Origin of the sequence: Pseudomonas sp. CVAP#3 (assembly GCF_018986375.1) — a bacterium.
Lineage (GTDB): Bacteria > Pseudomonadota > Gammaproteobacteria > Pseudomonadales > Pseudomonadaceae > Aquipseudomonas > Aquipseudomonas helvetica.
On sequence record NZ_JAHMSC010000005.1, the window covers coordinates 1 to 56,550 of the forward strand.

Genomic DNA, 56,550 nt, shown 5'->3' on the forward strand with positions numbered 1-56,550 from the left:
AGTCCTGTTGAATACAGAACTCAGGCCGCTCAGGCATAGACATGTAAACGTCCAGCTTTTTGGGGTCAGATCAGAGCGTGGGAACGATCATTGAGCCCCCTCACCACAAGGCCTCAGGCTGGGCGCACCACGTTGCCGGTCGCCAGATCGCGAATCAGGCTCGGGTTTTTCCGTCCGCCCAGATTCCCGCCCAGCACCAGATCGATTTGCCCGCGGAAATACTGTTCGACGCGAATTCGCGAACGCGCTGCCGGTCGGCCTTGCGGGTTGGCAGAAGTCGACACCAGTGGCCCGACCAGCGCGCATAAATCCCGCACCTGCGGGTGATCGCTAACCCGCAACGCCACGGTCTCGTGGACCCCGGTGATCCATTGCGGCAGCATGTTTTGATGGGGCACCAGCCAGGTATTCGGCCCCGGCCAGGTGCTGGCCATGCGATCCATCCACAGTTCCGGGAAGTCTTCGAACAGGAAGTCGAACTGGCGAATGTTGTCGGCAACCAGGATCAGGCCCTTTTCCACCGAACGGCCCTTGATCGCCAGCAAGCGATACACCGCCTCTTCATCCCACGGGTCGCAACCCAGGCCCCAGACCGCTTCGGTTGGATAGGCAATCACCGCCCCTGCGCGAATCGCTTGTGCGGCTTGTTGCACACGCCAACTGTTGACCATTACCGACTCTCCAAAATAAGGCTGTGCGCAGTTTACCGATCTTTCATGAAGCTAGCTTACGCGCGCAAACCAGCGTCCGCCTTCGCTCACCGCCCGACCCTCCATTTCAAGCTCCGTCAGCGCCGCCAATACCTTCGGCAACGCCCATCCCGCCGCGTCGGCCAGGCCCTCGCTGGTATGCGGGGCGGCGAACAGCAGGCACAGCAACGGATGATCGATGGGCGCCGCTGTTTCTGTGGATAACGGCAGATTCTGCCAACCACGCAGGCCTTCGAGGATATGTTCGATAGTCTCCACCAACACCGCGCCGTCACGGATCAACTGGTGGCAACCACGAGCCCCGGGGTGATGGATCGATCCTGGAATGGCATACACCTCGCGCCCCTGTTCCGCCGCCAGCCGCGCGGTAATCAGCGAGCCGCTGGCGACACTGGCCTCGACCACCAGCACGCCGAGGGATAAACCGCTGATGATCCGATTGCGCCGCGGGAAGTTGCTGGCCTGCGGTCCGGCGTCCAGCGGGAACTCGGAAACCACTGCACTGCCTTGCGCAATCATCGCGTCGGCAATCCGCCTATTGCGCTGTGGATAAAAATTTTCCAGGCCGGTGCCGAGCACTCCGACGGTCTGCCCTCCGACGTCCAGCGCGGCTTGATGCGCTGCCGCATCGATTCCCAATGCCAAGCCGCTGGTGATGACAAAACCGGCGCCTGCCAGGCTGCGGGAAAACGCCGTGGCGGTGTCCATCCCCGGCCTCGATGCGCGTCGGCTACCGACCATCGCCAGCTGCGGTTTTTCCAGAATGCCCGGATCGCCCGCGACAAATAACAGCGGTGGCGGGTCACTGATTTCTGCCAACAGAGCCGGGTAGCCCGGCTGGTCAACCATCAGTAAATACTGGCCTTCGCGCTCTAGCCAGGCTAATGCGTGGTAGGCGCCATCACGAATAAGCGGGCTACGCCGAGCGTCGGCGCACGCCGCTGGCAACCCCAACGCACGCCAGGCAGAGGCTGGTGCGCTGATGGCTTTTGAGGCCGAGCCAAAAGCTTCGAGCAGCTTTTGAAAACGTCGAGGGCCGAGCTCCGGAAGACGATGCAAACGCAAACGCGCTTCCAGTTCCGCCGGTGAAACCTGCGTAGGTGCGAACAGCGGCATAAGATCATCCTTGATCGTTATTGGTCGTGTTGAATCAGCAACAAGCTGTGGATAAGTCTGTTGGTAACTTGTTGAGTCTTTTACGGATTACGCACCTTGTCCATCACCGCGAGGGAGCGCGAAGCGTTGAGCACCAAGCCATAGCTGAGCTTTTCATAGGTGCGGAAGATCATCAGCAAACCGGCGCGTTCATCCGGTATTTTCACCTGTTCGCCCGTGACCCGGTCACGTACGGTTTCACCGGTTTTCATCACCACCAGCACGTTGCCTTCGGCCAAGCCGTCGCGCTGGCCCTTGTTCAAAGTGACCACATCGAGCGCACCGATCTGCGTAACACCGCGTGGCACGTCGATGATCAAGCCGTGAATATCGGTTTTCGGCGCGCTGGGCATGAAGGTTGAGTTGATCGCCCGTTCTTCGCCGCTGAACAAGCGGTCGCCGAGTCGAACTTCTTGAGTAGTGCGTTGCAAGGCGAGGGTGGCGACATCGCCTTCAGTGGCGATGATCTCGCCGCCGCCGATATCGTCGGCGTTGATCCCCAGAAACTCTTTGCTTTGCGGGTCGCTGTAGACCTTGCCCTGACGGAAAATGCCGTACACCGACTGCGCCGGGTCGAACTTGCCGCGTGCGTAGATGCGATCGCCCATGCCGCTGAGTACCCGTTCGGCGTCGCCGGCAACGATGTACGGCGCCTTGTTGAAGTCTTCGACGTTGTCGATGATGCGATTGCTCAACAGGAAACTGTTGATCGAGCGCAACGGAATACTCGGAATGGCGTCGGCCATCGGCGTGCTGCGCACTTGTGGCGAAAGCTTGAGAGTGCCGCGTGAAGCCCCGCGATTGAGGGTCAGGCGCGGTTGCCCGTTGATGTAGACCAGTGACAGCGAGTCGCCGGGATAGATCAGGTTGGGGTTTTCGATTTGCGGGTTGGCCTGCCAGAGTTCGGGCCATTTCCAGGGTTCGCGGAGGTATTTCCCTGAGATGTCCCAAAGTGTGTCGCCCGCCACCACGGTGTAATGCTGTGGAAAACCTTCCTTGAGTTGCACTTGTCCGTGTGCGAAACCGGCCGAGGCCAGAAGCAGCAAGGCGAGTAGTGATTTCCTCATGCGGTGAATCCCTTTATTATGTGCATTCGAGTAGAACGCCAGAGCCCCCGTGGCTCGCTCCCCCTCGCTAATGAGAAAGAAGGGAGCTACGTTTTACAACGGTAGCCTGCATCTTCGGACCCGCCAGGCAATCGGCCCTGACTTTACTTCACACGTGCAGCAATTACGCTTATGGCTATTTTGAACATCCTCGAATTTCCCGACCCGCGCCTACGTACTATCGCCAAACCGGTGGCCGTAGTGGACGACGAAGTGCGGCAGTTGGTCGATGACATGTTTGAAACAATGTATGAAGCACCCGGCATCGGCCTCGCGGCGACCCAGGTCAACGTGCACAAACGTATCGTGGTCATGGACCTTTCCGAAGACCGCAGCGAACCTCGGGTGTTCATCAATCCCGAGTTCGAAACCCTGACCGACGAGATGGGCCAGTATCAGGAAGGCTGCCTTTCGGTACCGGGCTTCTACGAAAACGTCGATCGCCCGCAGAAGGTCAAGATCAAGGCCCTGGACCGTGACGGCAAGCCGTTCGAGCTGATCGCCGAAGAGCTGCTGGCGGTGTGCATTCAGCATGAATGCGACCACCTCAACGGCAAATTGTTCGTCGACTACCTGTCCACGCTCAAACGCGACCGGATCAAGAAGAAACTGGAAAAGCTCCATCGCCAGAACGCTTGATGCCCTTCTTACAAAGGCTTGCTGCGGCAAGCCTTTTTCTTTTCCGCGTATTTTCAACCGAGAATTCCCATGACTGAGCCACTGCGCATCGTCTTTGCCGGCACCCCCGAATTTGCCGCCGAACACCTCAAGGCCCTGCTCGACAGCCCTCATGAGATCGTTGCGGTCTACACCCAACCGGATCGCCCGGCGGGTCGTGGGCAAAAGCTGATGCCGAGCCCGGTCAAGCAGTTGGCTCTGGAGCACAACATCCAGGTGCTGCAACCGCCGACCCTGCGCAACGCCGAGACCCAGACCGAACTGGCCGCACTCAAGCCGGACCTGATGGTCGTCGTTGCCTACGGTCTGATCCTGCCGCAAGTGGTGCTGGATATTCCGCGTCTGGGCTGCATCAACAGCCACGCCTCGTTGCTGCCACGCTGGCGTGGTGCGGCGCCGATCCAGCGCGCCGTCGAAGCGGGTGACAGTGAAAGCGGCGTGACCGTGATGCGCATGGAAGCCGGCCTCGACACCGGGCCGATGCTGCTCAAGGTCACCACGCCGATCAGCGCTGATGACACCGGTGGCAGCCTGCATGACCGTCTCGCCGAGATGGGCCCGCCAGCAGTGGTTCAGGCGATTGCCGGGTTGGCCGCCGGTACGCTGGAAGGCGAAATCCAGGACGACAGCCTGGCTACTTATGCTCACAAACTGAACAAAGACGAAGCGCGCATCGACTGGAACCGCCCAGCGGTTGAGCTGGAGCGTCTGGTTCGCGCGTTCAATCCGTGGCCGATCTGCCACAGCACGCTCAATGGCGAAGCCTTGAAAGTACTCGCGGCCAGCCTCGCCGAAGGCAAGGGCGCACCGGGCGAGATCCTCGGCGCCAGCAAAGACGGCTTGATCGTCGCCTGCGGTGAACAGGCGTTGTGCCTGACGCGCCTGCAATTGCCTGGTGGCAAGGCGCTGAACTTCAGCGACTTGTTCAACAGCCGTCGTGAGAAATTTGCCGTGGGCACCGTCCTGGGCCAAGCGGTGGACGCCCAATGAACCCGCGTCTGGCCGCCGCCAAGGCCCTGGCCGCCGTCCTTAACGGCAAGGCTTCGCTGAACAGTTCATTACCGACGCAACTGGACAAGGTCGAAGACCGCGATCGCGGTTTCACCCAGGACCTGGCCTTCGGCACCGCCCGCTGGCAGCCGCGCTTGTCGGCACTGGCTGCCAAGCTGCTGCAAAAGCCTTTCAAAGCTGCCGATGCTGACGTCGAAGCGCTGTTGCTGGTCGGCCTCTACCAGTTGCTGTACACCCGTGTCCCGGCCCACGCCGCCATCGGTGAAACCGTGGGTTGCGCCGACAAGCTGAAAAAACCGTGGGCCAAAGCCCTGCTCAACGCCGTGCTGCGCCGTGCCCAACGTGAAAGCGAAGCACTGCTGGCCGAGCTTGAGCACGATCCGGTGGTGCGCACCGCGCACCCGCGCTGGCTGCAAAAATCCCTCAAGGCGTTCTGGCCTGAACAGTGGGAAGCCATTTGCGCCGCGAACAACGCGCATCCACCAATGATTTTGCGGGTCAACCGTCGTCATCACACCCGCGATGCCTACCTCGCCTTGCTGAGCGATGCCGGTGTCGCGGCCAAACCGTGTGTGTTCAGTCGGGACGGCATCGTGCTCGACACACCAGGCGATGTGCGCCAACTGCCGGGTTTCGCCGAAGGCTGGATCAGCGTGCAAGACGAAGCCGCGCAACTGGCGGCGGACCTGCTGGACCTGGCGCCAGGCCAACGGGTGCTCGACGCCTGCTGCGCACCGGGCGGCAAGACCTGCCACATCCTCGAAGTCGAGCCGAAACTGGCCGGCGTAGTGGCCGTGGACCTGGAAGCCAAGCGTCTGGTTCGCGTGCGGGAAAACCTTGAGCGGCTGGGCCTCAGCGCCGAATTGATCGCCGCCGACGGCCGCGACACTCAGGCGTGGTGGGACGGCAAGCCGTTCCAGCGCATCCTGCTCGACGCGCCCTGCTCGGCGACCGGCGTGATTCGCCGCCACCCGGACATCAAACTGACCCGCCAACCGGATGACATCGCTGCGCTCGCGGTGCTTCAGGGCGAACTGCTCGACGCGATGTGGCCGACCCTCGACGTCGGCGGCATCCTGCTCTACGCCACCTGCTCGACCTTGCCGACCGAAAACACCGAAGTCATCGAAGCGTTCCTCGCCCGAACTCCGGGTGCTCGCGAGTTGGACATCGCCAGCCAGGCCGGCATCAAGCAACTGCATGGCCGCCAGTTGCTGGCACAAGAGGGCGGTCACGACGGGTTCTATTACGCCAAGCTGATCAAGATTGCCGCCGCGCGCGGTTAAGCGGACTTCAAGGGAGTGACCGGATGAAGATCATCATCCTCGGCGCGGGGCAGGTCGGCGGTACGCTGGCGGAACACTTGGCCAGCGAAGCGAACGACATCACCGTGGTCGATACCGACGGCGAACGCCTGCGGGATCTCGGTGACCGCCTCGACATCCGCACCGTGCAAGGTCGCGGCTCGTTCCCGACGGTGCTGCGCCAGGCTGGTGCCGACGACGCCGACATGCTGGTGGCGGTGACCAACAGCGACGAGACCAATATGGTCGCCTGCCAGGTCGCGCACACCCTGTTCCATACGCCGACCAAGATCGCCCGGGTGCGCGAAGCCGCGTACCTGACCCGCGCCGGCCTGTTCGACAACGACGCGATTCCGGTCGACGTGCTGATCAGCCCCGAACAAGTGGTGACCCATTACATCAAGCGCCTGATCGAGCACCCCGGTGCATTGCAGGTGATAGATTTTGCCGAGGGCAAGGCCCAACTGGTGGCGGTCAAGGCCTACTACGGCGGACCGTTGGTGGGGCAGCAATTGCGCCAGTTGCGCGAACACATGCCGAACGTCGATACCCGCGTGGCGGCGATTTTCCGTCGTGATCGACCGATCCTGCCGCAAGGCGATACGGTGATCGAAGCCGACGACGAAGTGTTTTTTATCGCGGCCAAAGCGAACATTCGCGCCGTGATGAGCGAAATGCGCCGGCTCGACGAGAGCTACAAACGCATCGTCATCGCCGGTGGCGGGCAGATCGGCGAGCGGCTGGCCGAGGCGATTGAAAGCCGCTATCAGGTGAAGATCATCGAGATGAACCCGGCGCGCTGCCGTTACCTCTCGGACACCCTCGACAGCACCGTGGTGTTGCAGGGCAGCGCCTCGGACCGCGATTTACTGCTGGAAGAGAATATCGCCGACGCCGATCTGTTCCTGGCGCTGACCAACGACGACGAAGCCAACATCATGTCGTCGCTGTTGGCCAAACGCCTGGGCGCGAAGAAGGTGATGACCATCATCAACAACCCGGCCTATGTCGACCTGATCCAGGGCGGTGACATCGACATCGCCATCAGCCCGCAACTGGCGACTATCGGCACTTTGCTGGCCCACGTGCGCCGGGGCGATATCGTCAGCGTGCACTCACTGCGTCGCGGTGCGGCAGAAGCCATCGAGGCGATTGCCCATGGTGACGCAAAGTCGAGCAAGGTGATCGGCAAGGCCATCGAAAACATCGTCCTGCCGCCGGGGACTACTATTGGTGCGATCATTCGCGACGAAGAAGTGTTGATCGCCCACGACGACACCGTGATCGAAGCCGGCGACCATGTGATTCTGTTCCTTGTGGATAAAAAGCATATTCGCGATGTGGAGAAGTTGTTCCACGTGGGGTTGAGCTTTTTCTGATCTGTGCGCAATTGTGGCGAGGGAGCTTGCTCCCGCTCGGCTGCGCAGCAGTCGCAAAATCTGCAACTATGTTCTTTCAGACACATCGAGTCAGCTGAGTTGCGACCGCTTCGCGCTCGAGCGGGAGCAAGCTCCCTCGCCACGGAAGCCATTCGACACCCATTCAAGGAGCCCAAAGATGATCGAATCGCTGGAAAAAATGCTCGCCAAGGGTGTGGATAACTCGCTGCTGCGCTTCGGTCTGGGCAAGGGTTATCTGGATCTGGGCGAACATGCCAAGGCGGCCGAGCATTTCACCCGCTGCGTGGAGTTCGATCCGAAATACTCGGCAGCCTGGAAGTTGCTGGGCAAGGCTTATTTGGCGCAGGCAAACCATGCAGCCGCCCGTCAGGCCTGGGAGCAGGGCCTGGAAGCCGCCCGCGCGCATGGCGACAAGCAGGCGGAAAAGGAAATGACGGTGTTTCTGAAGAAGCTTGACCGGTTGGGTAACTGATCAAAAAACGCCCAGTTCAAAGGTAACGCAGGCCGATGCCTTCAGCGTCGACCTGCACCACTTCCATGCGCACTCGCGGCGCACCGCACGGCAAACCCTGCACCTGGCCATAGACCACGGCGCCCTTGGCCAACGCCGCGAGCGTCGGATGCTTCACATAGACGCCGCTGGCGGAAAGGTTGCGAGTCTGACCCAGGCACTCGCCGAAGCTCTCGTGCTGAATCTTGATTCGAAATGACTTACGGTGTTCGGACATCTTCTGCGCCCTTGATTGAACGGTTGTGGATAACCCCAGCCCAAGGTTATCCACAGATCATGCCAATTGGATCAATACCAGCGCTCTTCGCCCGGCGGGCGTTTCTTGAAGCGCTTCATGCTCCACATGTATTGGCTCGGGTAAGCCCGCACATATTTCTCGACGATCTGGCTCATGGCCGCGCAAGACGTCTCGGTATCGGTGCTGTACATGGCCTCGGGCGCGGCTTCCAGGATCACTTTGTAGCCTGAACCGTCCGGCAGGCGCAGGGCGTGCAGGAAGACGCCGACCGCTTTGCCGCCCGCGAGCATGTTCGGCACGAACTTGCTGGTCAAAGCCTTGGTGGCGAAGAAGGGCACGAAGATCCCGGCGGATTCGGCCGGTTCCGGGTCAGCCGGAATCCCCACTGCACCACCTTTGCGCACTTCCTTGATGACGCTGAGGATGCCTTCCTTGGTAGAAGCTGCCACGCGGTTGCCCAATTGCACCCGTTGCTTGCGCAGTAATTCATCCACCGCCTTGAGCTTGGGCGGACGGTAGAAAATGATCGGTTTGCACTGGCTGCAATAGAAGTGGTTCAACACTTCCCAGTTGCCCAGGTGGCTGGTGATGCCGACCACGCCTTTGCCCGAGGCCAGCGCGTCCTTGAGCACATCGAGGCCTTCGACTTCACGCACCAGATCGATGGAGCGCTGGGCCGGCCAGATCCAGGCGCAGGCGCTTTCGGTCAATGATTTGCCGATGTCCATCAGGCTTTGCCCGACCAGACGCTCACGCTCGACGGCGTCCATTTCGGGGAAGCACTTGGCGAGGTTGATGCGCACCACATCGCGGGAACGGTTGGGGGTTTTCCACATGACCCAGCCAATCGCCGCGCCTACCGTTTGCACCGCCCGCCACGGGAGCAAGGCAAACAAACGCAGAGCGCCTACCAGCAAGGCGCCTTTAAACTTATCCACAGGTCACTCCTGATCTTCTGAACCGACGTCATGAACCTTGTCGCGAGCCGGCTATTCTAACCGCCCACTGCGCAAGATGGCGTAACGATCACAATCGGTGGTGTGATCCATGACCATGCCCGAGGCCTGCATCAAGGCATAGCAGATGGTTGGGCCGACAAACGTGAAGCCGGCTTTTTTCAGACCTTTGCTCATCTCCACGGCGGCCGGCGTCACGGCCGGCACTTCGCTGCGATCCTTGAAATGATTGATCTTCGGGACGCCGCCGACAAACGACCAGAGCAACGCCACCGGGTCCTCCAGCGCCATCCAGGCCTGGGCATTGCGGCGTGCGGCGTTTAGTTTGAGACGGTTGCGGATGATTCCCGGATCGAGCATCAAATCGTCGATTTCGGCGTCGCTCATCTGCGCCACCCGTTGTACATCGAAGCCGAACAACACCTCACGGTAGCGCTCGCGTTTCTTCAGCACGGTGATCCATGACAGGCCGGCCTGGAACCCTTCGAGCAAAAGCAACTCGAACAAGCGCTGCGCATCGCGTAGCGGTACGCCCCACTCCTGATCGTGATAAGCCATGTACAGCGGATCTTCGGAACACCAAAAGCAGCGTGGCATAAGGCTCCAGGGGGCGTGCGGACGAATGAATCGGGTATACTCCCGCTCTTTAAATCGCAGCCCAAGAAACAGGTGAATTTCGTGAGCCAGCCTACGCCAGCCGTGCGTACCTTCCAAGACTTGATCCTCGCCCTCCAGCAATACTGGGCCGAGCAAGGTTGTGTGGTACTTCAGCCCTACGATATGGAAGTAGGCGCCGGCACTTTCCATACTGCCACGTTCCTGCGCGCCATTGGCCCGGAAACCTGGAACGCCGCTTATGTGCAGCCCAGTCGTCGCCCGACTGACGGCCGCTACGGCGAAAACCCGAACCGTCTGCAGCACTACTACCAGTTCCAGGTAGTCCTGAAGCCGAACCCGGACAACTTCCAGGAACTGTACCTGGGCTCCCTCAAGCACGTGGGCCTGGACCCATTGGTGCACGACATCCGTTTCGTCGAAGACAACTGGGAATCGCCGACCCTCGGTGCCTGGGGCCTGGGCTGGGAAGTCTGGCTCAACGGCATGGAAGTGACGCAATTCACCTACTTCCAGGCGGCGGGCGGCATCGAGTGCTACCCGGTGACCGGCGAGATCACCTACGGCCTCGAACGTCTGGCCATGTACCTGCAAGGCGTGGACTCGGTCTACGACCTGGTCTGGGCTGACGGTCCATTCGGCAAAGTGACCTACGGCGACGTGTTCCACCAGAACGAAGTGGAGCAGTCGACCTACAACTTCGAACACGCCAACGTCGAGAAACTGTTCGAACTGTTCGATTTCTACGAAAGCGAAGCCAAGCGCCTGATCGAACTCGATCAACCACTGCCGCTGCCAAGCTACGAAATGGTCCTGAAGGCCTCGCACACCTTCAACCTGCTGGATGCACGCCGGGCGATCTCGGTGACTGCGCGTCAGCAATACATTCTGCGTGTTCGCACCCTGGCGCGTTCCGTTGCTCAAGCCTACCTGTTGGCTCGCGCCAAGCTGGGCTTCCCGATGGCGACCCCGGATTTGCGTGATGAAGTGTTGGCTAAGCTGGAGGCTGCACAATGAGTGCTCAAGATTTCCTGGTTGAACTGGGCACCGAAGAGCTGCCACCCAAGGCCCTGAACACCCTGGCCGATGCGTTCCTCGCCGGTATCGAGAAGGGCCTGCTGGCCGCTGGCCTGGGCTTTGAAGCCAAACAGGTCTACGCCGCACCGCGTCGTCTGGCCGTGCTGATCACCAAACTGGCCACTCAACAGCCGGATCGCAGCATCAACCTCGATGGCCCGCCACGTCAGGCCGCCTTCGATGCCGAAGGCAATCCGACCCAGGCCGCCCTGGGCTTCGCCAAGAAGTGCGGCGTAGAGCTGAGCGAAATCGATCAAAGCGGGCCGAAGCTGCGTTACAGCCAAAGCATCGCCGGCAAGCCGACCATCAGCCTGTTGCCGACTATCGTCGAAGACTCGTTGAACGACCTGCCGATTCCCAAGCGCATGCGCTGGGGCGCTCGCAAGGAAGAATTCGTTCGCCCAACCCAATGGCTGGTGATGCTGCTCGGCGACCAGGTGGTCGACTGCACCATCCTCGCCCAGAAGGCCGGTCGCGATTCCCGTGGCCACCGCTTCCATCACCCGGAAAGCGTGCGCATCACTTCGCCAGCCAACTACCTGAACGACCTGCGCGCAGCCTACGTACTGGCCGATGCCAATGAGCGCCGCGAGCTGATCAGCACGCGTACCGCCGAACTGGCCACTCGTCAGGAAGGGACCGCGATCGTTCCGCCAGACCTGCTCGATGAAGTGACCGCGCTGGTGGAATGGCCAGTGCCGCTGGTGTGCTCGTTCGAGGAGCGCTTCCTCGATGTGCCGCAAGAAGCCCTGATCACCACCATGCAGGACAACCAGAAGTACTTCTGCCTGCTGGATGCCGACGGCAAGTTGCTGCCACGTTTCATTACCGTGGCCAACATCGAGAGCAAAGACCCGCAGCAGATCATCGACGGTAACGAGAAAGTGGTTCGTCCACGCCTGACCGACGCCGAATTCTTCTTCAAGCAAGACAAGAAGCAGAAACTCGAAGACTTCAACCTGCGCCTGCAAAACGTGGTGTTCCAGGAAAAACTCGGCAGCGTCTATGACAAGGCCGAGCGCGTTTCAAAACTGGCCGCATTCATCGCTCAACGCATTGGCGGCAACGCCGCGTGGGCAGCGCGCGCAGGCCTGCTGTCGAAGTGCGACCTGGCAACCGAGATGGTCGGTGAGTTCCCGGAGATGCAAGGTGTCGCCGGTTACTACTACGCCCTCAACGATGGCGAGCCGGAAGATGTCGCACTGGCGCTGAACGAGCAGTACATGCCGCGCGGTGCCGGCGCTGAACTGCCGACCACCCTGACCGGTGCGGCCGTGGCCATCGCCGACAAGCTCGACACCCTGGTCGGGATCTTTGGTGTCGGCATGCTGCCAACCGGTAGCAAAGACCCGTATGCCCTGCGCCGTGCTGCGCTGGGCGTATTGCGGATCCTGATCGACAAGAAGCTCGACCTAGACCTGACCGACGCCGTGGCATTCGCTGTCAATGCGTTCGGCAGCAAGGTCAAGGCTGCCGGCCTGGCTGATTCAGTGCTGGAGTTCGTCTTCGACCGTCTGCGTGCCCGTTACGAAGACGAAGGCGTGGATGTGGCCACTTACCTGTCGGTTCGTGCCCTGAAACCGGGCTCGGCGCTGGACTTCGATCAGCGCGTACAAGCGGTGGAAGCGTTCCGCAAATTGCCGGAAGCCGCTGCATTGGCCGCTGTGAACAAGCGTGTGTCGAACCTGCTGAGCAAAATCGAAGGCAGCGTGCCGAGCACCGTTGAAGCCAAGTACTTCGACAACGCCGCCGAATTCTCCCTGTACTCGGCGATCCAGCAAGCGGATCAAGCGGTGCAGCCAATGGCTGCAGCCCGTCAGTACAGCGAATCGCTGGCGCGTCTGGCCGCGTTGCGCGAGCCGGTCGATGCGTTCTTCGAAGCCGTGATGGTCAACGCGGAAGACGCCAAGGTCCGCGCCAACCGTTATGCGTTGCTGGCACGTTTGCGCGGTCTGTTCCTCGGCGTTGCCGACATCTCGTTGCTGGGCTGAGGAGCTGCTGTTGAAACTGCTGATTATCGATCGGGACGGAGTGATCAATTACGACTCCGACGCTTACATCAAGTCGGTGGAAGAGTGGATTCCGCTCCCGGGCTCGATCGAAGCCATCGCGCAGTTGAGCAAGGCCGGCTGGACGGTAGCTGTCGCTACCAACCAGTCCGGCATTGCTCGCGGCTACTACGATGTCGCCACCCTCGACGCCATGCACGAGCGCTTGCGCACGTTGGTGGCGGAGCAGGGTGGTGAGGTCGGGCTGATCGTCTATTGCCCGCATGGGCCGGACGAGGGCTGCGACTGTCGTAAGCCCAAACCTGGCATGCTTGAAACCATTGCCGCACATTACGACGTGGCGCTGACAAACCTGTGGTTCGTCGGCGACAGTCTCGGTGACCTGGAGGCGGCAAAAGCCGTCGACTGTCAGCCAGTTTTGGTAAAAACCGGGAAAGGCGGAAAGACTCAGGGCTTGACCCTACCGGTAGGTACTTTGATTTTTGACGATCTGGCGGCGATTGCCGCAGAACTTATCCACAACTAGGGCGATTCTGACATCCTGATCAAGGACTGTTCGGGGGCGCACTTTTAATAGGCAAATGCCGCTATGTCGATCTTGCAGGCAATCAGAACCTTTCTTTTTTACCTGCTGCTGGGCACCAGCTCGTTGCTCTGGTGCAGCCTGAGCTTTTTTATCGCGCCTTTTTTACCGTTCAAGGCGCGCTACCGTTTCATCAACGTCTACTGGTGCCGCTGCGCGCTGTGGCTGAGCAAGGTGTTCCTGGACATTGACTATGAAGTCAAAGGCGCCGAAAACATCCCTGACCAGCCGTGCGTGATTCTGTCGAACCACCAGAGCACCTGGGAGACGTTCTTTCTGTCGGCCTACTTCGAGCCGTTGAGCCAGGTGCTCAAGCGCGAACTGCTGTATGTGCCGTTCTTCGGCTGGGCGATGGCCATGTTGCGACCGATCGCCATCGACCGCGACAACCCGAAAGCCGCGCTCAAGCATGTGGCGAAGAAGGGCGATGAACTGCTCAAGGACAATGTCTGGGTGCTGATCTTCCCGGAAGGCACCCGCGTTCCGTTCGGCACGGTGGGCAAGTTCTCTCGTGGTGGTACGGCGCTGGCGGTCAATGCGCAGTTGCCTGTGCTGCCAATCGCGCATAACGCCGGCAAGTTCTGGCCGAAAACCGGTTGGCTGAAAACACCTGGCACCATCACCGTTGTCATTGGTGCGCCGATGTACGCCGAAGGCAGCGGCCCACGAGCGATTGCCGAGCTCAACGACCGTGCTGCGGCCTGGAACGAACAGACCCAACGAGACATGGGCTCGCTACCGCCACTGCCTGCTGCGGCGGATAAAGAGGCTGTCTGAGGTTCTGTGGATAACCTGTGTACCGTTTTGTTGAAAAGCGTCTTATTTGTTAGCTAAATTTATGATTTATATAGATATTTCTTAAGCTCATAAAACGCCGAAAAAGGTGCATAAGTTTTCACGACGCAAAAAAAACCGGCTATTTGCGCCGGTTTTTATGCCTGTTTAAAAGTCCTTCACCCTTCCAGCAACGGCAGTTGAACGCTGAAGGTCGTGCCTTTCCCGATCCGGCTTTCACAGAATATCCGTCCACCGTGTCGATCCACCACGGCTTTGACCATGGACAACCCCAGACCCAATCCGTCACTGCCTTGAGACGATGCAAAGCGCCGGTACTGGCTGAACAGCTCAGGCAGCTCCTCGGCCGTAATTCCTTTGCCCTGGTCAGTGATCTCGCAGGTCAGCCAGCCCTGTGCGCAACTCACCCGCACGCGGACCTGCGAACCTGCCGGGCTGTACTTGATGGCGTTTTCCAACAGGTTGAACAGCGCCCGGGTCAGCAACGACTGGTCGGCCAGGACCATGCCTTCCGCATCGATATCCAGATCATGCAGCAACTCGATCTGCTTGAGCTGCGCGGTACTCATCGCTTGATCGAACGCATCGAGCACCAGCATCGCGAACATGCTCGGTTCGAACTGGTAAGCCTCGGACTCGGCTTTGGCCAGCTGCACAAAGGCCTCGGTCAGACTCAAGGCTTTGCGCACTTGCAACTCGATCTGGCTGAACAACTGCGTATCGCCCGTGCCTTGGTAATGCTGAACGTCGAGCAAGGCCAGAATCGCCGAGTGCGGCGCACGCAGGTCATGGGAAAGAAACCGCAACAGCACCGCGCGCTGTTCCTCGGCATCGCGCTCGACGCTCAGGTCCGTCAGGCTAAGCAACCAGCCAATCGCCGTTCCGCCTTCAGCCGGCAGCAATGGCGCCAGGTCCATACGCAAACTTCGCCCTTGGGTATCGCGAAACTCGTTGGTCTCAAGCGTCGACAACACAGGACTTCCCTGCTCGAGCAGCCCCGGATAACCAATCTCCGAGAGCCGTCGCAGCAGGTCTTCGCCGACCAGATCGCTGGCAAACAGCCCCCGCGCATTGCGGTTGGCCAGCAGGATCCGTCCGTTCGGATCGCTGATCAGCGTCGCCACCGGCAGGTATTCCAGACCGTCGGCGATGAAGCGTCGGGTATCGCGCGTCCGGCTCATCGCCTGTTCCAGCGCGACGATCTGCCCCTGCAATACATCGCCGGCCGGTGACGGCGTGCGGCGGCGCTCTGGAAACACTTTCGGCTCACTATCAAGCCGGGCCAATTCCCAGCCGAAGTAGGCGAGCACCGCGCTCAGGCGTCGCCAGCTCCAGATCAGGTAACCCAGCAGCATTCCGAGCAAACTGGCTGCGGGCGACCACCAGCAACCCGCTCGAAGCAACAGAGCCGAGGTGAGCAGGGCCATCACCATGCATCCCAGGGTCAACCACAAGGCGCGCCGTGGACGGAACAGCAGCAAGGCCAGCAGCAACGCGACGATGACCGTCGACAACCCACCCCCCCAGCCATCGGCGAGCACCACGATACTGCGCTGTTGCAGCAGACCGTTGAGGATGTTGGCTTGAATCTCGATGCCCGGTGTTGTGCCAATACTCTCCGATTGCGGTGTCACATAGCGGTCGCCCAGCCCAGGCGCCGTGGAGCCAATCAGGATCAAACGATCACGCAACAACTCGGGCGGGACTTCGCCGCGCAGCACGCTGACGTAGGGAACACTGGGGAAACCTGCATTCGCGCTGATAAAGGGAATTCGAATGCCGTTGGTTCGTTGCCAGCCTTGAACCGTCAGTGACAATGGCGAGCCGGGCAGGGTATCCGGGCCGTTTGTGGTCATCTCGTAGAGCAGCCAGGCCAATTGCGCTCTCGGGTCGCGCTCAGGGCCTTCACGCAGGTATACGCTGCGCACGATGCCATCGGCATCCGCCTCGGCGTTGATATGTCCGATGCCTTTGGCGCATTGACTCAACGGCGCAACAGGTTCGATTTCACCCAGCGGCTGCCCATAACGCGCAACCCCTTCGCGCAGCAAAGGCACGAACACGTTACCGGCCCGGCACATCGCTTGTGCCAGTCGCAGGTCGTTGTCGGGAAGTTTGTCGGGCTCACTGAAAATGACGTCGAACAGTACGCCCTTGGCCTTCGCATCGGTAAGCCGATCCAGCAGGTCGGCATGCAAGGTTCGTGACCAGGGCCACTGACCGAGTTGCTGCAGGCTGTAATCGTCGATAGTGACGATGAGAATTCGTGGGTCGACCGGGAGCGGGCTCAATCGACGCAGGTTGTCGTACAGCAGATTGCTCAGCGTCAGCCCATGGCTCAAGGACAGAATCGCCGTCAACGGCAGCAGGATCAGACTGACCCACAGCCATTCCCGGACCATCCGATGAAACAGCCGCTGGGCCTGAGTCGGCTCGCGACCTTCCTTCCTTGGCCTGTGCTTCATCGGCAAATAACCGAGTCGCTATTGGACACGCGTGATCCTGGGGTAATAGAAGATGTCATATACCCCGGTTTCTCCCTCAAGCCCCTGCGCGTCGTACGCAGAGAGTCGAACATGGTAGAAAAATGCCTTCAATCCACTGAAGTTGATCTCTGGCGTGCTGGAAAACTGTTCCTGCTTGATGTTCAGGAAGTCTGTGTCGGTCGCCACTTGCGCCCGGTAGCGCGTGGCCCCGTTCAAGGGTTTCATGATCAACTGCCAGACCGGTGCAGGGCCAGTTTGACCGGTCTGCCCCAACAACTGCGGTGCCGGCAACAGCTCGCTCGGCGTCAGCTTGCCTTCCTTCTGAATGCGTAACCCCTGGCGAGCCATGACCTGCACTTCATCTACCGGTTTTTCGGCTTTTTTCGCGAGTGGTTTGCCCGTGCGTTTTTTCGCTGGCGCGTCAAGGTTTTCACCACGATCGACCGCCACCTGGCCATTCAGCACTTCGATCAGCGATTGCCCATTGTCGTTGTTTCTCACCCGAAAGTGGGTGCCTCGGACCCCGAGCACACCGACCGGCGTCACAATCTGAAAACGATCATAGTCGCTGGCGCGCTTGATCACATACGACTCGACCTGACCTTGCTCAAGAATCACCTGAGGGACAACGAGCTCTTCGTTCAAACGCAACGTGACCTGCGAACTGGACGGCAGAACGATGCGTGATCCATCGCCCAGCGACAGGCTGACAAACGCCGAAGGGGAGGTCTTCACGCTTTCCTGCTCGTCAACCGTCATCCCTTCTTCGAGCGCCACCTGATTGCCCTTTCGATCGAGCTTCCAGGCTTCACCCGTCAGGTGTTCGACAGTGGCGGGCAGGGGTTGTCCACGGCATTGCTGGTTGTCATCGATATACGGCAAGCGCTTTGAGCTGTAGAACGCTGCGGATGCGCTCTGGGTCAACGGACTCACAAGGCCAATGACCAGAAACAGGCAGGTGCCCAGGTGGCGACAATGCAAAAAAGTCATTTGGCTCATTGGATTCGCTTTTCAGGCTTTTATTAGAATCTGGCCGATCATCTGATTCATCAGCCTTACGCACCTTACCCGACAGGGCTCTGCGGCAGATAGCCCACGTCTATGCATAACGCCCACATCCATTACAAAAGCAGTCGCGGATATCCATGAAGGCAAACAAATCGAAGAGGGGAGGAGGTGACACATCCGTGTGTCGGAACCGAGTCAGTATCAATCCGGTTTTACAATGTGAGACGGCACTCCTTTTTTTCCCCTGAACTGCAGACCGCAAGCGAACCGGCGATCGGCGGTCCCGCCAGGTTGGCGATGACACTCCCTGTGTCGGAGCACTTCCGAATGCTCCTGTGCCACTCAACGCTTGAGAATTTACCGACCCCGACGTTCGATGAGGCAATTCTCCACATTTGTTCAGAATTGCCCGAGTCCGCGTTAGAACACCCAGCGCTGCTGCTCTTCAGGAAGCCGCAGTGGCACCGGTTGCTCGCCGTCCGCAGGAGTGCTCACCGGTGCAAAGCCCCGTGAGTCACTAAACGCCACATTCACCACCGCTGGACTGAAATAGCGCTGTGTCACATGTTCATTCGGTGCTTCGCTGCTTGAACTCACAGTCTGCGAAGCAACTCCTACATAAGCCAAAAATGCCAACGACAGGCAGCGTGCCAGCGCCTTGTCCCTGGTCACCTTCACGATCAGTGCACGAACATTCCGACTGTTCCTCATCGTTGCGTCCTCGAGTCTTCGAGCTGATATCTGCCGATTGCCGGCCAATTGATATCAGCCTACCCAGACGCAAGGAACCTGGAGCAATTCACCACAATTGTTCAGATTCAGACAATCAGCCTAAACTCCGCACATAGGATTTTTTACCCATCGCACTCTACGAGATGAAGGAACGCCCCGCATGCGTGTCGCAATACTGGATGACGAACCCGCCGAGCTACGCCGGGTGGAACAGACACTGCGACAGATTCCCGGAGCCGGAGAGCAAGCGTGGACCTTGCACAGCTTCGAGCGCGGCGAAGACCTGCTACGCCAGCTTCGACGCGAGACCTTCGATCTGTTGATACTCGACTGGCAGCTGCCTGATCTCAGCGGTCTATCGCTGCTGCGCTGGACCCGTGAGCATATGGAGGCACCTCCCGCCGCCATCATGCTCACCAGCCGCGATGCCGAGAGTGACATCGTCCAGGCGTTGAACGCCGGCGCCGACGATTACGTCAGCAAACCGTTCCGTCCCAACGAGCTCCAGGCCCGTGTCAGTGCCGTACTGCGCCGACACGGCTTGCAGCGCAATGCTGCCAGCGAAGTGCTGAGTTTCAACGATCTGAACTTCGATGACGCCGAACTGACAGTGACCCGCGCTGGAAAACCCATCAGCCTGACCGAACGGGAATACCGTCTGGCCCGCTGCCTGTTTGCCAACCTGGGCCGGCCGCTGTCGCGGGAATATCTCTACGAGCGTTTCTGGACCCATGAAGAGATGGTGTCTTCACGGCCACTGGATACGCATATCTACCGCCTGCGCAACAAGCTGGGGCTGACGGCCGATCGGGGTTGGCAGTTGCTGACGATCTACGGGTATGGGTATCGACTGGAAAGTGTCGCGGCTGCGAGCGAGTAAATTTTCACAGGTTTCTCGTGAGCAAAAAAAGGCCAACGCTGAGCGTTGGCCTTTTTCAGTTTTGCAGGTTGTACCGGGTGCAGTCTCAAAACAGACACCCATTCGGTAGAAGAAAATTGAACCTAGCCGCCAATCTGGTGGCTTACCGCATTTTCTTGCTGGTTAAGGCTCTTTTGTTCCTGCTTGGTGATGTGCCCTTTATTCTGGCTAGCCATGTCCCGTTCTTCCTGACGAATCTGGCGGTCTTCCTTATGCAGATTGGCCGCCTGTCCCTTGGTCATTTCACCCTCTTTGACTTCGTTATGGATTCGCTTGTTCTGGTTGGCCAGACGAGTATTTACCTCGGCTCGACGCGGGTGATCTTTTTTCCACTGGCCATCAGCAGCCATTGCATTACCGGCAACCATACCCACAACGGCGGACAACAAAACAGCAGCAAGCTTCTTAGACATGTTTGATTCCTACTGAACGCTTTAAGGGCTGGCCCGGTTGATTTGATCAGTACCGCCGGCCATGTAATTACTGAGTCGTCCCTAGTTTCATAGACACGATTCAGTCTCGCCAGTTCACTATTGCTGAAGCCAAAAGGAAGCTTTCAGTACAGGATCTCTAAGGATAGTCGAGCCTCGATGTTCAAAAAAAATGCAAAAAAAAAAGCCAGCGCGGTGCGCTGGCCTTTTTTCTGGCTCACCTCTCAGGAGGGAGCCGGACTCATTTATGGGTGTAAATGAGCAACTACTGTGTGAACCAACAACGGATCAGAAGTCCAGGTTAGAGACTGCCAACGCGTTGCTTTCGATGAAGTCTCGGCGTGGTTCGACCGCATCACCCATCAGGGTGTTGAAGATCTGGTCCGCGCCAATAGCGTCTTCGATGGTCACTTTGAGCATCCGGCGCGAGCCTGGGTCCATGGTGGTTTCCCACAGCTGATCCGGGTTCATCTCACCCAGACCTTTGTATCGCTGGATGGTGTGACGCTTGGTGCTTTCGGCCATCAACCATTCAAGAGCTTCCTTGAACTCGGTGACGGCTTTCTTGCGCTCGCCGCGCTGAATGTAAGCGCCTTCGTCCAGCAAGGTGCTCAGTTGAGCGCCCAGGGAGACGACGGTCTTGTAGTCGTTGCTGCCGAAGAAGTCGCGGTTGAAGGTGACGTAGTTCGACAGGCCGTGGGAGATCAGTTCGACCTCTGGCAGCCAGACGTTACGTTCACGGTCTTCACGCAGGCTGGCTTTGTAGACCAGGCCGGATTTCTCGACAGTGCGCAGGCGAACTTCGTACTGGGCCAACCAGTTCTGCATCGCTGCGTGATCGGACAGTTGGTCCATGCTCACCGCTGGCAGGTAGATGAAGTGCTCGGTCAGTTCCTGTGGGTACAGGCGCGACAGACGCTTGAGGGTCTTCATTACCAGACGGAAATCATTCACCAGACGCTCGAGGGCTTCGCCGGAGATACCCGGTGCTTCCTCGTTCAAGTGCAGGCTCGCATCTTCCAGGGCCGACTGCGTCATGTACTCTTCCATGGCGTCGTCGTCTTTGATGTATTGCTCTTGCTTGCCTTTCTTCACTTTGTACAACGGCGGCTGAGCGATGTAGATGTAGCCACGCTCGATCAGCTCCGGCAACTGACGGAAGAAGAAGGTCAGCAGCAGGGTACGGATGTGCGAACCGTCGACGTCAGCATCGGTCATGATGATGATGTTGTGATAACGCAGCTTGTCGATGTTGTACTCGTCGCGGCCGATGCCGCAGCCCAGCGCGGTGATCAAGGTGCCGACTTCTTGCGAAGAGATCATCTTGTCGAAACGCGCCTTCTCGACGTTCAGGATCTTGCCCTTGAGGGGCAGAATCGCCTGGGTCTTGCGGTTACGTCCCTGCTTGGCGGAGCCGCCAGCAGAGTCACCTTCCACGAGGTACAGTTCGGACAGGGCAGGGTCTTTTTCCTGGCAGTCCGCCAGTTTTCCGGGCAGGCCGGCGATATCCAGCGCGCCTTTACGACGGGTCATCTCACGAGCTTTACGCGCTGCTTCACGAGCACGGGCCGCATCGATCATCTTGCCGACAACCAGCTTGGCTTCGTTCGGGTTTTCCAGCAGGAAGTCGGAGAAGTACTTGCCCATTTCCTGTTCGACCGCGGTCTTCACTTCGGAAGAAACCAGCTTGTCTTTGGTCTGGGAGCTGAACTTTGGATCCGGCACCTTGACCGAAATGATCGCGGTCAGGCCTTCACGGGCATCGTCACCGGTGGTGGCGACTTTGTGCTTCTTCGCCAGGCCTTCCGCTTCGATGTAGGTATTCAGGTTACGCGTCAGTGCCGAACGGAAACCCACCAGGTGAGTACCGCCATCGCGCTGCGGAATGTTGTTGGTGAAGCACAACAGGTTCTCGTTGAAGCTGTCGTTCCACTGCAGAGCGATTTCCACGCCGATGCCGTCTTCACGCTGGACGTTGAAGTGGAACACCTGGTTGACCGGAGTCTTGTTGGTGTTCAGGTATTCAACGAATGCACGCAGACCGCCTTCGTACTTGAACAGCTCTTCCTTGCCGCTGCGCTCGTCCTTGAGGACGATGCCAACACCGGAGTTGAGGAAGGACAGTTCACGAATCCGCTTGGCCAGAATGTCCCAGCTGAAGTGGATGTTCTTGAAGGTTTCAGCCGAGGGCTTGAAGTGGATCTGCGTACCGGTGGACCCGCTTTCGCCAACGATTTTCATCGGCTCTTGCGGAACACCGTGGACGTAAGTCTGTTCCCAGATTTTGCCGCTGCGGCGAACGGTCAGGATCAACTCTTCGGACAGGGCGTTTACAACCGACACACCTACACCGTGCAGACCGCCAGATACTTTGTAGGAGTTGTCATCGAATTTACCGCCGGCGTGCAGCACGGTCATGATGACCTCGGCCGCCGAGACGCCTTCTTCTTTATGCACGTCTACCGGGATGCCACGACCGTTGTCGCGCACGGTGATGGATTCGTCCGGGTGGATGATGATACTGATGTCGTCGCAATGACCAGCCAAAGCTTCGTCGATCGAGTTATCGACCACCTCGAACACCATGTGGTGCAGACCGCTGCCATCGTCGGTGTCACCAATGTACATACCGGGACGTTTGCGTACGGCATCCAGGCCTTTCAGCACTTTAATGCTCGTTGAGTCGTACGTATTTTCTTCGCTCATGCCTTCACTCCCGATGGTCGTGGGTCTGGGTGATACGGCCCTGTTCCACGTGGAACAGGGCGACTGGCGTTTCCGTCTGCCAGCCTTCCCTCAATAATTCGTGATCTACACAGGTGATAAAAACCTGGCAGCGTAAGTCTTCCAGCAAGCGGCAAAGCGCGCGGCGGTGCTGCTCATCCAGCTCGGACGGCAAGTCATCCACCAGATAAATACATTGGCCGCGCCGGGCCTGGCTGACCAAATGCCCTTGGGCAATCCGCAATGCACAGACCACCAACTTCTGCTGACCACGAGACAAGATGTCCGCGGCATTGTGTGCGCCCAATCTAAGACGCAAATCAGCGCGTTGTGGTCCGGCCTGGGTATGCCCCATTTGCTGATCCCGGTGAACGGACGCGGCGAGCACTGCACTCAGCTCTCGCTCTTTGTCCCAACCCCGGTAATAGCTAAGCGTTAAGCCCTCGAGTTCGACGAGTTCGCTCAAGGTCTGTTCAAAGACTGGTTTCAAGGCTTTGATATAAGCGCGGCGGTATTCATCAATTTCAGCGCTGGCCTGGCACAATTCTCTGTCCCAAACCGCTTGCGAAACGGCGTCAAGTGTACCATGCCGCAGCCAAGAGTTTCTCTGGCGCAGGGCCTTCTGCAAGCGCTGCCAGGTGGACATGAAACGTGGTTCCACGTGGAACACGCCCCAATCGAGAAACTGTCGGCGAATTTTCGGTGCGCCTTCCAACAGGCGGAAGCTGTCGGGGTTGATCAATTGCAGCGGCAGGATTTCTGCCAGTTGCGCAGCACTGCGGGCGTTCTGCCCGTCGATGCGAATCTGAAACTCCCCTTGGCGGTCCCGGGATATCCCCAATGCGCTGTGCCCGCCCTCGGCTAATTCCACCTGGCCAAACACCGTGCACGCTAACTGCTCGTACTGGATAACCGGTAAAAGACGGGTACTGCGAAATGAACGGGCGAGCCCCAGCAGATGAATGGCTTCCAGAACACTGGTTTTGCCGCTGCCGTTGGCGCCGTACAGGATATTGATGCGGGGGGAGGGGGAGAAGGTCACCGGGTGCAGATTGCGCACCGCGGTGACCGAGACACGACTGAGGGACATCTAGCGTCTGCTGAACATGTTTACAGGCGCATCGGCATGACAACGTAAGCCGAGTCGTCGTTGTCGGACTCTTGCACCAACGCACTGCTGTTGGAGTCAGACAGGATCAAACGCACTTGCTCAGTAGTCATCACGCCCAGCACGTCGAGCAGATAGCTCACGTTGAAGCCGATTTCCAGCGAGCCCCCGTTGTACTCAACGCCGACTTCTTCTTCCGCCTCTTCCTGTTCCGGGTTGTTCGCCTGGATCTTCAGCTGACCGTTGGCCAGTTGCAGGCGAATGCCGCGGTACTTCTCGTTGGACAGAATCGCGGTACGGCTGAATGCTTCACGCAGTGCCTGACGATCACCCAGTACCAGCTTGTCGCCACCCTTGGGCAGAACACGCTCGTAGTCGGGGAATTTGCCGTCGACCAGTTTCGAGGTAAAGGTGAACTCGCCAGTGGTGGCGCGAATGTGGTGCTGGCCCAGAACGATGCTGACATTGCCCTCCGGCTCGGTCAGCAAGCGCGCCAGTTCCAGAATACCTTTACGTGGAACGATCACCTGGTGACGATCCGGCTGACCGATGTCGGCCTGCATCGAGCACATGGCCAGACGGTGACCGTCGGTGGCCACGGCGCGGATGATGCCGGCGGAGACTTCCAGCAACATGCCGTTGAGGTAGTAGCGAACGTCCTGCTGAGCCATGGCGAAGCTGGTGCGCTCGATCAAGCGACGCAGCTTGCTCTGCGCAAGAGTGCACGTCAGCGAGCCCGGGCCTTCTTCCACCGTCGGGAAGTCGTTGGCCGGCAACGTCGACAGGGTGAAGCGGCTACGACCGGCTTTCACGACGAGCTTCTGCTCATCGACCTTGATGTCGATCAGCGCGTCGTTCGGCAGGCTCTTGCAGATGTCCATCAGCTTACGCGCCGGGACAGTGATTTCGCCCGGCTCGGCCGGCTCTTCGAGTTGCACACGCCCGACCAGCTCGACTTCCAGGTCGGTACCGGTCAGCGACAACTGCTGGCCTTCGACAACCAGCAGCACGTTGGAAAGCACCGGCAAGGTCTGTCGGCGCTCGACGACGCCTGCGACCAGTTGCAGGGGTTTCAACAGGGCTTCGCGTTGAATGGTGAAATGCATGGTCTAGTCCCTTGCCTTAATAAGCTGCGCTGGTGTTCATCAAGTGGTCAGTGTACGCAGCAGGTTCTTGTAGTCCTCGCGGATGTCCGCGTCGGATTCCTTAAGTTCGTTGATCTTGCGGCATGCGTGCAAAACCGTGGTGTGGTCGCGACCGCCAAACACGTCACCGATTTCCGGCAAGCTGTGGTTGGTCAGTTCCTTGGACAGCGCCATGGCCACTTGCCGTGGACGTGCGACCGAACGCGAACGGCGCTTGGACAGCAAATCCGAAATCTTGATCTTGTAGTACTCGGCGACCGTGCGCTGAATGTTATCCACAGAGACCAGTTTGTCCTGAAGCGCCAACAGATCCTTCAAGGATTCGCGAATCAACTCGATGGTGATATCGCGGCCCATGAAGTGCGAGTGGGCGATTACGCGTTTGAGCGCGCCTTCGAGTTCACGGACGTTGGAACGAATACGCTGGGCGATAAAGAACGCAGCATCGTGCGGCAGGTCGACTTTGGCCTGGTCGGCTTTCTTCATCAGAATCGCGACGCGGGTTTCCAGCTCCGGCGGCTCGACGGCGACCGTCAGGCCCCAGCCAAAGCGCGACTTCAAGCGCTCTTCAAGGCCTTCGATTTCTTTCGGATAACGGTCACTGGTGAGGATGACCTGTTGGCCACCTTCAAGCAGGGCGTTGAACGTGTGGAAGAACTCTTCCTGGGAACGTTCCTTGCGGGCAAAAAACTGAATGTCATCGATAAGCAGCGCATCGACCGAACGGTAGAAGCGTTTGAACTCGTTGATCGCATTCAGCTGCAACGCCTTGACCATGTCGGCCACGAAGCGCTCGGAATGCAGGTACACGACCTTGGCATTCGGGTTCTTCTTTAATAGGTGGTTACCCACAGCGTGCATCAAGTGGGTTTTACCCAAGCCAACGCCGCCATACAGGAACAGCGGGTTGTAACCGTGCTTGGGATTGTCCGCGACCTGCCAGGCTGCCGCACGGGCCAGTTGGTTGGACTTGCCTTCGACAAAATTCTCGAAGGTAAAGGTGCGGTTCAGGTAACTGGTGTGCTTGAGCGCGCCTTCGACCTGCACGGTGCGTTGTTCTGCACGTACCGGGGCCTGTTGCGAGCTGGCGCCGGCCATTGGGTCGAAGCTGTCGCGAGACGGTTCTTCGCTGACCTCGGCGGTTTTTTGTGTTGCTCGCTTGGTCGACGTGGCAGGTGCAGGTGCACTGACGGGTGCAGCCGCGGCCTGGGCTTGAGACGCCGCTGCGGCCAACGGTGCATTCGGCGCAGCACGAGGTGCTGAACTGCGTTTGCTGCCTATTAATAAGGAAAGCGCCGGCGCCATGCCATTGCCGTGCTCATCCAGCAACTCGAGCACGCGGCTCAGGTACTTTTCGTTGACCCAGTCGAGAACAAAACGATTCGGTGCGTAGACACGCAACTCGTCGCCTTCGGCTTCGACCTGTAGTGGACGGATCCAAGTGTTGAATTGTTGGGCAGGCAGCTCATCGCGCAAAAGCTCCACGCACTGCTGCCAAAGTTCCACTGACACGGATATCCCCTAAGTTGAAAGCCGGTGAGGCAAAAACAAGCGGCCATTGTAGCGACCAGACGCCGACTTATCCACACGTAGCTTGCTCACGGGTGTCGAAGAATCAACGCTTTATGCGTAAAAAAGACGACCAATGGTCTGTGCATAAGCCCTGTGGATAAACCCACTTAAGCTCATTGTACAAGTGGGGGGCAAACCCGGTGGATAACCTGCCTGTGGATAACCACCCATTCCACACACAGCTTATCCGACAGTGCAGCACAGGCTGAACACCGTTTTCCACTGTAGTTGTCATTCTCTGTACAGCACGGAATAGAAGGGCTAAAGGTAGTTATCCACAGAGGATGGCGGGTCTAGCTTTTATAAGCTTTACAGAAAAGCTTTAAATAATTCCCTTCTTTATTTTTATATCTAGCTGTCCACCTTTCAAGGACGAACCCTGCGGATATCCATTTAAAGGAAACGTTGGTTGGAAATTGACCTAGAGGCTTGCTTTCTCTAGAATCCCCGGTCTCTTAAAACGGGGGCCATTCCGGCCCGTTGTGGACGAACCAGGTAACACGACATGAAACGTACTTTCCAACCAAGCACTATCAAACGCGCTCGTACCCACGGTTTCCGTGCTCGCATGGCTACCAAGAACGGCCGTGCCGTCCTGTCGCGTCGTCGCGCCAAAGGTCGTGCGCGTCTGGCAGTTTGATAATCCGGTACTGGAGGTGAGTCAGGACTTCAGTCGGGAAAAGCGTTTGCTTACCCCCCGGCATTTCAAGGCAGTCTTTGACTCCCCTACCGGCAAGGTTCCGGGGAAAAATCTCCTGCTCCTTGCACGCACCAACGATCTCGATCACCCCCGTCTAGGGCTGGTTATCGGGAAAAAGAGTGTGAAGCTCTCCGTTGAGCGCAATCGCCTCAAGCGTTTGATGCGCGAATCATTTCGCCTCCACCAGGATTCTCTGGTTGGCTGGGATATCGTTATCGTCGCGCGCAAAGGTTTGGGAGATGTAGAAAACCCCGAATTGATTCAGCATTTCGGCAAACTCTGGAAACGTCTGGCACGCAGCACGCCGGTACCAGCAGTCAAAACCGAAACTGTAGGGGTAGACAGCACTGATGCGTAAACTGGCGCTCGTTCCGATCCAGTTTTATCGCTATGCCATTAGTCCTTTGATGGCCAGCCACTGTCGTTTCTACCCCAGTTGTTCCTGCTACGCGTATGAAGCCATAGAAAATCATGGCCTTCTGCGCGGTGGCTGGCTGACCTTTCGTCGTTTAGGTCGCTGTCATCCGTGGAATCCCGGTGGTTATGACCCGGTTCCATCTATCCCTACCTCCCGTTCTTCTTCGATGGCCGAGTAATCATGGATATTAAACGCACGATCCTGATCGTCGCCCTGGCAATCGTGTCCTACGTTATGGTTCTGAAATGGAACCAGGACTATGGTCAGGCTGCCTTGCCGACTCAGAATGTTGCTTCCAATCAGGCTGCCCCGGCTATTCCGGATACGCCACTTGGTAACAATGCTGCCGCCAGTGCCGATGTACCCAGCGCGAATACCGATATCAGTGCCCCTGCCGCAACGCCGGTAGTCACCAATAAAGATCTCATCCACGTCAAAACGGATGTGCTCGAACTGGCTATCGATCCTCAAGGTGGTGATATCGCCCAGCTGATGCTGCCGCTGTATCCACGTCGTCAGGACCATCCGGAAATTCCGTTCCAGCTGTTTGATAACGGTGGCGAACGTACTTACCTGGCCCAAAGCGGCCTGACCGGTACCAACGGTCCGGATGCTCGCGCTACCGGTCGTCCGGTTTACTCGACCGAACAGAAGACTTATCAACTGGCTGATGGCCAGAACCAGCTCAACGTTGACCTGAAATTCAGCGACGCTGGCGTCAATTACATCAAGCGCTTCAGCTTTACTCGCGGTCTGTACGATCTGAAAGTCACTTATCTGATCGACAACACCAGCGATAAAGCCTGGACGGGCAACCTGTTTGCCCAGCTCAAGCGCGATGCAAGTGCCGATCCTTCTTCGACTACCGCAACCGGTACTGCGACTTACCTGGGCGCTGCCCTGTGGACAAGTGCAGAGCCGTACAAAAAAGTGTCGATGAAAGATATCGACAAGGCGTCGTTGAAAGAAACTGTTAACGGTGGCTGGGTCGCCTGGCTGCAACACTACTTCGTGACTGCCTGGATTCCAGCCAAGAACGACAGCAACGTGGTGCAGACTCGCAAAGACAGCCAAGGCAACTACATCATCGGTTTCACTGGCCCGGTATTGTCCGTTGCGCCAGGTGCCAAGGCTGAAACCAGCGCTACGTTGTACGCAGGTCCGAAAAGCCAGGCGATACTGAAAGAGTTATCCCCAGGTCTGGAACTGACGGTCGACTACGGCATTCTGTGGTTCATCGCCCAGCCGATCTTCTGGCTGTTGCAACATATCCACGCGATCGTTGGTAACTGGGGCTGGTCGATCATCTTCCTGACCATGCTGATCAAGGGGATCTTCTTCCCGCTGTCGGCTGCCAGCTACAAATCCATGGCGCGCATGCGTGCAGTGGCACCGAAACTGGCTGCTCTGAAAGAACAACATGGCGATGACCGGCAGAAAATGTCGCAATCCATGATGGAGCTGTACAAGAAAGAGAAGATCAATCCGCTGGGTGGTTGCTTGCCAATCCTCGTGCAGATGCCGGTATTCCTTTCGCTGTACTGGGTACTCCTGGAAAGCGTGGAAATGCGCCAGGCACCGTTCATGCTGTGGATTACTGACCTGTCGATCAAGGATCCGTTCTTCATTCTGCCGATCATCATGGGCGCAACCATGTTCATCCAGCAGCAGCTGAACCCAACTCCTCCGGATCCGATGCAGGCCAAGGTGATGAAGCTGATGCCAATCATCTTCACCTTCTTCTTCCTGTGGTTCCCGGCGGGTCTGGTGCTGTACTGGGTTGTGAACAACTGCCTGTCCATCACCCAACAGTGGTACATCACACGTAAGATTGAAGCGGCTACCAAAAAAGCCGCCGCATAACTTACTCTGTGGATAACCACTCAAAACGCCCCCTAGTGGGGCGTTTTGCTATCCGTCATTTTTATCTGGATATCGAATCATGAGCACTCCTCGTGAAACCATTGCCGCCGTCGCCACTGCTCAAGGCCGTGGCGGTGTCGGTATCGTCCGTATTTCCGGTCCGCTGGCGAGTGTTGCGGCGAAAGCCATCAGCGGTCGCGAACTGAAACCGCGGTTCGCCCATTACGGCCCGTTTCTCAGTGAAACCGAGGAAGTGCTGGACGAAGGCATCGCCTTGTATTTCCCTGGACCGAATTCGTTCACCGGCGAAGATGTGCTGGAACTCCAGGGCCATGGCGGTCCAATCGTTCTGGATATGTTGCTGCAGCGCTGCCTGCAATTGGGTTGCCGACTGGCCCGGCCGGGGGAATTCAGCGAACGCGCATTCCTCAACGACAAACTCGACCTGGCCCAGGCCGAAGCCATCGCCGACCTCATTGAGGCAAGCTCTGCACAGGCTGCTCGTAACGCTTTGCGCTCGTTGCAAGGCGCATTTTCGCAACGAGTGCATAACCTCACCGAGCAATTGATTGCATTGCGGATCTACGTTGAGGCGGCAATCGACTTCCCTGAAGAAGAAATCGACTTCCTTGCCGATGGCCACGTGCTGAAGATGCTCGATGCGGTGCGCGATGAGTTATCCACCGTGTTGCGTGAAGCCGGGCAGGGCGCATTGCTTCGTGATGGCATGACCGTGGTGATTGCCGGTCGCCCTAACGCCGGCAAATCCAGCCTGCTCAATGCATTGGCTGGCCGTGAAGCCGCGATTGTTACCGAGATTGCCGGCACGACCCGGGATATCCTGCGCGAACATATCCACATCGATGGTATGCCGCTGCATGTGGTCGACACCGCTGGTTTGCGCGACACCGAAGACCAGGTCGAGAAAATCGGTGTGGAACGGGCATTGAAAGCCATCAGCGAGGCAGATCGGGTGTTGCTGGTGGTCGATGCCACTGCGCCTGAAGCGCTTGATCCTTTTGCCTTGTGGCCTGAATTCCTCGAGCAACGCCCGGATCCGGCCAAAGTGACCTTGATTCGCAACAAGGCAGACCTGACCGGGGAAGCGATAGCGCTGGAAGTCAGTGAAGATGGCCACGTGACCATCAGCTTGAGCGCCAGGTCTGCTGGCGAAGGCCTGGAACTGCTGCGTGACCATCTCAAGGCCTGCATGGGCTATGAGCAAACCTCGGAAAGCAGCTTCAGCGCCCGCCGGCGTCACCTGGAAGCCCTGCGCCATGCCAGTGCCTCACTCGAACATGGTCGTGCGCAGCTGACCTTGGCCGGTGCCGGAGAACTGCTGGCTGAAGATTTGCGTCAGGCACAGCAGTCCTTGGGTGAAATTACCGGCGAATTCAGCTCCGACGACCTGTTGGGCAGGATCTTTTCCAGCTTCTGTATCGGTAAATAACCTCACCTCTCCCTCCGTAGGAGCCGAGCTTGCTCGCGAGGCGGCGTGTCTGACACACCGTGTTGCTTAATTCGCAGGCAAGCCAGCTCCCACAAGTCCGTGTATCTCTCAAATTTTTCGCATTGCCGAGCGGTATCGACCGCTTCGGTGGTTTTTCCGTGGGCGGAATTTGCCCCATTCAGCGCCTTTCTGTGGATTAAGCCCTGTGAATAACTGCCACTGAGCACAGTTGATAACAGGGCTTCAAAACTGAGGAAAACCACCTCTGTGGATAACCACCCCATTCATCCACAGGCTTACACCGGTTATCCAAGGGCCTCCTTGGTACATGACCACAGGCTTTCATTCCTCTGTACACATTGAAAATAAAGGCCTGTATAGATCTATCCACAGAAATTGTGCTCTATAGAAATAAACATAAAAACAAAGATTTAATAAATTTCTCTCTTTTTAATTTCTATTACCCCGACTTCTCCACAGCTGGTTAAATTTTGTGCAAAGGGTTCTTTAGAAAGGGCGAAGTCCCTATACTTGCCGCCCAGGTCCAAAAACCTGAGCTCAAACTATTCCTGATTACCTAACTGAAGCAGGCACGAGGTGCGTGGTGGATTTCCCTTCCCGTTTTGAAGTGATCGTCATCGGCGGCGGTCATGCCGGTACCGAGGCAGCACTTGCATCAGCACGTATGGGGGCAAAAACCCTGTTGCTGACGCATAACGTGGAAACCCTCGGAGCAATGAGCTGCAACCCCGCGATTGGCGGGATAGGCAAGAGCCATCTGGTCAAGGAAATCGATGCCCTTGGCGGCGCGATGGCCATGGCCACCGATAAAGGTGGTATTCAGTTTCGCGTCTTGAACAGCCGCAAAGGCCCAGCCGTGCGCGCTACTCGCGCCCAGGCCGACCGCGTTCTGTACAAGGCCGCTGTGCGCGAGATTCTCGAGAACCAGCCGAACCTGTGGATATTTCAACAGGCGGCCGACGACCTGATCGTCGAACAGGAACAAGTGCGTGGTGTTGTCACCCAAATGGGCCTGCGGTTCTTCGCAGATTCCGTGGTGTTGACCACTGGCACCTTCCTCGGCGGACTTATCCACATCGGTTTGCAGAATTTTTCCGGCGGTCGCGCCGGTGATCCGCCATCGATCGCACTGGCACATCGTCTGCGTGAACTGCCTTTGCGCGTGGGCCGGCTGAAAACCGGTACGCCACCGCGTATCGATGGCCGTTCTGTGGATTTCTCGGTGATGACCGAGCAACCCGGCGATACACCGATTCCGGTGATGTCGTTCCTGGGTTCCAAAGAACAGCATCCAGCGCAGGTCAGCTGCTGGATTACCCATACCAACGCCCGTACTCACGAGATCATTGCCTCGAACCTCGACCGTTCGCCAATGTACTCCGGGGTGATCGAAGGTATTGGCCCGCGTTATTGCCCGTCGATCGAAGACAAGATCCATCGCTTTGCCGACAAGGAAAGCCATCAGGTCTTCATCGAGCCAGAAGGTTTGACCACCCATGAGCTGTACCCGAACGGGATATCCACATCCTTGCCGTTCGACGTGCAATTGCAGATCGTGCAATCGATTCGCGGCATGGAAAACGCCCATATCGTTCGCCCGGGCTACGCCATCGAGTACGACTACTTCGATCCGCGTGACCTGAAGTACAGCCTGGAAACCAAAGTCATCGCCGGGTTGTTCTTCGCCGGGCAAATCAACGGCACCACCGGTTACGAAGAAGCCGGTGCCCAAGGTTTGCTGGCCGGGGCCAACGCTGCATTGCGTGCCCAAGGCAAAGACAGCTGGTGCCCGCGTCGCGACGAGGCGTACATCGGCGTATTGGTCGACGACCTGATTACCCTGGGTACTCAGGAACCGTATCGGATGTTCACGTCCCGCGCCGAATACCGTTTGATCCTGCGCGAAGACAATGCCGATCTGCGTTTGACCGAAAAAGGCCGCGAACTGGGTCTGGTGGATGACGTGCGCTGGGCGGCTTTCTGCAAAAAACGCGAAAGCATCGAAGTCGAAGAGCAGCGTCTGAAAAGCACCTGGGTTCGCCCCGGTACTGAACAGGGCGATGCAATTGCCGAAAAGTTCGGCACGCCGCTGACTCACGAATACAACTTGCTGAATCTGCTGACCCGTCCGGAAATCGACTACGCTGGTCTGATCTCGGTGACCGGCGCCGGTGCAGAAGATCCACAGGTCGCCGAGCAGGTTGAAATCAAGACCAAATACGCCGGTTACATCGATCGCCAGCAAGATGAAATCGCTCGCCTGCGGGCCAGCGAAGACACCAAATTGCCTGTGGATATCGATTACACAAACATCTCCGGTCTCTCCAAAGAGATCCAGAGCAAGCTCGGCGCGACCCGTCCAGAGACCCTGGGCCAGGCATCGCGGATCCCGGGCGTGACCCCGGCAGCGATTTCGCTGTTGATGATTCATTTGAAAAAACGCGGCGCGGGCCGTCAGTTGGAGCAAAGCGCTTGAGTTCGATGGTCACCTCGCAACACGCCGAAGAGTTATCCACAGGTGCTCGCCAGCTCGGTGTCAACCTGACAGAAACCCAGCACGCGCAGCTGCTGGGTTATCTGGCCCTGTTGATCAAATGGAACAAGGCTTACAACCTGACCGCCGTGCGTGATCCGGACGAAATGGTTTCGCGGCACCTGCTCGACAGCCTGAGCGTGATGTCCTTCATCGAAAACGGCCGCTGGCTGGATGTTGGCAGCGGCGGCGGCATGCCGGGTATTCCACTGGCGATCCTGTTTCCCGAGTCGCAAGTGACGTGCCTGGACAGCAATGGCAAGAAAACCCGCTTCCTGACTCAGGTCAAACTCGAACTCAAACTGGATAACCTGCAAGTTATCCACAGTCGCGTCGAAGCCTTCACGCCTGAATTGCCGTTTAACGGGATCATTTCCCGGGCATTCAGCAGCATGGAGAACTTCAGCAACTGGACTCGCCACTTGGGCGATAGCGATACACGTTGGCTGGCAATGAAGGGCGTTCATCCCGCGGATGAGCTGGTAGCATTGCCGGCAGACTTCCACCTCGATAGCGAACACGCCCTGGCCGTACCCGGTTGCCAAGGCCAACGCCATCTGCTGATACTGCGCCGCACGGCATGATTGGGAACACAAGCAAGAATGGCTAAGGTATTCGCGATAGCGAACCAAAAGGGTGGTGTGGGCAAGACCACCACCTGTATCAACCTCGCAGCATCCCTGGTCGCGACCAAGCGCCGGGTGTTGTTGATCGATCTTGATCCACAGGGCAACGCCACCATGGGTAGCGGTGTGGATAAACACGGTCTGGAAAACTCGGTCTACGACCTGTTGATCGGCGAATGCGACCTGGCCCAGGCCATGCACTTTTCCGAACACGGTGGTTACCAGTTGTTGCCGGCCAACCGCGATTTGACCGCGGCTGAAGTCGTTCTACTGGAAATGCAGATGAAGGAAAGCCGTCTGCGCAGCGCTCTGGCGCCGATCCGTGAGAACTACGATTACATTTTGATCGACTGCCCACCGTCGCTGTCGATGCTCACGCTCAATGCTCTGGTTGCCTCCGACGGGGTGATTATCCCCATGCAGTGCGAGTATTTCGCGCTCGAAGGGTTGAGCGACCTTGTGGATAACATCAAGCGTATCGCTGAGCTGCTGAACCCGAACCTGAAAATCGAAGGCCTGCTGCGGACTATGTACGACCCGCGCCTGAGCCTGATGAACGATGTGTCGGCACAGCTCAAGGAACACTTCGGCGAGCAACTGTATGACACCGTGATTCCGCGCAACATCCGTCTGGCCGAAGCTCCAAGTTATGGCATGCCGGCGTTGGCCTATGACAAACAATCCCGTGGCGCACTGGCCTATCTGGCCCTGGCGGGCGAGATGGTTCGTCGTCAGCGCAAAAATTCACGCATTGCCGCTGCTCAGGCAACTTAAGGAATCCCCATGGCCGTCAAGAAACGAGGTCTCGGACGTGGACTGGATGCACTGCTGAGTGGTCCGACTGTCAGCTTGCTTGAAGAACAAGCGGTGCAGGCCGATCAGCGTGAGCTGCAACACCTGCCGCTGGACCTGATCCAGCGCGGCAAGTACCAGCCGCGTCGGGACATGGACCCACAGGCGCTGGAAGAACTGGCGCAGTCGATCAAGGCTCAAGGCGTGATGCAGCCGATCGTGGTTCGCCCGATCGGTGCCGGCCGCTTTGAAATCATCGCCGGCGAACGCCGCTGGCGCGCCAGCCAGCAGGCTGGCCAGGAAACCATCCCGGCGATGGTCCGCGATGTGCCGGATGAAACCGCAATCGCCATGGCGTTGATCGAGAACATCCAGCGCGAAGATCTCAATCCGATCGAGGAAGCGGTAGCCCTGCAGCGTCTGCAGCAGGAATTCCAGCTGACTCAGCAGCAAGTCGCCGAAGCTGTGGGCAAATCCCGCGTGACCGTGGCCAATTTGTTGCGCCTGATTGCATTGCCGGAAGTCATCAAGACCATGCTGTCCCACGGCGACCTGGAAATGGGTCATGCCCGGGCTTTGCTCGGGTTGCCGGAAAATCAACAGGTCGAGGGGGCGCGACATGTTGTCGCACGTGGCCTCACCGTGCGTCAGACCGAGGCCCTGGTTCGCCAGTGGTTGAGTGGTAAACCGGCGCCCGCCGAACCCTCGAAACCGGACCCGGATATCGCTCGTCTCGAACAACGCCTGGCAGAGCGCCTAGGCTCTGCGGTGCAGATCCGCCACGGGAAGAAGGGCAAAGGGCAGTTGGTGATTGGCTACAACTCCCTTGATGAGCTTCAAGGCGTCCTCGCACATATCCGCTGAAACATTTCCTCATGTAGCGCGACGTTCGAAATCACTACCTGACAGTTGAATAGGGGCTGAACCGCCCCTATACTCTGCGCGCATTTTGTCGGCACAAATTATGCCAAGTTATTGAATTCTGGCAGCCGGCCTTTGAGGAGCAAAAGTGATGGAAACCCGCACGCCAAACCGCTTGCCGTTCCATCGCTTGGCGGTTTTTCCCGTGTTATTGGCGCAATTTGTCGTTTTGCTGCTTGCAGCGACGGCGCTCTGGCGATGGCATGGAGTCGTAGCCGGATACTCAGGACTCTGCGGAGGTCTGATAGCCTTGCTTCCCAATGTTTATTTCGCTCACAGGGCATTTCGGTTTTCCGGCGCCCGAGCAGCTCAAGCCATTGTCCGGTCTTTTTATGCCGGCGAGGCGGGCAAACTGATTTTGACGGCAGTGCTCTTTGCATTGACGTTCGCAGGTGTGAAGCCACTGGCGCCGCTAGCTGTATTCGGCGTCTTCGTGCTGACCCAACTGGTCAGCTGGTTCGCTCCCCTGCTGATGAGAACAAGACTTTCGAGACCTTAGGGCGTTTGAGGCAACCATGGCAGCAGAATCCGCTTCGGGCTATATCCAGCACCACTTGCAAAACCTGACCTTCGGTCAGCTACCTACCGGCGGCTGGGGCTTTGCCCACACCGCAGCAGAAGCCAAGGCAATGGGCTTCTGGGCTTTCCACGTCGATACCCTCGGCTGGTCGGTCGCGTTGGGTCTGATCTTCGTTCTTCTTTTCCGCATGGCGGCGAAGAAGGCGACTTCCGGCGTACCAGGTGCCTTGCAGAACTTCGTTGAAGTATTGGTCGAATTCGTCGACAGCAGCGTGAAAGACAGCTTCCATGGCCGTAGCCCGGTGGTTGCACCTTTGGCACTGACCATCTTCGTCTGGGTGTTCATGATGAACGCCATCGACCTGGTACCGGTCGACTGGATCCCGCAACTGGCCGCGGCCATTTCCGGCAACCACGAGATTCCGTTCCGCGCCGTATCGACCACCGACCCGAACGCTACGCTGGCCATGGCCTTCTCGGTGTTCGCGCTGATCATTTTCTACAGCATCAAGATCAAGGGCATCGGCGGCTTTATCGGCGAACTGACCTTGCACCCGTTCGGCAGCAAGAACATTTTCCTTCAAGCCCTGCTGATTCCGGTGAACTTCCTGCTGGAGTTCGTGACGCTGATTGCCAAGCCAATTTCGCTGGCACTGCGTCTGTTCGGCAACATGTACGCTGGCGAGCTGGTGTTTATCCTGATCGCCGTGATGTTCGGCAGCGGCCTGCTCTGGCTTAGCGGTCTGGGCATTGTTCTGCAGTGGGCGTGGGCTGTGTTCCACATCCTGATCATCACCCTGCAGGCGTTTATCTTCATGATGCTGACCATCGTCTACCTGTCGATGGCGCACGAAGAGAACCATTAAGACCTGCTTCGGCTAGTCTGATGTCCCTCTCGCTTCGGTGAGAGGGGGCCCGTACCGGGCTCGATGAAACGATTTGTTTTACCGCTTTAATCTAAAAAACCTAAACCATACGACGTAAAAGTCGGGAGGAAAGATGGAAACTGTAGTTGGTCTAACCGCTATCGCTGTTGCACTGTTGATCGGCCTGGGCGCACTGGGTACCGCAATTGGTTTCGGCCTGTTGGGTGGCAAGTTCCTGGAAGGCGCAGCGCGTCAGCCAGAAATGGTTCCAATGCTGCAAGTTAAAATGTTCATCGTTGCCGGTCTGCTCGACGCCGTAACCATGATCGGCGTTGGTATCGCTCTGTTCTTCACCTTCGCGAACCCTTTCGTTGGTCAACTCGCTCACTAATCACTCGGATTTTCGAGTTGAGCAAGTCTGATGGACAACGAACGAGCGAGGTGTTGGCGTGAACATTAATGCAACCCTGATTGGCCAGTCCGTTGCGTTCTTCATTTTTGTACTGTTTTGCATGAAGTTCGTGTGGCCTCCGGTCATCGCGGCTTTGCACGAACGTCAGAAGAAGATCGCGGATGGACTGGACGCTGCCGCCCGAGCAGCTCGCGACCTGGAATTGGCCCAAGATAAAGCGGGTCAACAACTGCGCGAAGCTAAAGCTCAGGCAGCCGAAATCATTGAGCAAGCCAAGAAGCGCGGTAATCAGATCGTCGAAGAGGCTGTTGATAAAGCCCGTGTCGACGCTGAACGTGTGAAATTGCAGGCTCAGGCCGAGATCGAACAGGAACTGAACAGTGTCAAAGACGCGCTGCGTGCCCAACTGGGTGCACTGGCCGTTGGCGGCGCCGAGAAGATCCTGGGTGCCACAATCGATCAAAACGCGCACGCGGAGCTGGTAAACAAACTGGCTGCTGAAATTTAAGCGAGGGCGATCATGGCAGAACTGACCACGTTGGCCCGACCTTACGCTAAGGCAGCCTTCGAGCACGCCCAGGCCCACCAGCAACTGGCCTCTTGGTCAGCCATGCTCGGCCTGGCTGCAGCAGTGTCGCAAGACGACACCATGCAGCGCGTGCTCAAGGCCCCGCGACTGACGAGCGCAGACAAGGCCGCCACGTTTATTGACGTGTGCGGCGACAAGTTTGATGCCAAGGCACAGAACTTCATCAACGTCGTTGCCGAAAACGACCGTCTCCCGCTTTTGCCGGAGATATCCGCTCTGTTCGACCTGTACAAGGCCGAACAAGAGAAGTCGGTAGACGTTGAAGTGACCAGTGCTTTCGCGTTGAACCAAGAACAGCAAGACAAACTCGCCAAGGTTCTCAGTGCACGACTCAACCGGGAAGTGCGCCTGCAAGTCGAGGAAGACAAATCCCTGATAGGGGGCATTGTCATCCGCGCCGGCGACCTGGTTATCGATGGCTCGGTTCGCGGCAAACTCGCGAACCTTGCCGAAGCATTGAAATCTTGAGTTTGAAGGGGCAGCAGAGCAATGCAGCAACTCAATCCTTCCGAAATAAGTGAAATTATCAAGGGCCGCATCGAAAAGCTCGATGTGACCTCCCAAGCCCGTAACGAAGGCACTGTCGTCAGCGTATCTGACGGCATCGTGCGGATTCACGGTCTGGCCGACGTTATGTACGGCGAGATGATCGAGTTTCCGGGCGGCGTCTACGGTATGGCCCTCAACCTGGAGCAAGACTCTGTAGGTGCCGTTGTATTGGGCTCTTACCAGACTCTGGCTGAAGGCATGAGCGCCAAGTGCACTGGCCGCATCCTCGAAGTTCCGGTTGGTAAGGAACTGCTGGGTCGCGTAGTCGATGCACTGGGTAACCCAGTTGACGGTAAAGGTCCGCTGAACAACACCGAGACCGATGCGGTCGAGAAAGTTGCTCCGGGCGTGATCTGGCGTAAGTCGGTAGACCAGCCTGTACAGACTGGCTACAAGGCTGTTGATGCCATGATCCCTGTCGGCCGTGGCCAGCGTGAGCTGATCATCGGTGACCGTCAGATCGGTAAAACTGCTCTGGCGATCGACGCGATCATCAACCAGAAAGACAGCGGCATCTTCTGCGTCTACGTTGCTATCGGTCAGAAACAATCGACCATCGCCAACGTGGTTCGCAAGCTGGAAGAAAACGGCGCCTTGGCTAACACCATCGTCGTAGCTGCCAGTGCTTCGGAATCGGCTGCGCTGCAATTCCTGGCACCGTACTCCGGTTGCACCATGGGCGAATATTTCCGCGACCGCGGTGAAGACGCGCTGATCGTTTATGACGATCTGTCCAAGCAAGCAGTGGCTTACCGCCAGATTTCCCTGCTGCTGCGCCGTCCACCAGGCCGTGAAGCCTACCCAGGCGACGTGTTCTATCTCCACTCCCGTCTGCTGGAGCGCGCATCCCGCGTTTCGGAAGAGTACGTAGAGAAGTTCACTAACGGTGCCGTGACTGGCAAGACCGGTTCCTTGACCGCTCTTCCAATCATTGAAACCCAGGCTGGCGACGTTTCCGCGTTCGTTCCGACCAACGTGATTTCGATCACCGACGGTCAGATCTTCCTGGAATCGGCCATGTTCAACTCCGGGATCCGTCCTGCAGTGAACGCCGGTGTTTCGGTATCCCGTGTGGGTGGTGCCGCTCAGACCAAGATCATCAAGAAGCTTTCCGGTGGTATCCGTACCGCTCTGGCTCAGTACCGTGAACTGGCTGCATTCGCCCAGTTCGCTTCTGACCTGGACGAAGCCACTCGCAAGCAGCTTGAGCATGGTCAGCGCGTTACCGAGCTGATGAAGCAGAAGCAATATGCGCCGATGTCCATTGCCGACATGTCGTTGTCCCTGTATGCCGCTGAACGTGGCTTCCTGGTAGACATCGAGATTCCAAAAATCGGTAGCTTCGAGCAGGCGATGATTGCTTACTTCAACCGCGATCACGCCGAATTGATGGCGAAGATCAACGTGAAGGGTGACTTCAATGACGAAATCGACGCTGGCCTGAAAGCCGGTATCGAGAAGTTCAAGGCCACCCAAACCTGGTAAGCCGCAGCGGGGGCCGAGAGGCTCCCGCTTGCTAACCTGATAGGTGTTACATGGCAGGCGCAAAAGAGATTCGCAGTAAGATTGCGAGCATCAAAAGCACGCAAAAAATTACCAGCGCCATGGAAAAAGTGGCGGTCAGCAAAATGCGCAAGGCACAAATGCGCATGTCGGCTAGCCGTCCTTACGCGGAGCGCATCCGCCAGGTTATTGGTCATCTGGCCAACGCTAACCCGGAATATCGCCACCCGTTCATGATCGAGCGTGCTATCAAGCGCGTTGGTTATGTCGTCGTGAGCAGTGACCGTGGTCTGTGTGGTGGCTTGAACACCAACCTGTTCAAGGCTTTGGTCAAGGACATGGCGGTAAACCGCGAACAAGGCGTCGAGATCGATCTGTGCGTGATTGGTAGCAAAGGTGCGGCTTTCTTCCGCAACTTCGGCGGTAACGTCGTTGCAGCTATCAGCCACCTGGGTGAAGAGCCGTCGATCAATGATCTGATCGGCAGCGTCAAGGTGATGCTGGATGCCTACCTGGACGGCCGTATTGACCGCCTGTGCGTGGTGTCCAACAAGTTCATCAACACCATGACGCAACAGCCTACCGTGGAGCAGTTGATTCCACTGGTAGCGACCCCGGATCAAGAACTCAAGCACCACTGGGACTATCTCTACGAACCGGATGCCAAGGAGCTGCTTGACGGCTTGATGGTCCGCTACGTGGAGTCACAGGTCTACCAAGCGGTGGTCGAGAACAACGCAGCTGAACAAGCGGCGCGGATGATCGCAATGAAGAACGCTACCGACAACGCCGGTGACTTGATCAGCGATTTGCAGCTGATCTACAACAAGGCGCGTCAGGCTGCGATCACCCAAGAGATCTCGGAAATCGTCGGCGGCGCTGCCGCGGTTTAACGGTTCAAATATTCAGAGGATCCAGCTATGAGTAGCGGACGTATCGTTCAAATCATCGGCGCCGTTATCGACGTGGAATTTCCACGCGACAGCGTACCGAGCATCTACAACGCGCTGGAAGTACAAAGCGCGGCCGGAACTACGCTTGAAGTTCAGCAGCAGCTGGGCGACGGCGTGGTTCGTACCATTGCGATGGGCTCCACCGAGGGCTTGAAGCGTGGTCTGGAAGTCAAGGACTCCGGCGCAGCCATCTCCGTACCGGTCGGTAAAGCGACCCTGGGCCGGATCATGGACGTACTGGGTAACCCGATCGACGAAGCTGGCCCGATTGACACCGAAGAACGCTGGGGCATTCACCGTCCTGCACCGTCCTTCGCTGAACAAGCTGGCGGCAATGACCTGCTGGAAACCGGCATCAAGGTTATCGACCTGGTTTGCCCGTTCGCCAAAGGCGGTAAAGTCGGTCTGTTCGGTGGTGCCGGTGTAGGCAAAACCGTAAACATGATGGAACTGATCCGTAACATCGCCATCGAGCACAGCGGTTATTCCGTGTTCGCCGGTGTGGGTGAGCGTACTCGTGAGGGTAACGACTTCTACCACGAGATGAAGGACTCCAACGTTCTGGACAAAGTGGCACTGGTTTACGGTCAGATGAACGAGCCGCCGGGAAACCGTCTGCGCGTAGCTCTGACCGGCCTGACCATGGCCGAGAAGTTCCGTGACGAAGGTAACGACGTTCTGCTGTTCGTCGACAACATCTATCGTTACACCCTGGCCGGTACTGAAGTATCCGCACTGCTGGGCCGTATGCCTTCTGCAGTAGGTTACCAGCCGACCCTGGCTGAAGAGATGGGCACTCTGCAAGAGCGCATCACTTCCACCAAAAACGGTTCGATCACCTCGATCCAAGCGGTATACGTACCTGCGGATGACTTGACTGACCCGTCGCCAGCGACCACCTTCGCCCACTTGGACGCCACCGTCGTTCTGTCCCGTGACATCGCTTCCCTGGGTATCTACCCAGCGGTAGATCCACTGGATTCGACTTCGCGTCAGCTGGACCCGAACGTGATCGGTCAGGACCACTACGACACCGCTCGCGGCGTTCAGTATGTTCTGCAGCGTTACAAAGAACTGAAGGACATCATTGCGATCCTGGGTATGGACGAGCTGTCGGAAACCGACAAGCAGTTGGTATCCCGCGCTCGTAAGATCCAGCGCTTCTTGTCGCAGCCGTTCTTCGTGGCTGAAGTCTTCACCGGTGCATCGGGTAAATACGTTTCCCTGAAAGACACCATTGCTGGCTTCAAAGGCATCCTCAACGGTGACTACGACCACCTGCCAGAACAAGCGTTCTACATGGTCGGCGGCATCGAAGAAGCGATCGAGAAAGCCAAGAAACTGTAATCCCGGCGCCCGGCAACGGGCGCTAATCAGGTTGAGGCAAGCAGATGGCTATGACAGTCCATTGCGATATCGTCAGCGCGGAAGGAGAAATCTTTTCCGGTCTGGTCGAGATGGTGATTGCGCACGGCAGCCTAGGTGATCTTGGTATCGCTCTGGGTCACGCTCCGCTGATCACTGAACTCAAGCCAGGTCCGATCCGCCTGATAAAACAGGGTGGGGAAACCGAGGTGTTTTACATCTCCGGTGGTTACCTCGAGGTTCAGCCGAACATGGTCAAGGTTCTTGCCGACACCGTGCAACGTGCTGCCGACCTGGACGAAGCCTCCGCTCAGCTAGCCGTTCAGGCTGCTGAGAAGGCCTTGCATGAAAGAGGCGCCGAGTTCGACTACGGTTCCGCTGCCGCTCGTCTGGCCGAGGCGACAGCTCAGCTGCGCACCGTCCAGCAGATACGCAAGAAGTTCGGCGGCTGATAAGTCTCCCGCTTGTTGTGTGATTGATTAAAAAGGGTAGCCTCGGCTACCCTTTTTCTTTTTCTGCAAATTACCTCTTGGTCGCAGCCGCTGACCTCCCAGGATTGGTAGCCAGTCATGTCTCTAGAAATCGTTATTCTCGCTGCCGGTCAAGGCACTCGCATGCGTTCGGCGCTGCCAAAGGTGCTTCACCCGGTGGCAGGGAACTCCATGCTTGGCCATGTTATCCACAGCGCTCGCCAACTTGATCCACAGCGCATTCACGTGGTGATCGGCCATGGTGCCGACGTGGTACGCGAGCGTCTGGCAGCAGATGACTTGAACTTCGTGTTGCAGGACCAGCAACTCGGCACAGGTCACGCAGTGGCCCAGGCTGTGCCGTTCATTACCGCCGATACCGTATTAATCCTTTATGGTGACGTGCCGCTGATCGAAGTCCCGACCCTGCAACGCCTGCTCAAGCTTGTGGCGCCGCTGCAGATGGGGCTGTTGACCGTCGAACTCGATGACCCGACGGGTTATGGCCGTATCGTACGCAACGCTGATGGGCGGGTGACCGCTATCGTCGAACACAAGGATGCCAGTGAAGCCCAGCGTACGATTACCGAAGGCAACACCGGCATTATGGCGGTGCCGGCCAGTCATCTGGGGGACTGGATGAGCCGGCTCTCCAACAACAATGCGCAGGGCGAGTATTACCTGACCGACGTGATTGCCATGGCAGTCAGCGACGGTCTGGTGGTGGACACCGAGCAGCCTCACGACGCGATGGAAGTGCAGGGCGCCAACGACCGCAAACAGCTCGCAGAGCTGGAGCGTCATTATCAGTTGCGCGAAGGCCGTCGTCTGATGGCCCAGGGCGTGACGTTGCGCGATCCGGCACGGTTTGATGTGCGCGGTGACGTGACAGTCGGCCGTGATGTGCTGATCGACATCAACGTGATTCTCGAAGGCCGTGTGGTCATCGAAGACGACGTGGTCATTGGTCCGAACTGCGTGATCAAGGACAGCACCCTGCGCAAGGGCGTGGTCATCAAGGCCAACAGCCACATCGAAGGCGCGGTATTGGGCGAGGGTAGCGATGCCGGTCCGTTCGCGCGCTTGCGTCCGGGTACTGTGCTGGAAGCCCGCGCGCATGTGGGTAACTTTGTCGAGCTGAAGAATGCCCATCTGGGCGAAGGTGCCAAGGCCGGCCACCTGACCTATCTGGGCGATGCCGAAGTCGGCGCGCGGACCAACATTGGCGCCGGCACCATCACCTGCAACTATGATGGCGTCAACAAGTGGAAGACCGTCCTGGGTGAAGACGTATTCATTGGCTCCAACAACTCGTTGGTAGCGCCTGTGGATATCCTGGACGGCGCGACTACTGCGGCGGGTTCGACGATTACCTCGACTGTGGATAAGTCCCAGTTGGCCGTTGGTCGGGCTCGACAGAAGAATATCGATGGCTGGAAGCGTCCAGTGAAAGTCCAGAAGAGCTGAGTTATCCACAGATCGTCAGATCAAGAGATCGCAGCCTGCGGCAGTTCCTACGGTGATTTCGTTTACACCATCTCGTAGGAACTGCCGCAGGCTGCGATCTTTTTATAGGTTATCCACAGATATTTTTTAAGTGCCGGCTTGACGAAGTTTCGCCGATAGGTTTTTATTGCTTTCGTTATCTTTCGAATCGAAACTTATCAACTCATGTCAAAGCGCAATACACCACAACGTCGTCACAATATCCTTGCCTTGCTCAATGAACAGGGCGAAGTCAGTGTGGATGAACTGGCCAAGCGTTTTGAAACCTCGGAAGTTACAATTCGCAAAGATCTGGCGGCACTTGAAAGCAATGGCTTGTTGTTACGCCGTTACGGCGGTGCGATCACCATGCCGCAAGAGTTGGTCAGTGACCCGAGCCAACCGGTTTCCCGGTACAAGCAAGCCATTGCCCAAGCGGCGGTGGCGCGGATTCGCGAACATGCGCGGATCATTATCGACAGTGGCAGCACTACGGCGGCAATGATTCTACAACTTGGCCAACAGCCGGGCCTGGTGGTCATGACCAATTCGTTGTACGTCGCCAATGCGTTGAGCGAACTTGAACATGAGCCTGTGCTGTTGATGACCGGGGGAACCTGGGACCCGCATTCCGAGTCATTCCAGGGGCAGGTCGCCGAGCAGGTCCTGCGCTCTTACGATTTTGATCAGTTGTTCATCGGTGCCGATGGCATTGATCTGGTACGAGGTACCACGACCTTTAATGAATTGCTCGGTCTAAGCCGAGTGATGGCCGACGTGGCCCGTGAAGTGATCGTGATGGTCGAATCCGACAAGATCGGCCGCAAGATTCCAAACCTGGAGCTGCCATGGAGCAGCATCCATACCCTTATTACCGATGATCGCCTGCCGCAAGAGGCTCGTGATCAGATTCAGGCCCGCGGCATTAACGTGATTTGCGCGGCAATCAGCCAGGAGAAATAGCATGTGTGGAATTGTCGGTGCAGTCGCGGAACGTAATATCACCGCTATTTTGCTCGAAGGTCTGAAGCGCCTCGAATACCGCGGCTACGACAGCGCCGGCGTGGCGGTTTACACCAACGGTGAGAAACTCGAGCGCATGCGTCGCCCGGGTAAGGTCAGCGAACTGGAACAAGCTCTGGCGCAAGAGCCGCTGGTTGGCCGTCTGGGCATCGCCCACACCCGTTGGGCCACTCACGGTGCACCCTGCGAGCGTAATGCTCACCCGCATTTCTCCGGTGATCTGGCGGTGGTGCACAACGGCATCATCGAAAACCATGAAGCCCTGCGTGAACAGCTCAAGGCACTGGGCTACGTGTTCACCTCGGACACCGATACTGAAGTCATTGCCCACCTGCTGAACCACAAACTCAAAGACCTCCCCGACCTGACCGTTGCCCTCAAGGCCACCGTCAAGGAGTTGCACGGCGCTTACGGCCTGGCCGTTATCAGCGCGCAGCAACCGGATCGTCTGGTCGCAGCTCGCAGTGGTAGCCCGTTGGTGATCGGCCTGGGTCTGGGCGAGAACTTCCTCGCCTCCGACCAACTGGCACTGCGTCAGGTCACTGACCGTTTCATGTACCTGGAAGAAGGCGACATCGCTGAGATCCGCCGTGACAGCGTGCAGATCTGGGATATCGACGGCAACGTTGTCGAGCGTGACGCGGTGCAGTACCGCGACAGTGCCGAGTCCGCCGAGAAGGGCGAGTTCCGTCACTACATGCTCAAGGAAATCCACGAGCAACCGTCGGTCGTGCAACGCACTCTTGAAGGCCGCCTTGGCCCGAATCAGGTGTTGGTCCAAGCGTTCGGCCCACAAGCCGCCGAGCTGTTTGCCAAGGTCCGCAATGTGCAGATCGTCGCCTGCGGCACCAGTTACCACGCCGGTATGGTCGCGCGTTACTGGCTTGAAGAACTTGCCGGGATCCCATGCCAGGTCGAAGTCGCCAGCGAATTTCGCTATCGCAAAGTGGTCGTGCAGCCAGATTCGTTGTTCGTGACCATCTCTCAGTCCGGTGAAACGGCTGACACCCTGGCTGCACTGCGCAATGCCAAAGAGTTGGGTTTCCTTGCCAGCCTGGCGATCTGCAACGTCGGCATCAGTTCCTTGGTGCGTGAGTCCGACCTGACGCTGCTGACCCAGGCCGGTCGCGAAATCGGTGTGGCGTCGACCAAAGCATTCACCACTCAGTTGGTGGGGCTGCTGCTGTTGACCCTGTCGCTGGGTCAGGTGCGTGGCACCTTGGCTGAAGGCGTGGAAGCGACACTGGTCGAAGAGCTTCGTCGCTTGCCAACTCGTCTGGGTGAAGCCCTGGCGATGGATAGCATTGTGGAGAAAGTCGCCGAGCTGTTTGCCGACAAGAAACACACGCTGTTCCTGGGTCGTGGCGCACAGTACCCGGTGGCGATGGAAGGCTCGCTGAAGCTCAAGGAAATCTCCTACATCCACGCTGAAGCCTACCCGGCCGGCGAGCTCAAGCATGGCCCGTTGGCGCTGGTCGACGACGACATGCCAGTAGTGACGGTGGCACCGAACAACGAACTGTTGGAGAAGTTGAAATCCAACCTGCAGGAAGTTCGTGCCCGTGGTGGTCAGCTGATTGTGTTTGCTGACGAAAAAGCCGGCATGAGCAATGGCGAAGGCACGCATGTGGTCAACATGCCGCACATCCACGACATCCTGTCGCCGATCCTCTACACCATTCCGCTGCAACTGCTCTCGTACTACGTCGCTGTGCTTAAAGGTACTGACGTCGACCAACCGCGTAACCTGGCAAAATCGGTGACGGTGGAGTAAGTCATTGCGGCGATCAGGAGCTCGTGGTTTTCAATAATTCACACGGGCATAGAATAATAACGTCTGACATAGAATAATAACCTCCGACACAGTAGTAATTAAGCACGACACAATGGCAAACCCTTTAAATACAAAGGGTTTTCATTTTTTTGCCTCGCCGCTCATCAGGTTTCCGTCGCGCTGAGTACGATGCAATACGCTAAACACGCGGCTTACGGCTTTCTCTCCTACCAAAGATTTCCCAGGAGTTAATTAGAACATTTGCTGAAGGAGTAGCGCAGGCTGGCCTTATGCTCGGGAGATTGCTGTGCGAGGCCGAAAAGATTTGAGAACAGTTCCCACTCTTTTCCGTGTCTGCACTTCAGGCAATCGCCTCGTCCTTGGCTTACTAAGCTCCTTCGTTTTTATAAATACCCGCTGTCTCCTCAACAACTAACAAGCGCTCACACCATGGATGGAATCGATATGCTGGCTGGGGTCTTTTTCGTGGGTTCCAGTGGCCTGTGTGCTGCGCGCCGAGCGGGTGATCCACCGCGATGCCCTGAGCAAGACCTCGCTGAATGCCGGTCTTTCCTCCCTGCGCAGCAGCAACTTCGGCTCCGATGTCTGTCGGCCTTCCGTCCTTCATTGCTGAATTCAAGGTCGAATATTTAATGAAGTCACCTTTTTCATCACCCGCATTGCTTCCTCTCAAGATCATCGCCACCGGCGTGGCGCTACCGCCCAATCGCGTCGAGTCGGTCGACCTTGATCGTTTGTTGAACAAGCCTGAGGGCTATGTCGAGAAGCGTTCGGGCATTATCTATCGCTATCATGCCTCGGATGATGCCAGCCAGGCAGAGCTGGCGGCAGCCGCTCTTCACGACGCCCTGGACCGCCAGGGTATCGACGCCGCATCAATCGACTTGCTGATCTCGGCTTCGGCGATTTCCGTGCAGGCATTGCCATGCACGGCGGTGCACATCCTAAAGGTCTCCCAGTTGGCGCCCGGCACCCCCGGTTTCGACATCAATAGCAGCTGTGTGAGCTTTATCTCGGCGCTACAGGTCGCCGCAGGGCTGTTAAATGCCGGCACCTACCGACGCATTGCGATCGTGTCGGCCGACCTGGCGTCACGCGGGATCGACTGGGACGATGAAGAATCCTCACTGATTTTCGGCGACGGTGCAGCGTGCGCCATCGTTGAACGGGGCGATGGCACCAGTGGGATCCTCGCCAGCCTGGTTGAAACCCACCCCCAAGGCAGCGAACTCTGTGAGATACGGGCGGGCGGCACACGACGCAATCCGCGCGCGGGCATGACCGACCGCGACTTCCTGTTCCAGATGCGCGGCAAGCAATTGTTCAGGCAAGCCTCGGCGTTGATCGAGGACTACCTGGCTCGTCTGTTGGGGGCGAGCGGGTTGACCCTGGAACAAATCGCCACGGTGGTGCCGCATCAGGCCAGCCATCTGTCGCTGGAGCATATGCGTCGACGCCTGAATGTCTCTTCCAGCGTGTTGGTGGATATCTACCGCTATCACGGCAACCAGGTGGCCGCATCGATCCCCACGGCGTTGCACGCGGCGGTCATCAGTGGACGGTTTAATCGCGCCGAGCCGGCTATGCTCATCGGCACAGCGGCTGGTTTATCCTTGGCCGGCATGGTCCTGCTGCCATGAACGTACTGCTGACCGGCGCCACCAGCGGGCTTGGGCGCAACGCAGCACAATGGCTGCTCGACGCCGGTCATGCGGTGCATGCCACCGGTCGCGACACCCAGGTTGGTAACGCCCTGCGTGAGCTGGGCGCCGACTTTACGGCGTTGGATTTAACCCATGCAAGCCTTGAGCAATGCCAGCCATTGATGAGCGGGTGTGATGCGGTCTGGCACTGCGCCGCGAAGTCTTCGCCGTGGGGTCGCCGGGAAGATTTCTACCAGGCCAACGTGGTTGCCACGCAAAAACTGGCTGAGTCAGCGGGGCGTGCCGGTGTTCGGCGTTTTGTTCATATCTCCACGCCCTCGATCTACTTTGATTTCCAGCATCATCATGAAATCGTCGAGAGCTACCGCGCCCCACGGTTTGCCAACCATTACGCCGCCAGCAAGTACGCGGCGGAGCAGGGCATCCAGGCGCTGGTGCCGCGCTATCCGGACACCACCTACGTAATCTTGCGGCCCCGTGGCCTGTTCGGCCCACATGATCGGGTGATCCTGCCCAGGGTGCTGAGCCGGCTTGAGCACGATCGCGGCGTGTTGCGCCTTCCCGGCGGCGGCAAAGCGCTGTTGGACCTGACCTTTGTGCTCAACGTGGTGCACGCCATGGACCTGGCGAGCCGCAGCAACCCTTTGCCTTCCGGGGCGGCCTACAACATCACCAACCACCAGCCGATGCGCTTGGCTGACATGCTGCATCTTTTGCTCCATGGACAGTTGGGCCTGCGCTATCAGTTGCAGGCGATTCCCTACCCTCTCTTGCATGCACTGGCCGGCGGGCTGGAGCTACTGAGCTGCGCTACGGGCAAAGAGCCGCAACTGACGCGCTACAGCGTCGCCGCGTTGAATTTCGATATGACGCTCAGCCAGGTGCGCGCCACTGAGGAACTGGGGTACTCGCCACGCTACACGATGGAGCAGGGGATCGAGCAAACAGGTGCCTGGTTCAGGCAACAGGGCGCGGTGGCTCATGGCTAAAGTCACCCAATTCGAGGTGGGCTACTGCACCCATATCGCCTGCATGGCACAACGCGGGGCCGGTCTGCGCGTGTGTAAGTTCCCGGCCCGGGCGTATCTGCTGGAGGTCGGCAGTCGTCGCTGGCTATGGGATACCGGCTACTCGACGCATTTCCAGGAGCAGACGCAGTCCGGCCTCTTTCGTGTGTACCGCCAGGTCACTCCGGTGTACTTCGACCCACGCGAGTCATTGCTCGAGCAACTGCGCACCGCAGGCTTGGCGGGCAATGACATCGAGGGGCTGATCCTTTCGCATTTTCATGCCGACCATATTGCCGGGCTGCGCGATTTCAACCAGCCCAATTTCATCTGCTCGGGCCAGGGTTGGCAACAAACCCGGACACTGCGTGGGTTTGCGGCGCTGAAGCAGGCCTTCATTCCCGGCTTGATCCCGGAGAGTTTTGAAGCACGACTGCAGTTTATGGAGAGTTTTGCACGGGTGGGCTTGTCTGAGCAGTTGGCGCCTTTCGATCACGGCTTTGAACTGCCGGGAAGTGAGGGGCAGATCTTCCTGGTGCCTTTGCCAGGCCATGCGGCGGGGCATATCGGCGCATTCATTCTCACCGACGAAGGCTGGACGTTGTTGGCCAGTGACGCCGGATGGTCTGCCCAGAGCTATCAAACCTTGCGCGGACCCTCGGTATTGGCCAATTTGCTGATGGATGATTCCCGCGTCTATTACGACACGCTCCGCCGACTGAACCAGCTGTGGGCGGCCGGTCATGTCGACATCCGTCTGTGTCATGAGGGCGACCTATGATCCCGGTGAAGACCCTCTGGCACTACTTTCGTACCCAGCGTTTGACCTTCACCGATCGCGCGGTGCTGCAAGCCTATCAGGCAAAACAGCTAAAGCGCTTCGCTCGGCGGGTCCTTGCACAGAGTCCCTATTTTCGCCCTTACAGCACGCTGTCGGTGACCGAGTGGCCGCTGATGGATAAGGCGCTGATGATGGCGCAGTTCGACCAGATGAACACCGCCCAATTGCAGTGCGATCAGTTACTGGCGTGTGCCCGACGCAGCGAAACCGAACGCGACTTCACCCCCACGGTCGGCGCCTACAGTGTTGGGTTGTCGTCTGGCACGTCGGGGCAGCGCGGTGTGTTTGTCGTCAGTGAGCGGGAGCAACAGGTCTGGGCCGGTGGCATGCTGGCAAAGATGCTGCCCGAAGGTATTTTTGCCGGTGAACGCGTCGCGCTGTTTTTACGTGCGGACAACAACCTCTACCACAACGTGAACAACCGCTGGCTTAGCCTGGAGTTCTACGATCTGTTTGCGCCTTTCCCGGCGCAACTGCCGCGCTTGCAGCAGCAGGCACCGACGATCATTGTCGCGCCGGCCCAGGTGTTGAGGGCGCTTGCGCTCGCGGTCCTCGATCAGCAACTGGCCCTCAACGTCAAGAAAGTGATCTCGGTAGCCGAAGTCCTGGACATGCATGATCGACGGATACTGGAGCAGGTGTTTCCTGACATCGGTGAGGTGTATCAGGCCACCGAGGGGTTTCTGGCAGCTTCATGTGCCCACGGCACGCTGCATTTGAATGAAGAGTTTCTCTACATCGAGCCACAGTGGATCGATGAGCATCGCTTTACGCCGTTGATCACCGATTTCACCCGTAGCACACAACCCATCGTGCGCTACCGGCTCGATGATGTACTGGTCAGGAAGGCCACCCCATGCCCGTGCGGGCAAGCGACCATGGCAATTGAACGGATAGAAGGCCGATGCGATGACCAGTTGTTGTTGCTCAATCGCCAGGGGACGCCGCAGGTGATATTTGCCGATCTGTGCACGCGGGCCATTGCCAACGCGTTGCCGCTGACCAGTGATTACCGGTTAATTCAACAGACCGAACATCGTTTACAGCTCGTTGCTGACTGTTCACAACAGGAGTTGGCACAGTGTCACGCGCAACTCGTGGCAGTGCTCGAGCAACAGGGGATCGCCACCGAACCACTGGAGTGGCAACTGACGGTACAGACCGTGATGCCAGCGTTCGATCAGAAAAGACGACGAATCATTCGGCAGGTGAATCCATGATCAAGGCAATCTTTCCAAGGTTGTGGCACATGCTGCTAGGTTGGGGATCTGTGGGGGTTGTTTACAACCTCACTGACCGTCTTCAAGACGCGGGGACTGTCATCTCGCCCTCATTGATTGATCGCCTGATCCCATTCAGCCCGCACGCCATTTGGTTGTACCTGTCGTTCTTCATCATGATTGCGTTGGCTTACCTGCTTGCCCCGCTTGATCGGGTTAAATGGTTGGCCAGGGCCATGCAACTGACTGCGATAGGGGCGGGGGTCGTTTATGTGTTGTGGCCGACGACCATGGTCTATCCGCTCGATCACGGCACCACCCTCAGTTCTGATGTGTTGAGTGCATTAACACAGTTCGACTCAAAGCAAAATTGCTTACCGTCATTGCACATGGCACTGACGGTGCTGGCCGTATGGGCAGTTGGCGATGAAAGGCACAAAGTGAGAACGGTGTTGTTCATCCTATGGGCTGTGGCGATTGCCTTTTCGATCCTGCAGTTACGCCGACACCTGTTGATTGACCTGGTCAGCGGTACGTTGTTGGCACTGGTGGCTGGATGGCTGGTGCGGTGTGTTGGTTTGATTCGCTATCGTGCGGTCAGAGGAGTGGCGTGATGATTGATCTGGCGTTCCCCATCCTGTTCATGTTGCTGGTGGTGATTGGCGAGATGCTGGTCGTGCAGTGGCGCCAGCGTGACGTGGTCAACTGGCATGACGTGATGTTCAACCTGAACTCCGGCCATCTCATGCTGTGGTTGTTCCGTGGGCTGGAAATCACCTGTTACGGCTACGTCGCCAGCCACTTCAGCCTCTCGCTGTTTGAGTCATGGCCACCGGTGCTGACTTGGGTATTTGCACTGTTTGCCTGGGACTTCGGTTTTTATTGGTTGCACCGGGCACATCACTACTTGCGTGTGCTGTGGGCGGTGCACGTGGTTCATCATCAGGGCGAGCATTTCAATCTGTCATTGGGGGTACGCAACTCTTGGTACTCGTCACTGACCTCCATCCCATTCTTTATGCTGTTGGCTGTGCTGGGTGTACCGTTGTCGGTGTTTGTCACGGTGTCCATCCTGCATTACACAATTCAACTGTTTAATCACAGTGCATTGACGCCCAAGTTGGGAGTCCTGGAGTCGGTGTTCGTCACGCCTGCCCACCATCGGGTACATCACGTCAAAGACATGGCCTACTCGAACAAGAACTTTGGCGGCAGTTTTATCTTCTGGGACAAACTGTTCGGCACGTTTTGTCCCAGCCTGCCGCAAGCGCCGTTCGACTATGGCGTGGGTGGCGCCAAGCCGTCTGCAAACCCGTTTTGGGCGAGCAATCTGCCATTGTTGCGCTACATGCACATGCCGGTGAGCGTGTCCGATGGAGGCGGACGCTGGCGTTGCTCGAACCTGACCGTTTTCAGTGGTGCGCTGCTGGTGTTTGTCGGGGTGATTGCCTATGTCTATGAATATGGCTACGGCTACACCAACGTTCATTGGCCGCAAGTCGCGCTGTTCACCTTGTTGGCGCTGGGCCCGGTGGCGCTGGCGGGCATGGTGCAAGGGCGCGCCTGGAGCGTAATGGGGTGGCTGGCTATTTCATTGGGGCTGCCAGTGCTGTTTCTTGGGTTGCTGAGGTGGTCACAGGGGTATTGGCAGGTCGTGCTTGTCTCGCTTGGGGTGCACGGAGTCGCGGTGCTGTGGTCTTGCACCCGGCGGCGATCCGACGCTGCGCCTGCGGTGGAGCAATCTCATGGCTGAGTCACTCAGGCCCCTGGTCTTTCCCGCCGATGGCGAGCAGGCCTTTCATCAAGCACTCAAGCGCGCGGCTCGCGTCTATCTGGCGGATGACCACCGTTATGCCGATGGTTGGCTGCTCGCCAGGGCCTTGCTGTTGCTGGTGTTGTGCGCGGGGTTCTATGCCTTGAGCCTGATGCAGCACAACGCGTGGGCGTTTGTCGGTTGCTACTTCCTGTTTGTGATGATGGGAATGCTGTTCAATGTGGTGGTCAATCATGACGCCTCTCACAACGTCTTCTTCCGTGCACCTTGGGCCAACCGCCTGGTAGGGCGCTTGGTCACGCTGCCGTTGGGTGTGGATCCGGATTACTGGCGGGTGCGCCACGTCGATTTTCACCACGTCTACGCCAACGTCGAACATTACGACCTGGATACGGAAGAGAACGGCATCTTCCGACAGACTCCGTTCCAGCGTTGGCGTGCACACATGCGCTATCAACACCTTTACTGGCCGGTGATCGCGGCGTTGTCGCTGCCCTATGTCGCCTGGATATTTGACTGGTCGGATCGATTAGGAAAAACGCCACTCAAGTCAAAAGACGTGTTGCCGGGACGCTGGGGCTGGACGGTGTTTGTCGTCAGTAAGGTTACCCATTTGCTATTGGTGCTGGGGGTGCCGTTGGCTGTTTGTCAGCTCAATGGCATCAGTTGGTCGACGGTGCTGCTGGCGTATGCCGTGAGCCAGATGTGTGCGTCGTTGTTGGTGGTTTACTTGCTGCTAGGTACGCATTGGGCACAGGCGCAGTTTTATCGTGCACCTGATACGGCGGTGATGCCCCATGGCTGGTATCGACATAATTTCTCTACGGCTTGCGACTGGCTGACCACGCCTCCCTGGCTGCGCCATTTCACCGGTGGGCTGAATTACCATTTGACCCATCATCTGTTCCCCGGTTGGAGTCATCGTCATTACCCCGCGCTGGCGGCGATCATTGAACAGTTGGCGGTGCAACACGGCATGGACTATCGCTGTATTGGCTATCGCGAACTGTTGAGGCAACAGCAACAGTTCCTGCGCCAGATGGGGCAGGAGACGCCCATGGACAGGGTGCCCCAATAATGAAACCGCTAGCGTTCCAGCGCGATGACGCTGATGTGCATAAAGCACTGATGCAGGCGGCCAGCGACTATCTGGCGGTGCATCATGATCATCGTTTCGCCGATGCCTGGATGATCGCCAAGCTACTGGTGCTGGTGCTGCTATGTGCCGGGTTTTACGGCATGAGCCTGGAGCAGTCCACAGGGTGGGCTTACTTGGGTTATTACTTCGGCTTCATTTTTACGGCCATGTTTATCACGGTCAACGTGGTCCATGATGCGTCCCATAATGCGTTTTTCAAACGACGCTGGGCCAATCGCTGGCTCAATTGCCTGGTCAGCATACCACTGGGTCTTGATCCTGATTGTTGGCGAGTGCGGCACGTTATTTTTCATCACTGGCACAATAACGTTGAGGGTTACGACCTCGATATTGAGCCCAATGGTGTTCTACGCCAGACCCCATTCCAGCGCTGGAAGCCCTTTATGCGAGTGCAGCGCTTTTACTGGCCACTGGTTGCGGCCATGACCTTCCCTTATTACATTTTTCTGTTCGACTGGTTGGACCGGGCGGGGCAAACGCCGGTTACCAGGCGAATGGCGCAACACGGCGTGCGCGGCTGGAGTGTGTTTGTGTTTGGCAAAGGCACGCACCTGGTATTGGCGCTGTTGATCCCGCTCTGGGTTTTGCCACCGACCATCAGCGCGCTCGACATCGTGCTGGTTTACCTGGGCAGTCAAATGCTCTCCTCGTTGCTGTTCGTGACGCTGATCATCGGTACTCATTGGGCAAAGGCGAAGTTTTACCAGGCGCCGGAAAGTGGCGTATTACCCCACGGCCGGTATCGCCATGTGTTTGCTACCACCATTGACTGGCAGACAACGCCGCGCTGGCTGGGGTATTGGCTCGGCGGGGCCAACCTGCACCTGACACACCATCTGTTCCCGCACTGGAGCCACCGGCATTATCCGGCCTTAAGCCAGCTCATCAGCGAGGTTGCTCCACGTTTCGGCCTTGAGTACCAGCGTATCGGGCCCAGTGAAATGCTGAGGCTCCAACAGCGGTTCCTCAGTGCGATGGGCGCGAACAAAGGGGCGGATGTTTAAGCGTGAAGGACCTTCAGCCTTCACTCCTGTTATTACCGTGAGGAACAACGCTCCATGCCTAGCATTATCACCCATGCTGTCGTGCCCCTTATTGTTGGAGCGGCGATGGGGCGGCGCCACATTAGCGCCAGGTTATTGATCATGGGCGCGGTGCTGGCCGCGCTACCTGATGCCGACGTGATTTCATTCAAACTGGGCATTGCCTATACCGACACCTGGGGGCATCGCGGTGCAGCCCATTCGATAGCCTTTGCCTTGGCCATTAGTTGTCTGGCGAGTGTGTTTTATAAGTCACTGCATACGAGCCTTGGGCGGTGCATCAGCTTTCTCTTCCTGGCGGCCGTGTCTCATCCATTACTGGATGCCTGTACCGATGGCGGCCTTGGGGTTGCCTTGTTCTGGCCCTTCAGTGAGCTACGGTGGTTCATGCCGTTCAGGCCGATCGAAGTGTCCCCCATCGGTCTGACGCGGTTTCTGAGTCAGCGTGGCTGGGCAGTGCTGCAGTCTGAGATTTTATGGGTGTGGTTGCCCACACTGGGGCTGGCTGCTGTTCTCCTTGCTGGTCGATGGATATGGCCTGCTAAGTACAGCTCAGGGAAAAATTAGATGAGGGGGGCTCTGCGCCACCCTGGACTCAGCCACCAAGAAGCGTCTCAGCGTATCGATCGATAAGGCAGTGGGTTTGTAGTTCCACAATGGATACTCATCCAGCTGCACTCATCCGTGTGATCCGGCTGCCTCATCAGAGCGCTCGC

The 56,550-nt window shown here is 57.9% G+C and carries 54 protein-coding genes; 40 read left to right on the plus strand and 14 right to left on the minus strand.

The features are described from left to right. Nucleotides 1-113: 113 nt before the first annotated feature. From KRR23_RS10615 to KRR23_RS10625, 3 genes are all read right to left on the minus strand, one after another. Nucleotides 114-671, minus strand: coding sequence for an L-threonylcarbamoyladenylate synthase (locus KRR23_RS10615; protein ID WP_054594896.1), 558 nt, complete (start codon nucleotides 669-671; stop codon nucleotides 114-116). A 51-nt stretch (nucleotides 672-722) separates the two neighbouring features. Then, nucleotides 723-1,826, minus strand: a complete 1,104-nt coding sequence (gene dprA, locus KRR23_RS10620) for a DNA-processing protein DprA (protein WP_216742467.1) — start codon at nucleotides 1,824-1,826, stop codon at nucleotides 723-725. Nucleotides 1,827-1,906: 80 nt separating this feature from the next. After that, nucleotides 1,907-2,932 carry a LysM peptidoglycan-binding domain-containing protein gene (locus tag KRR23_RS10625; protein ID WP_216742468.1) on the minus strand — a complete coding sequence of 342 codons (1,026 nt, stop codon included), beginning with the start codon at nucleotides 2,930-2,932 and terminating at the stop codon, nucleotides 1,907-1,909. 171 nt (nucleotides 2,933-3,103) lie between these two features. Between KRR23_RS10625 and def the strand changes: the two genes are divergently transcribed. From def to KRR23_RS10650, 5 genes are all read left to right on the plus strand, one after another. Next, the gene (def, locus tag KRR23_RS10630) at nucleotides 3,104-3,610 is read left to right on the plus strand and encodes a peptide deformylase (protein WP_216742469.1); all 507 of its coding nucleotides are present in this window, start codon (nucleotides 3,104-3,106) and stop codon (nucleotides 3,608-3,610) included. Nucleotides 3,611-3,679: 69 nt separating this feature from the next. After that, a complete protein-coding gene (gene fmt / locus KRR23_RS10635) occupies nucleotides 3,680-4,639 on the plus strand; it encodes a methionyl-tRNA formyltransferase (RefSeq protein WP_216742470.1) in 960 nt (319 codons plus the stop codon). Then, nucleotides 4,636-5,946, plus strand: coding sequence for a 16S rRNA (cytosine(967)-C(5))-methyltransferase RsmB (rsmB, locus tag KRR23_RS10640; RefSeq protein ID WP_216742471.1), 1,311 nt, complete (start codon nucleotides 4,636-4,638; stop codon nucleotides 5,944-5,946). Before fmt ends, rsmB begins: the two co-directional genes overlap by 4 nt. Before the next feature lie 23 nt (nucleotides 5,947-5,969). Beyond that, a complete protein-coding gene (gene trkA, locus KRR23_RS10645) occupies nucleotides 5,970-7,343 on the plus strand; it encodes a Trk system potassium transporter TrkA (protein WP_054594890.1) in 1,374 nt (457 codons plus the stop codon). A gap of 178 nt (nucleotides 7,344-7,521) precedes the next feature. Then, complete coding sequence (locus KRR23_RS10650; RefSeq protein ID WP_216742472.1) at nucleotides 7,522-7,836, plus strand: tetratricopeptide repeat protein; 315 nt, start codon at nucleotides 7,522-7,524, stop codon at nucleotides 7,834-7,836. Nucleotides 7,837-7,852: 16 nt separating this feature from the next. On the opposite strand, the gene KRR23_RS10655 is transcribed toward KRR23_RS10650, so the two are convergent. From KRR23_RS10655 to tag, 3 genes are all read right to left on the minus strand, one after another. Beyond that, a complete protein-coding gene (locus KRR23_RS10655) occupies nucleotides 7,853-8,092 on the minus strand; it encodes a PilZ domain-containing protein (protein WP_054594888.1) in 240 nt (79 codons plus the stop codon). Nucleotides 8,093-8,163: 71 nt separating this feature from the next. Beyond that, nucleotides 8,164-9,051, minus strand: a complete 888-nt coding sequence (locus KRR23_RS10660) for a lysophospholipid acyltransferase (protein WP_216742473.1) — start codon at nucleotides 9,049-9,051, stop codon at nucleotides 8,164-8,166. A gap of 51 nt (nucleotides 9,052-9,102) precedes the next feature. Continuing rightward, a complete protein-coding gene (gene tag, locus KRR23_RS10665; RefSeq protein ID WP_216742474.1) occupies nucleotides 9,103-9,666 on the minus strand; it encodes a DNA-3-methyladenine glycosylase I in 564 nt (187 codons plus the stop codon). Between the two features lie 81 nt (nucleotides 9,667-9,747). On the opposite strand from tag, the gene glyQ reads away from it, so the two are divergent. The 4 genes from glyQ to KRR23_RS10685 all read left to right on the plus strand — a co-directional run bounded on the left by glyQ (nucleotide 9,748) and on the right by KRR23_RS10685 (nucleotide 14,130). Beyond that, nucleotides 9,748-10,701 carry a glycine--tRNA ligase subunit alpha gene (gene glyQ, locus KRR23_RS10670; RefSeq protein WP_031319418.1) on the plus strand — a complete coding sequence of 318 codons (954 nt, stop codon included), beginning with the start codon at nucleotides 9,748-9,750 and terminating at the stop codon, nucleotides 10,699-10,701. Then, nucleotides 10,698-12,752 carry a glycine--tRNA ligase subunit beta gene (gene glyS / locus KRR23_RS10675; RefSeq protein WP_216742475.1) on the plus strand — a complete coding sequence of 685 codons (2,055 nt, stop codon included), beginning with the start codon at nucleotides 10,698-10,700 and terminating at the stop codon, nucleotides 12,750-12,752. The genes glyQ and glyS overlap by 4 nt, the downstream gene beginning before the upstream one ends. A gap of 4 nt (nucleotides 12,753-12,756) precedes the next feature. Then, the gene (gene gmhB, locus KRR23_RS10680; RefSeq protein ID WP_216742694.1) at nucleotides 12,757-13,296 is read left to right on the plus strand and encodes a D-glycero-beta-D-manno-heptose 1,7-bisphosphate 7-phosphatase; all 540 of its coding nucleotides are present in this window, start codon (nucleotides 12,757-12,759) and stop codon (nucleotides 13,294-13,296) included. A 63-nt stretch (nucleotides 13,297-13,359) separates the two neighbouring features. Beyond that, a complete protein-coding gene (locus KRR23_RS10685; RefSeq protein WP_216742476.1) occupies nucleotides 13,360-14,130 on the plus strand; it encodes a 1-acyl-sn-glycerol-3-phosphate acyltransferase in 771 nt (256 codons plus the stop codon). A gap of 176 nt (nucleotides 14,131-14,306) precedes the next feature. Here KRR23_RS10685 and KRR23_RS10690 read toward each other — a convergent pair whose 3' ends face one another. From KRR23_RS10690 to KRR23_RS10700, 3 genes are all read right to left on the minus strand, one after another. Next, complete coding sequence (locus KRR23_RS10690; RefSeq protein WP_216742477.1) at nucleotides 14,307-16,613, minus strand: CHASE2 domain-containing protein; 2,307 nt, start codon at nucleotides 16,611-16,613, stop codon at nucleotides 14,307-14,309. 18 nt (nucleotides 16,614-16,631) lie between these two features. After that, a complete protein-coding gene (locus KRR23_RS10695) occupies nucleotides 16,632-17,633 on the minus strand; it encodes a FecR domain-containing protein (RefSeq protein ID WP_216742478.1) in 1,002 nt (333 codons plus the stop codon). A gap of 429 nt (nucleotides 17,634-18,062) precedes the next feature. Next, complete coding sequence (locus KRR23_RS10700; protein WP_216742479.1) at nucleotides 18,063-18,353, minus strand: hypothetical protein; 291 nt, start codon at nucleotides 18,351-18,353, stop codon at nucleotides 18,063-18,065. A gap of 181 nt (nucleotides 18,354-18,534) precedes the next feature. Here KRR23_RS10700 and KRR23_RS10705 point away from each other — a divergent pair, with 181 nt between their 5' ends. Then, entirely contained in the window at nucleotides 18,535-19,254 is a 720-nt protein-coding gene (locus tag KRR23_RS10705; RefSeq protein WP_216742480.1) for a response regulator transcription factor, read from the plus strand. A 122-nt stretch (nucleotides 19,255-19,376) separates the two neighbouring features. Here KRR23_RS10705 and KRR23_RS10710 read toward each other — a convergent pair whose 3' ends face one another. The 5 genes from KRR23_RS10710 to dnaA form a co-directional block, all read right to left on the minus strand. Next, nucleotides 19,377-19,706 (minus strand): hypothetical protein, encoded by a 330-nt coding sequence (locus KRR23_RS10710; RefSeq protein ID WP_216742481.1) that lies wholly within the window; start codon nucleotides 19,704-19,706, stop codon nucleotides 19,377-19,379. Between the two features lie 306 nt (nucleotides 19,707-20,012). Further along, entirely contained in the window at nucleotides 20,013-22,430 is a 2,418-nt protein-coding gene (gyrB, locus tag KRR23_RS10715) for a DNA topoisomerase (ATP-hydrolyzing) subunit B (RefSeq protein WP_019694408.1), read from the minus strand. A gap of 4 nt (nucleotides 22,431-22,434) precedes the next feature. After that, nucleotides 22,435-23,538 (minus strand): DNA replication/repair protein RecF, encoded by a 1,104-nt coding sequence (gene recF / locus KRR23_RS10720; protein ID WP_019694407.1) that lies wholly within the window; start codon nucleotides 23,536-23,538, stop codon nucleotides 22,435-22,437. Nucleotides 23,539-23,558: 20 nt separating this feature from the next. After that, entirely contained in the window at nucleotides 23,559-24,662 is a 1,104-nt protein-coding gene (dnaN, locus tag KRR23_RS10725) for a DNA polymerase III subunit beta (RefSeq protein ID WP_123427090.1), read from the minus strand. 39 nt (nucleotides 24,663-24,701) lie between these two features. Beyond that, on the minus strand, nucleotides 24,702-26,213 hold the full coding sequence (gene dnaA, locus KRR23_RS10730; RefSeq protein ID WP_216742482.1) for a chromosomal replication initiator protein DnaA: 1,512 nt from the start codon (nucleotides 26,211-26,213) through the stop codon (nucleotides 24,702-24,704). 565 nt (nucleotides 26,214-26,778) lie between these two features. Between dnaA and rpmH the strand changes: the two genes are divergently transcribed. The 30 genes from rpmH (at nucleotide 26,779) to KRR23_RS10880 (ending at nucleotide 56,401) form a co-directional block, all read left to right on the plus strand. Continuing rightward, nucleotides 26,779-26,913, plus strand: coding sequence for a 50S ribosomal protein L34 (gene rpmH / locus KRR23_RS10735; RefSeq protein WP_003213577.1), 135 nt, complete (start codon nucleotides 26,779-26,781; stop codon nucleotides 26,911-26,913). Nucleotides 26,914-26,929: 16 nt separating this feature from the next. Then, on the plus strand, nucleotides 26,930-27,331 hold the full coding sequence (rnpA, locus tag KRR23_RS10740; RefSeq protein WP_031319651.1) for a ribonuclease P protein component: 402 nt from the start codon (nucleotides 26,930-26,932) through the stop codon (nucleotides 27,329-27,331). Further along, nucleotides 27,324-27,569, plus strand: coding sequence for a membrane protein insertion efficiency factor YidD (yidD, locus tag KRR23_RS10745; RefSeq protein WP_052966011.1), 246 nt, complete (start codon nucleotides 27,324-27,326; stop codon nucleotides 27,567-27,569). Before rnpA ends, yidD begins: the two co-directional genes overlap by 8 nt. 2 nt (nucleotides 27,570-27,571) lie before the next feature. Further along, nucleotides 27,572-29,254, plus strand: a complete 1,683-nt coding sequence (yidC, locus tag KRR23_RS10750; protein WP_216742483.1) for a membrane protein insertase YidC — start codon at nucleotides 27,572-27,574, stop codon at nucleotides 29,252-29,254. 79 nt (nucleotides 29,255-29,333) lie between these two features. After that, nucleotides 29,334-30,704 carry a tRNA uridine-5-carboxymethylaminomethyl(34) synthesis GTPase MnmE gene (mnmE, locus tag KRR23_RS10755; RefSeq protein ID WP_216742484.1) on the plus strand — a complete coding sequence of 457 codons (1,371 nt, stop codon included), beginning with the start codon at nucleotides 29,334-29,336 and terminating at the stop codon, nucleotides 30,702-30,704. A 604-nt stretch (nucleotides 30,705-31,308) separates the two neighbouring features. Continuing rightward, the gene (gene mnmG / locus KRR23_RS10760; RefSeq protein WP_216742485.1) at nucleotides 31,309-33,201 is read left to right on the plus strand and encodes a tRNA uridine-5-carboxymethylaminomethyl(34) synthesis enzyme MnmG; all 1,893 of its coding nucleotides are present in this window, start codon (nucleotides 31,309-31,311) and stop codon (nucleotides 33,199-33,201) included. Nucleotides 33,202-33,206: 5 nt separating this feature from the next. Then, complete coding sequence (gene rsmG / locus KRR23_RS10765) at nucleotides 33,207-33,842, plus strand: 16S rRNA (guanine(527)-N(7))-methyltransferase RsmG (RefSeq protein ID WP_185015445.1); 636 nt, start codon at nucleotides 33,207-33,209, stop codon at nucleotides 33,840-33,842. An 18-nt stretch (nucleotides 33,843-33,860) separates the two neighbouring features. Next, nucleotides 33,861-34,658: a ParA family protein gene (locus KRR23_RS10770; protein WP_019694399.1), complete on the plus strand. Its 798-nt coding sequence runs from the start codon at nucleotides 33,861-33,863 to the stop codon at nucleotides 34,656-34,658. 9 nt (nucleotides 34,659-34,667) lie between these two features. Continuing rightward, nucleotides 34,668-35,540 (plus strand): ParB/RepB/Spo0J family partition protein, encoded by an 873-nt coding sequence (locus KRR23_RS10775; protein WP_216742486.1) that lies wholly within the window; start codon nucleotides 34,668-34,670, stop codon nucleotides 35,538-35,540. Nucleotides 35,541-35,688: 148 nt separating this feature from the next. Further along, entirely contained in the window at nucleotides 35,689-36,096 is a 408-nt protein-coding gene (locus tag KRR23_RS10780; protein WP_054594857.1) for a F0F1 ATP synthase subunit I, read from the plus strand. Between the two features lie 16 nt (nucleotides 36,097-36,112). After that, nucleotides 36,113-36,982: a F0F1 ATP synthase subunit A gene (atpB, locus tag KRR23_RS10785; protein WP_123427106.1), complete on the plus strand. Its 870-nt coding sequence runs from the start codon at nucleotides 36,113-36,115 to the stop codon at nucleotides 36,980-36,982. 133 nt (nucleotides 36,983-37,115) lie between these two features. Beyond that, the gene (atpE, locus tag KRR23_RS10790) at nucleotides 37,116-37,373 is read left to right on the plus strand and encodes a F0F1 ATP synthase subunit C (RefSeq protein ID WP_019694395.1); all 258 of its coding nucleotides are present in this window, start codon (nucleotides 37,116-37,118) and stop codon (nucleotides 37,371-37,373) included. A 58-nt stretch (nucleotides 37,374-37,431) separates the two neighbouring features. Then, entirely contained in the window at nucleotides 37,432-37,902 is a 471-nt protein-coding gene (locus KRR23_RS10795) for a F0F1 ATP synthase subunit B (protein ID WP_054594855.1), read from the plus strand. 12 nt (nucleotides 37,903-37,914) lie between these two features. Further along, nucleotides 37,915-38,451, plus strand: coding sequence for a F0F1 ATP synthase subunit delta (locus tag KRR23_RS10800; protein ID WP_054594854.1), 537 nt, complete (start codon nucleotides 37,915-37,917; stop codon nucleotides 38,449-38,451). A gap of 21 nt (nucleotides 38,452-38,472) precedes the next feature. Then, a complete protein-coding gene (gene atpA, locus KRR23_RS10805) occupies nucleotides 38,473-40,017 on the plus strand; it encodes a F0F1 ATP synthase subunit alpha (protein ID WP_054594853.1) in 1,545 nt (514 codons plus the stop codon). 50 nt (nucleotides 40,018-40,067) lie between these two features. Beyond that, nucleotides 40,068-40,928 carry a F0F1 ATP synthase subunit gamma gene (gene atpG / locus KRR23_RS10810; protein WP_054594852.1) on the plus strand — a complete coding sequence of 287 codons (861 nt, stop codon included), beginning with the start codon at nucleotides 40,068-40,070 and terminating at the stop codon, nucleotides 40,926-40,928. Nucleotides 40,929-40,955: 27 nt separating this feature from the next. Then, nucleotides 40,956-42,335 carry a F0F1 ATP synthase subunit beta gene (gene atpD, locus KRR23_RS10815; protein WP_019694391.1) on the plus strand — a complete coding sequence of 460 codons (1,380 nt, stop codon included), beginning with the start codon at nucleotides 40,956-40,958 and terminating at the stop codon, nucleotides 42,333-42,335. Between the two features lie 44 nt (nucleotides 42,336-42,379). After that, nucleotides 42,380-42,805, plus strand: coding sequence for a F0F1 ATP synthase subunit epsilon (locus KRR23_RS10820; RefSeq protein ID WP_216742487.1), 426 nt, complete (start codon nucleotides 42,380-42,382; stop codon nucleotides 42,803-42,805). Nucleotides 42,806-42,922: 117 nt separating this feature from the next. After that, the gene (gene glmU, locus KRR23_RS10825; protein WP_216742488.1) at nucleotides 42,923-44,290 is read left to right on the plus strand and encodes a bifunctional UDP-N-acetylglucosamine diphosphorylase/glucosamine-1-phosphate N-acetyltransferase GlmU; all 1,368 of its coding nucleotides are present in this window, start codon (nucleotides 42,923-42,925) and stop codon (nucleotides 44,288-44,290) included. Between the two features lie 204 nt (nucleotides 44,291-44,494). Next, complete coding sequence (locus KRR23_RS10830; RefSeq protein ID WP_216742489.1) at nucleotides 44,495-45,271, plus strand: DeoR/GlpR family DNA-binding transcription regulator; 777 nt, start codon at nucleotides 44,495-44,497, stop codon at nucleotides 45,269-45,271. Between the two features lies 1 nt (nucleotide 45,272). Continuing rightward, the gene (glmS, locus tag KRR23_RS10835) at nucleotides 45,273-47,105 is read left to right on the plus strand and encodes a glutamine--fructose-6-phosphate transaminase (isomerizing) (RefSeq protein WP_216742490.1); all 1,833 of its coding nucleotides are present in this window, start codon (nucleotides 45,273-45,275) and stop codon (nucleotides 47,103-47,105) included. Nucleotides 47,106-47,758: 653 nt separating this feature from the next. Further along, nucleotides 47,759-48,766: a 3-oxoacyl-[acyl-carrier-protein] synthase III C-terminal domain-containing protein gene (locus tag KRR23_RS10840; RefSeq protein WP_216742491.1), complete on the plus strand. Its 1,008-nt coding sequence runs from the start codon at nucleotides 47,759-47,761 to the stop codon at nucleotides 48,764-48,766. After that, nucleotides 48,763-49,779, plus strand: a complete 1,017-nt coding sequence (locus KRR23_RS10845; protein ID WP_216742492.1) for an NAD(P)-dependent oxidoreductase — start codon at nucleotides 48,763-48,765, stop codon at nucleotides 49,777-49,779. The genes KRR23_RS10840 and KRR23_RS10845 overlap by 4 nt, the downstream gene beginning before the upstream one ends. After that, on the plus strand, nucleotides 49,772-50,578 hold the full coding sequence (locus KRR23_RS10850) for an MBL fold metallo-hydrolase (RefSeq protein WP_216742493.1): 807 nt from the start codon (nucleotides 49,772-49,774) through the stop codon (nucleotides 50,576-50,578). The genes KRR23_RS10845 and KRR23_RS10850 overlap by 8 nt, the downstream gene beginning before the upstream one ends. After that, nucleotides 50,575-51,858 carry a F390 synthetase-related protein gene (locus tag KRR23_RS10855; protein ID WP_216742494.1) on the plus strand — a complete coding sequence of 428 codons (1,284 nt, stop codon included), beginning with the start codon at nucleotides 50,575-50,577 and terminating at the stop codon, nucleotides 51,856-51,858. The genes KRR23_RS10850 and KRR23_RS10855 overlap by 4 nt, the downstream gene beginning before the upstream one ends. Continuing rightward, on the plus strand, nucleotides 51,855-52,472 hold the full coding sequence (locus tag KRR23_RS10860) for a phosphatase PAP2 family protein (RefSeq protein WP_253912030.1): 618 nt from the start codon (nucleotides 51,855-51,857) through the stop codon (nucleotides 52,470-52,472). Before KRR23_RS10855 ends, KRR23_RS10860 begins: the two co-directional genes overlap by 4 nt. Next, nucleotides 52,472-53,611 (plus strand): sterol desaturase family protein, encoded by a 1,140-nt coding sequence (locus KRR23_RS10865; protein WP_216742495.1) that lies wholly within the window; start codon nucleotides 52,472-52,474, stop codon nucleotides 53,609-53,611. The genes KRR23_RS10860 and KRR23_RS10865 overlap by 1 nt, the downstream gene beginning before the upstream one ends. Then, complete coding sequence (locus KRR23_RS10870) at nucleotides 53,604-54,710, plus strand: acyl-CoA desaturase (RefSeq protein WP_216742496.1); 1,107 nt, start codon at nucleotides 53,604-53,606, stop codon at nucleotides 54,708-54,710. The genes KRR23_RS10865 and KRR23_RS10870 overlap by 8 nt, the downstream gene beginning before the upstream one ends. Next, a complete protein-coding gene (locus KRR23_RS10875) occupies nucleotides 54,710-55,795 on the plus strand; it encodes an acyl-CoA desaturase (protein WP_216742497.1) in 1,086 nt (361 codons plus the stop codon). Before KRR23_RS10870 ends, KRR23_RS10875 begins: the two co-directional genes overlap by 1 nt. Before the next feature lie 54 nt (nucleotides 55,796-55,849). Further along, the gene (locus KRR23_RS10880) at nucleotides 55,850-56,401 is read left to right on the plus strand and encodes a metal-dependent hydrolase (RefSeq protein WP_216742498.1); all 552 of its coding nucleotides are present in this window, start codon (nucleotides 55,850-55,852) and stop codon (nucleotides 56,399-56,401) included. Nucleotides 56,402-56,550 lie beyond the last annotated feature (149 nt).

What these genes read in the sequence shown, in the direction of transcription:
- KRR23_RS10615 (WP_054594896.1), bottom strand. Translation starts at nt 671, where the DNA reads ATGGTCAACAGTTGGCGTGTGCAACAAGCCGCACAAGCGATTCGCGCA.
- dprA (WP_216742467.1), bottom strand. Translation starts at nt 1,826, where the DNA reads ATGCCGCTGTTCGCACCTACGCAGGTTTCACCGGCGGAACTGGAAGCG.
- KRR23_RS10625 (WP_216742468.1), bottom strand. Translation starts at nt 2,932, where the DNA reads ATGAGGAAATCACTACTCGCCTTGCTGCTTCTGGCCTCGGCCGGTTTC.
- def (WP_216742469.1), top strand. Translation starts at nt 3,104, where the DNA reads ATGGCTATTTTGAACATCCTCGAATTTCCCGACCCGCGCCTACGTACT.
- fmt (WP_216742470.1), top strand. Translation starts at nt 3,680, where the DNA reads ATGACTGAGCCACTGCGCATCGTCTTTGCCGGCACCCCCGAATTTGCC.
- rsmB (WP_216742471.1), top strand. Translation starts at nt 4,636, where the DNA reads ATGAACCCGCGTCTGGCCGCCGCCAAGGCCCTGGCCGCCGTCCTTAAC.
- trkA (WP_054594890.1), top strand. Translation starts at nt 5,970, where the DNA reads ATGAAGATCATCATCCTCGGCGCGGGGCAGGTCGGCGGTACGCTGGCG.
- KRR23_RS10650 (WP_216742472.1), top strand. Translation starts at nt 7,522, where the DNA reads ATGATCGAATCGCTGGAAAAAATGCTCGCCAAGGGTGTGGATAACTCG.
- KRR23_RS10655 (WP_054594888.1), bottom strand. Translation starts at nt 8,092, where the DNA reads ATGTCCGAACACCGTAAGTCATTTCGAATCAAGATTCAGCACGAGAGC.
- tag (WP_216742474.1), bottom strand. Translation starts at nt 9,666, where the DNA reads ATGCCACGCTGCTTTTGGTGTTCCGAAGATCCGCTGTACATGGCTTAT.
- glyS (WP_216742475.1), top strand. Translation starts at nt 10,698, where the DNA reads ATGAGTGCTCAAGATTTCCTGGTTGAACTGGGCACCGAAGAGCTGCCA.
- KRR23_RS10685 (WP_216742476.1), top strand. Translation starts at nt 13,360, where the DNA reads ATGTCGATCTTGCAGGCAATCAGAACCTTTCTTTTTTACCTGCTGCTG.
- KRR23_RS10690 (WP_216742477.1), bottom strand. Translation starts at nt 16,613, where the DNA reads ATGAAGCACAGGCCAAGGAAGGAAGGTCGCGAGCCGACTCAGGCCCAG.
- KRR23_RS10695 (WP_216742478.1), bottom strand. Translation starts at nt 17,633, where the DNA reads ATGAGCCAAATGACTTTTTTGCATTGTCGCCACCTGGGCACCTGCCTG.
- KRR23_RS10700 (WP_216742479.1), bottom strand. Translation starts at nt 18,353, where the DNA reads ATGAGGAACAGTCGGAATGTTCGTGCACTGATCGTGAAGGTGACCAGG.
- KRR23_RS10705 (WP_216742480.1), top strand. Translation starts at nt 18,535, where the DNA reads ATGCGTGTCGCAATACTGGATGACGAACCCGCCGAGCTACGCCGGGTG.
- KRR23_RS10710 (WP_216742481.1), bottom strand. Translation starts at nt 19,706, where the DNA reads ATGTCTAAGAAGCTTGCTGCTGTTTTGTTGTCCGCCGTTGTGGGTATG.
- gyrB (WP_019694408.1), bottom strand. Translation starts at nt 22,430, where the DNA reads ATGAGCGAAGAAAATACGTACGACTCAACGAGCATTAAAGTGCTGAAA.
- recF (WP_019694407.1), bottom strand. Translation starts at nt 23,538, where the DNA reads ATGTCCCTCAGTCGTGTCTCGGTCACCGCGGTGCGCAATCTGCACCCG.
- dnaN (WP_123427090.1), bottom strand. Translation starts at nt 24,662, where the DNA reads ATGCATTTCACCATTCAACGCGAAGCCCTGTTGAAACCCCTGCAACTG.
- rpmH (WP_003213577.1), top strand. Translation starts at nt 26,779, where the DNA reads ATGAAACGTACTTTCCAACCAAGCACTATCAAACGCGCTCGTACCCAC.
- yidD (WP_052966011.1), top strand. Translation starts at nt 27,324, where the DNA reads ATGCGTAAACTGGCGCTCGTTCCGATCCAGTTTTATCGCTATGCCATT.
- yidC (WP_216742483.1), top strand. Translation starts at nt 27,572, where the DNA reads ATGGATATTAAACGCACGATCCTGATCGTCGCCCTGGCAATCGTGTCC.
- mnmE (WP_216742484.1), top strand. Translation starts at nt 29,334, where the DNA reads ATGAGCACTCCTCGTGAAACCATTGCCGCCGTCGCCACTGCTCAAGGC.
- rsmG (WP_185015445.1), top strand. Translation starts at nt 33,207, where the DNA reads ATGGTCACCTCGCAACACGCCGAAGAGTTATCCACAGGTGCTCGCCAG.
- KRR23_RS10770 (WP_019694399.1), top strand. Translation starts at nt 33,861, where the DNA reads ATGGCTAAGGTATTCGCGATAGCGAACCAAAAGGGTGGTGTGGGCAAG.
- KRR23_RS10775 (WP_216742486.1), top strand. Translation starts at nt 34,668, where the DNA reads ATGGCCGTCAAGAAACGAGGTCTCGGACGTGGACTGGATGCACTGCTG.
- KRR23_RS10780 (WP_054594857.1), top strand. Translation starts at nt 35,689, where the DNA reads ATGGAAACCCGCACGCCAAACCGCTTGCCGTTCCATCGCTTGGCGGTT.
- atpB (WP_123427106.1), top strand. Translation starts at nt 36,113, where the DNA reads ATGGCAGCAGAATCCGCTTCGGGCTATATCCAGCACCACTTGCAAAAC.
- atpE (WP_019694395.1), top strand. Translation starts at nt 37,116, where the DNA reads ATGGAAACTGTAGTTGGTCTAACCGCTATCGCTGTTGCACTGTTGATC.
- KRR23_RS10800 (WP_054594854.1), top strand. Translation starts at nt 37,915, where the DNA reads ATGGCAGAACTGACCACGTTGGCCCGACCTTACGCTAAGGCAGCCTTC.
- atpA (WP_054594853.1), top strand. Translation starts at nt 38,473, where the DNA reads ATGCAGCAACTCAATCCTTCCGAAATAAGTGAAATTATCAAGGGCCGC.
- atpG (WP_054594852.1), top strand. Translation starts at nt 40,068, where the DNA reads ATGGCAGGCGCAAAAGAGATTCGCAGTAAGATTGCGAGCATCAAAAGC.
- atpD (WP_019694391.1), top strand. Translation starts at nt 40,956, where the DNA reads ATGAGTAGCGGACGTATCGTTCAAATCATCGGCGCCGTTATCGACGTG.
- KRR23_RS10820 (WP_216742487.1), top strand. Translation starts at nt 42,380, where the DNA reads ATGGCTATGACAGTCCATTGCGATATCGTCAGCGCGGAAGGAGAAATC.
- glmU (WP_216742488.1), top strand. Translation starts at nt 42,923, where the DNA reads ATGTCTCTAGAAATCGTTATTCTCGCTGCCGGTCAAGGCACTCGCATG.
- KRR23_RS10830 (WP_216742489.1), top strand. Translation starts at nt 44,495, where the DNA reads ATGTCAAAGCGCAATACACCACAACGTCGTCACAATATCCTTGCCTTG.
- glmS (WP_216742490.1), top strand. Translation starts at nt 45,273, where the DNA reads ATGTGTGGAATTGTCGGTGCAGTCGCGGAACGTAATATCACCGCTATT.
- KRR23_RS10840 (WP_216742491.1), top strand. Translation starts at nt 47,759, where the DNA reads ATGAAGTCACCTTTTTCATCACCCGCATTGCTTCCTCTCAAGATCATC.
- KRR23_RS10845 (WP_216742492.1), top strand. Translation starts at nt 48,763, where the DNA reads ATGAACGTACTGCTGACCGGCGCCACCAGCGGGCTTGGGCGCAACGCA.
- KRR23_RS10850 (WP_216742493.1), top strand. Translation starts at nt 49,772, where the DNA reads ATGGCTAAAGTCACCCAATTCGAGGTGGGCTACTGCACCCATATCGCC.
- KRR23_RS10855 (WP_216742494.1), top strand. Translation starts at nt 50,575, where the DNA reads ATGATCCCGGTGAAGACCCTCTGGCACTACTTTCGTACCCAGCGTTTG.
- KRR23_RS10860 (WP_253912030.1), top strand. Translation starts at nt 51,855, where the DNA reads ATGATCAAGGCAATCTTTCCAAGGTTGTGGCACATGCTGCTAGGTTGG.
- KRR23_RS10865 (WP_216742495.1), top strand. Translation starts at nt 52,472, where the DNA reads ATGATTGATCTGGCGTTCCCCATCCTGTTCATGTTGCTGGTGGTGATT.
- KRR23_RS10870 (WP_216742496.1), top strand. Translation starts at nt 53,604, where the DNA reads ATGGCTGAGTCACTCAGGCCCCTGGTCTTTCCCGCCGATGGCGAGCAG.
- KRR23_RS10875 (WP_216742497.1), top strand. Translation starts at nt 54,710, where the DNA reads ATGAAACCGCTAGCGTTCCAGCGCGATGACGCTGATGTGCATAAAGCA.
- KRR23_RS10880 (WP_216742498.1), top strand. Translation starts at nt 55,850, where the DNA reads ATGCCTAGCATTATCACCCATGCTGTCGTGCCCCTTATTGTTGGAGCG.